The sequence below is a fragment of the Lacibacter sp. genome (assembly GCF_035299325.1).
Classification (GTDB): domain Bacteria; phylum Bacteroidota; class Bacteroidia; order Chitinophagales; family Chitinophagaceae; genus Lacibacter.
The window spans coordinates 1-57,671 of sequence record NZ_DATGWT010000007.1 but is presented as its reverse complement, the minus strand read 5'-3'; the positions used below and the strand labels follow the sequence as shown (position 1 = coordinate 57,671).

The following is a 57,671-nucleotide window of genomic DNA, read 5'->3' as shown; positions in this document are numbered from 1 at the left end:
TATATGATGTGATGGAGGAATTAAAACTATTCCCTGCGGATGTGCATACGGGAACAACAGTTTTATTCTTTAATCTCGGCGATGCAGAAAGCAAAAAAGCTTTTGAGCTGATGCAGCAGTTACGCAACAAAGCTGTGGCGTGTGAATTGTTTCATGAAAACAGCAAATTCGACAAACAATTCAAATACGCCGAGAAAAAACAAATTCCATTTATCGTCATTCTCGGCACGAAAGAACTCGAAAGCGGCACCTGCAATGTAAAAGAATTGGCTACGGGTGTGCAGGAGTCACTCAGCTTTGATGCTCTGCTCCAAAAATTTTCAATTTAATACGGCTGAATCAGCTAAACAGAAAACCTCTTTTCTTTTTTTGGGTTGTATGGGTGCGAATCTTTATTTTTGCCACCCTTAAAATTTCAGTCGGTGAGGTGGATGAGTGGCTGAAATCAGTAGTTTGCTAAACTGCCGTACGGGTAACTCTGTACCGCGGGTTCGAATCCCGCCCTCACCGCAAAAGCCTCCGATATATCGGGGGCTTTTTGTTTGGATATTATTTCATTGCAACCCTCTCTACAAGAATCCTCATCTCCCTAAAAAAATCTTAACTTACGACAACCTAATTTTTAGAGTATGCGCAAAACAGCTTACCTGCTCCTTTCGGTAGTATCAATCGCCATCATTTCTGTATTTGTTTACAATTACACTGGCAAAAAACAATACAGCACAAAAAATAAAATTTCACTTCTCGGGTTACCTGAAGAAGAAGGTGGCAATAAACGCCGGTTGTATGAATGGAAAATGCTGCACGATCCTGCTAAGGGTGAGATTCCAAGAGATATTCATAAGAAGGAATTAGCGTTGTTACGATCCATACAAAGCAACCAAAACGCTGCCAGCTTCAGACAAACAATCAATAATTCATATACTGCAGCTGGTCCTTCACAAAATGGCGGAAGAACAAGGGCTGTTGCTTATGATATTCGGAATAGTGGAGTAATGTTGGCTGCTGGTATATCAGGTGGTATTTTTCGTTCAACTGATGGCGGAGCAACATGGAGCTTTAGCAACCCAATAAATGATGTTCGCATTGTTAGCTGTTTGGCACAAGACCCACGACCCGGTTTTCAGGATACCTGGTATGCCGGCACAGGTGAATTTTGGGGTTCTTCACCTACTTATCCAAACGCATTAATTCCCGGACATGGCATTTATAAATCGGTTAATAATGGGCAAACCTGGACAAAGCTTCCGTCGTCTATTGATCAAAATGAAACAGAAAATGGTTTTGTGGATGATATTTTTGATATGGTCTTCAACATACAAGTTGACAATAACGGCCATGTCTATGCTGCGGTTTTAGGTGCCATTTTACGCTCAACGAATGGTGGGAATACGTGGGGAGGTTCTTTGTTCGAGTTGAGTGGGCTCTCTACCCCTAATACACCTTTGGTAACTTTAATAACCGACATTGCCATTTCCAAGCCGGGTGTTGCACCAGTGCGTTACTATGCATCCTTTTCAGGCAGAAGTATAGACAGTGACACCGCAGGAGTATGGACATCAACAAATGGGAACTTCGGTTCGTGGACAAAAATTGGAGGGCCCAGTTTGGTGACGGGTTGGAGAGCATACGATAATACTATAACCAATAACGAGTATAATGCCGGTTGGGGTAGAACAATTTTAGCTGTTGCCCCTAGCAATTCCAATATTTTGTATGTGATGTATGACAATGGTCTTGTTGCTTCATCAGGTCAAGCTGAAGCAGATTTGTTCAGGGCAAACCTTGCAAGCTTTCCTACAGTTTCCTGGGCTAACAGATCTGCAAACCTAATGGCTCTTCAAAATGGCAGCACTACAAAATACTTGGAAACACAAGATGAATACAATATGTTACTTGCAGTTCACCCAACTCTGGAAAATTTTGTTCTAGCAGGCGGAGTCAATCTGTTTAAATCAACTGATGGCTTTTTAAATCCGGGAACTTTTATCGGTGGATTAGAATCGACTACCTATAATGACCCAAACAGGTTTAGTCATGTAGACTTTCATGCATTTGCATTTCATCCATCAACTCCTAACCGCTTTGTTGTTGGTAACGACGGTGGCTTGCAGGTTACAAACGATATAACTGCATCTACCATAACCTGGGACAATCTTAACAGTCAATACCAAACATTTCAATACTATCACGTTGCTATCGACCCAACATTAGGTTCGCTTACGTTTTCAGGCGGGGCTCAGGATAATTCAACCTCTTATCGTGATTCGAAATTATTATTTGGCCCTGCTCTGTCTGATCCCAATGATCATTACGTTGGTCTTCTTGGTGGTGATGGAGGGATGACTGCGCTTTCGCCCAGTACTTCAACCCAGCAATATTTATACGCTTCCGCTCAAAACGGAATCCTTGCACGTTTAAACATTGTAAAAGGCTCCAACTTAACAGGTGCTCAAATAGATCCAAGTAGTGCCCCTGAAGGCGAATTTGTAACCTACTACCATCTTGATCCTGATAATACAGAACTTCTGTACTATGTAGCAGACAATCGCTTATGGAGAACCACATCGGCGACAACCGTAACCGCAACATCCGGCTGGACAGAAATGACAGGAATTGCAGCTGCGTTAAATACAAGCGGGGAAAGCATTTTTGCGCTTGCAACATCAAGAGGCACTTATAACGGAACCGGCAGTTATCTTTTTATTGGGTCAGATAAGGCTAAGATCTATCGCATGCAAGACCCTAGGAATGCAGCCGCATCAACAGCACCGGTAAATATTACACCATCAGGTATAACAGCAGATGCACTGGTTCGAGAAATTGCAGTTAATCCCCGTAACCCTGATACAGTGTTGGCAGTAATTTCTAATTATGGGGCTACTAGTGCTTTCTGGACTGGAAATGCATTATCAGCCTCTCCAACATGGCAATTAGTAGAAGGAAACATTGCAACAGCATCTTTTAGATCATGCGCCATTGTGGCCACAACTACCGGAGTTGAATATTATGTAGGCACATCCATAGGCCTGTTCAGTACATCAACTATTAACAGCACATCAACTGTATGGACATTAGAAGGTCCGGCCGTTATGCAAGGTGCTATTGTAAATGATCTTGTTTTACGCACGGCCGACAATACTTTACTTGTAGGTACACATGGCAACGGTATGTTCTATACCGTTATTGGCAATGTGCCAACTTCTGTTCCTGATGTTGTGGTAAATGATAAACGATTCATTAATGCAGTATTCCCAACCATTACACCGGGTGATATTAATTTCCGGACAGGTGGAGCAACCGGCATCAAGACCATCCATATTCGTGTAACGAATTTAAGCGGACAGGTATTAATGAAACGGACACAGGCTTACCAAAATGGCACAGTACCACTTGGTCCGTTATCAACAGGTAGTTATCTGCTTGAGATCATAAGCGACAACCGCAGGTATAAACATGTACAACAATTTGTGAAAACGAATTAACGCTTATGTAATGCAGTTGTGCCGGGCATCAACATGCTAAACGAAAAAGATGAAAACAATTTTAATGGGTTTGCTTTTTATTTGTTGCACATCGTTTCTGCACACAGGAAAATATCCTGTTGTAAAATTGTATGCTTATCAGCAAAAAGTAAGCGGTGGTGCTAATTTTTCGTCGAAAGAAAAAGGAAGAGCAAAGCTGCAGCAATATGTTTACCTGCTTATCCGCAATGGCAGAAGTATTACTATTGATGATGTGTGGATCGATGGACGCAGCGTATCATTTACAACGGAAGAAGTGAAGTCTCCTGTTACGATGGAGAAATCACTCAAACTTGGAAACAATGCTGAAGCAGACACACTTGTTCCTGAAACAACACATACCGTAACGCAGATCATTTTTACAAATGAAACTGCACCTGCAATGACCAGTTCGCCTTACCGTTACAGAAAGTATCCTTTACTGATGCGCTACAGCGAGAGCGGTAAGACATACTTTCTTGGCGCAAAAAGCTGGACAATAATTGATCCGAAAGTGAACCAATAGCAGTTTCAACTAAATGCATATAAAAAGCTGTTACGTTTCAAATGCGTAACAGCTTTTTATTTTATAGTGCTGATCTATTGTTTCAGATCATTTCATAAATAACAGCTGCTCCCTGCCCCACTCCTACACACATTGTTGCCAGTCCGTATTTGCTTTTTCTTCTTTTCATTTCATGTAATAATGTTGTAGAGATACGCACACCGCTACAACCTAGTGGATGGCCAATTGCAATGGCGCCACCGTTTACATTCACTTTTTGAATATCAAGACCAAGATCATGAATACAGGCAATACTTTGTGAAGCAAATGCTTCATTGAGTTCAACCAGGTCGAGATCGCTAACAGTAAGGCCTGCACGTTGTAATGCTTTCTGTGTTGCAGGTACTGGTCCGATACCCATAATAGCAGGATCAACGCCGGCCACAGCCATTGATTTTATTTTTGCTATAGGCTTCAGGTTATATTTTTTTACGGCTTCTTCGCTTGCCAATAACATAACTGCGGCACCATCATTAATACCGCTTGAATTACCTGCTGTTACGGTGCCATCTGCAGCAAACGCAGCTTTCAATTTTGCCAATTGCTCAATGGTTGTTTCTCTCGGATGTTCATCGCCATGAACCACAATCACCTGCTTGCCTTGTACTGCTTCCACAGGAACAATTTCTTCAGCCCATTTACCTGCTGTTTTTGCAGCAGCATATTTTGCCTGGCTTTCTAATGCAAATTCATCCTGTGCATGCCGTGAAATATTCCACTGCTTCGCTACGTTCTCAGCAGTTTCACCCATACTGTAAGGATGATATAATTCAGAAAGACGGGAATTTAAAAACCGCCAGCCAAGTGTTGTATCGTACAGTTCTGTTTTTCGACCAAATGCATCAGTTTGTTTGGGCATTACAAAAGGTGCCCTGCTCATACTTTCCACTCCACTTGCAATCATCAATTCAGCATCACCATTGGCAATTGCTCTTGCACTATCCATGATAGCCTGCAAACCGCTTGCACACAAGCGATTTACCGTGTTGCCTGCAACTGTTACAGGTAAGCCTGCAAGCAGCGCCGCCATCCGGGCCACGTTACGATTATCCTCGCCACTTTGATTTGCAGCACCTGCAATTACTTCTTCAATAGCATTTACATCCATAGATGCATTGCGATGCACCAAAGCTTTAATGACATGAGCAAGCAGATCATCGGGGCGAACAGTAGCCAATGCACCACCGTATTTGCCGATGGGTGTGCGGACGCAATCGATAATATAAACTGGATTCATATGTAATTATAAAAGCCAAATGTAAAGAACTCAATTCAATCCGTTTTTGGTTTGTACCTTTGCCGCTATGCAAGTAGCGAACGAGCGAAATATCCGCCACTTAAGTCTTGAAGAAATCACGGATTTCTTCGAAAGCATGGGGGAAAAGAAATTCAGGGCAAAACAGGTGTATGAATGGCTTTGGCAGAAGCATGCCCACAGCTTTGCCGACATGACCAATCTCAGCAAAGAACTTCGACAAAAACTCGGCGAAACATTTACACTTCCTGCGTTGGCAGTTGATGCTACGCAGTACTCAGCCGATGGAACAGTAAAATCAAGATTCCGCACACACGAAGGTCATTTGGTGGAAGGTGTATTGATCCCAACTGATGAACGCAAAACCGCTTGTGTTTCGTCGCAAATTGGTTGTTCACTCAGTTGTAAATTTTGCGCCACCGGTTATATCGATCGGAAACGTAACCTCCATTATGATGAGATCTATGATGAAGTGGTGCTCATCAATCAGCAAAGTGAGCGTGTGTATGAAAAGAAGCTCACCAATATTGTATTCATGGGCATGGGTGAACCTTTGCTCAACTATAAAAACGTATTGAAAGCAATTGAAAAAATTACTTCACCTGATGGCTTAGGTATGAGCCCACGCCGTATCACCGTATCAACAGCGGGTGTTGCAAAACAGATCAGGCAATTGGGTGATGATGAAGTGCGTTTTAAACTGGCCTTGAGTTTACATGCTGCAACAGATGAAAAGCGTCATGAGATCATGCCCATCAATGATACCAACAATATCAAATCATTGATCGAAGCATTAAATCATTTTTACAAGAAAACAGGTAATGAAATTACATTTGAATATATCCTCTTCAAAGATTTTAATGATTCGTTGAAGGATGCAGATGACCTGATCAAAATTTACAAACAAGTTCCGGCCGACCTCATCAACATTATTGAATATAATCCAATCGACTTAGCAAAATTTCAAAAGCCGGAAGAAGAAGTGACAAATAAATTCATGGCTTATTTAGAAAAACACAAAGTGAATGCACGCTTAAGAAGAAGCCGTGGTAAAGACATTGATGCAGCCTGCGGGCAGTTAGCAAATAAAGAAGGAATAAATTGATACCCTTCTATCCTAAGTCTTCTAACAATTTTAAATTCATAAAAAAGCGGCTATGTAAAAATTGCATAGCCGCTTCTATTTATACAAGATATTTGTTATTGTCTGCCACCCATTCTCACACCAGGTCCATTTCCTCCACCGCCACCAACTCTACGACCACCACCTGGCCCGGCACCAAACTTTCGAGGAAAATAAGAGATCGTCAGCATATAGAATTGCTCCAGCCCATTGGTGACTGTTGTATTGATGCCATTACTGCCGGCATTGATAAAGATATTCCTGTTCTGCCGCAGAATGTCCATTGCAGAAAACTTGGTCTCAATTTGTTTACTCTTTAACAAGCGGTAACTAATATATGCATTCCAAAGCATGGACGTTTGTTTACTTGCCTCATTCCTAACATAGTTAAGCGTACTGCTCAGTGTAAGATTTTTCGGGTATTGAAGATTCATACTTGCAGACGTTACATAGTTTTTATTATTAAACGACTGCAACCTTCCTCCTGTTTGTTTGCTGTTACTCATATTTATTCCCTGCGATAATGAGAAGTTTATAATGTCAGTTACAGCAAAATACACACGGAGTGAATTGTTGAAGTTCTGCGTACGTGAAATTGAAAATATCTTATCGATGTAATTTGGTGATTGGCTATTAAATACGGATCCGCTGTAAGTGAACTGCAATACATTTTTTTTCAGTTTGATCGACGTATTAATGTTGCCAAACAAACTCCAGGTCTTTCTGCCATCTAAATTAATGAGGTAAACGTCCCGGCTACCATCATTGTAAATATTACTGCTGTCAACGATGGCATTTTTCACTCTTCCAATGTTACCACTAAGGTTGAAATTAATATCCGCTTTTTTATTTCTATTGTTACCCCTGTTATAATTGAAATTAAAGCCAACACTATTTGTTGCTGAAGGCTTCAAAAATGCGCCCCCGTAATTGAAATAGTATCGGTTTGTGCTATCGATGATGGGATACAATTGATCAAGACCAGGAATTGAATAGTTTTTCGAGTAATTGACGTTAAAATTAACGTTGTATCCATTTGTTTTTTGGTAGAAGTAAGCAATATTTGAGTTGGGCGTAAAGAACGCAAAGTCCCTGTTGAGGTTACGGTTGTTGAAATTTGAACGATCCTTTTCCCATAAGAACTGCCCCCCAAGATTTGTTGAAAATGTGATCGAACGAAAATATCTGTTCGACAGATTTTTGGTAAATGCTTTCGACAAATTCAAAGCAGGTTCTTCGCTGATACGATTATTATGATGGAGGTTCGTGATCTTATTATTGATGACATACACCTTTCCTGTAGAATCGAAATCACTTACATTATAAGTAACGTCCGATTTACTAACCTGGAAGTTATTTGTTACTCTTACATTAATGTTCCAGAGATTATTACTACCAAACAATAAACGCTTCAGTGCATTATAAGTAAAGTTCACGCCCCCGTTCCAGTTGTTTGTGTTTGAATTATAAAGGCGGTTTAGTGATGTATTTCGTGCCGGGTTCTCATACGAATCAAAATCTGTAAGCGTGTTACGGATACTTTGATTTTCGCTATATCCTGAGTTAATCCTTAAAGAAAAACTTTTCAGGTTTCGTTCATCACTATCCTTGTTTTGAAAATTTCCACTGAGGTTGATGTTACGGTTTGTGGTTTGCGATTGAGACGATTCAATATTTTCACTTACAATACCCACACTGTCTCTTTCACTTTTTGAAGTTGACGATGAATTACCAATACCTTTTGTTTCACTCATTGAAACACGAAAGCCGAGATCCTTATCCCTGTCACGTTTATTATAGTTTAGCCCTATGGTTTTTGTATCATTATCCTGTGTTGAGTTTCTTGTTGAGGTTGTATACAATGCGCCTGCACCCGTTGTTGAAACGCCCCTTGAACTGGAGATTATATTGTTCACATTACCACGCCCAGTTAAGTCAAGTGATAACTCGTTTGTACGTTGGTTGTTTGTTGTTTCAATAAAGCTATGCTGGAGATTAGCACCAACGAAGTATATTTTGTTAATGCCTTGTCCGCCAAAATTTGCTACATACCTGTTGCGTGGGTTAAAACTCCTATAAGTTGTCTCACCCAGTAGCGATTGCAGATCCTCAACTCCTTTATTAATATTGTTGATGGCAGCGCCAATACCAAGCCTTGTTTTTTTATTGTATGCCTGTAACCCGAGATCACCTTCAAAGCGATTGTCAGTTCCTATGCCAACACCACCTTTACCAAAGTATCCGTTCTTTTTATCGGCTTTCAGTTTAATATTCAAGGTCAGCAACGAATCAGATGCTGTTCGTTCAGCTGCATTTTTTGTACGGTCTTCTTCAGTGTACACTTGTATTTTTTCAATCGCATTCTTTGGTAAGTTTTGTGTAGCAATAGCCGGATCATTACCAAAGAAAGGTTTCCCATCTACATACACATTGGTTACTTTTTTTCCATTTACTGTTACGGTTCCATCTCCCCAAAGTGTAACACCGGGAACTTTGCGCAACATATCTTCTACCACTGCATTTGAATCAAGTTTAAATGCAGCAGGATTTATTTCCAAAGTATCGCCATTCATACGAATCGGTAACACTGCTTGAATCACCACTTCATCAAGACTTTTAAAGTTTGTGCCAAGTTGTATGGTGCCAAAGCTGTAAGACGAATTTGTACTGTCGAGCTTGATGGTTTTTGAAAAGGATTTGTATCCTGATGATGTAAGGCTAATGAGTAAAGACACATTCAAAGGCAACTTATCAAAAGCAAACTCCCCCGATGTATTGGTGAGTTGATAGTTCAATAAGGTGGAATCACTTTTTTTATAAACAAGTACAGTTACAGACTCAAGTGCATAATCGTTTGCGGAATCTTTTACAAGCCCGGTAACAGTACCCGCAGAGCCCACTGTTTTCTCTTGCGAAAAAATAATGCATGGGAGAAGGAGCAGTAGAATGGTAATTATTTTCATTTGGTTTTTGTCAATGGTTTCAAGATGATGATAACGGGATTTGCTGAAGATTTACTCTTATCGAAATATGTTTTTACTAATTCAGAATAGACAGGCTTTTTATTTTGCTCTGTTTCCTTAGAACGGAACATGGCATCAGAAGATATACTGCTGTATAAAGCTGTGTTATCATAATACTGGATGTTCCAACCCATGATTGGCAGGAAAGCGTTGCTGCTGTCGGGTGTTATCCTGTTGACATTATAAAACCGGTTGCTATTTCTATCAAACAAAAACCGGCGATCACGCTTTTGATAATCGAGTGAGAAGAACAAAAAATTATTAAACGGAACCAAGCCATCTATTTGCCAGACGTAGCCAGGATTAGTTTGTTTGTATTCACGCAATTCATTGCGTGAGCTGAACTCTTTGTTGAAAAAAGTTTTGGGTACCGTATTCTCAAAAGGAAGAACAAAATTATAAAGAGGCGTAATACTGTCGGTTGTTAATTGGTAAATGGAATAATTGTACGGTCTTGTAAAGAGTAAAGTATTTGTATTGCTTGTATGGAAAAAATCAATATTTCCGGGCTCAGACAAATAAGATGACTTTCGCTTTGGGTAAGGGAAATAAGCACGGAGTGTTTTATTCCCATCAGATATTTTCAATTCATAGTCAACAGAGTCTTTTGCGTCCTTATCCTCCAGTACTATACTGTACACCCATTCTTTTGAATTAAAGTAATAAGGATTAGCCATGTAAATTGTAAAATCAGGTATTTCTTTGATCTGTTCTTTCTGAATATCAGAAAGGTCATACAGAACAGCTCTTGCATACTTTCTGTTGTTCTTTGAGAATGGATTGCGGATAAGTTCATCTATTTCCTGTTCTGTTGGTCTGAAATTTCTGTTCATCTGCAAGAGATAGAGTGCATTCTCCTTTTCAAAAAACTGCATGGTACCAATTGTGTACTTATCATCCTTGTATTTCTTTACAAACTTCCCTGACTTGTCAAAAAAATAAAGACCCTGTGTATCGTAATCGAAAACAATAAAGTATTGCTGCGTTACAACAAGTCGGCTGATTTGTCCAAACAAACTTTGTTTTGTTGTTTCCAGAGGTATGTAGGTAATACTTTCAAAAATTCTTGATGCTGGTGCACCAATAGTGGAAGCCGGGTCGAAATAAAGGGTTTGAGGAGATTGCCCTCCTGCTACATAGGTCATCAACGAAAAAAGGGCAACGAAAAAATTTCTCATAGATTAGTTTGACGAGTTGTTTGGGAAATTCCTGCAAAATAATTTCTGAAATGTTAAGTATGCGCCAATCATTGGATGAACGGTTGCGCAACCGTTTGGCCAGTATTAAATCAACAGCTTCTCACAATGCCCACAACTAACGAGTGATATCTTATTTCTTCCCCTAAAGCATTTCAATTACCTTTGTCGCTCATCCTGTTGCAAAACAGCAAATACAAGCATTATGACAAAAAAGAGTTTTGGCAATTTTCAAAGCCAGAAAACAAACGCCCAAAAGAAAGAAGAGTTCCGCCAGGAAAAGAAAAAGGCAAGAGCCGATAAGAACGAATACTTCGCTAAAAAGAAAGCAGAAGAAAGAAGTTTAAGACCACAAGCTACCAGACCGACGAAAAAGGGCGATGCTTATGTAGCTAAAGCGCAAACACCTGCTGAACCCATTACTTTCAAACGTGAAAATACAAATGGCGAAATGCCATTGAATAAATACTTGGCACATTGCGGCGTATGTAGTCGCAGAGAAGCTGCTGAAGTAATTAAAACCGGAACTGTATTAGTAAACGGAAAAGCAATTACAGAGCCGGGACATAAAGTAACCGACAAGGATGAAGTAAAAGTAAATGGCAAAAAGATCAGCATACAGAAAGAACTGGTGTACATCCTGCTAAACAAACCAAAAGATTATATCACTACTTCAGAAGATCCGCAGGGAAGAAGAACCATTATGGATCTGATGAGAGGCGTATCAACCAATCGTATTTATCCTGTTGGTCGTTTAGACAGAAATACAACCGGTGTTTTGTTGTTGACGAATGATGGTGAACTCACACAAAAATTATCGCACCCCAGTTTCCAGGTAAAGAAAGTGTATGAAGTAACACTCGATAAACCTTTGGAGAAAAAAGACTTCGAAAAACTACTGAACGGTGTTACACTAGAAGATGGTTTTATTGCACCTGATGCATTGGGTTATGCTGATCCGAAAAATAAAAAGATCGTAGGTATTGAAATACACAGCGGCCGTAACCGTATTGTGCGCCGTATGTTTGAATCGCTTGGTTACGATGTGAAAGGCTTGGATCGTGTACTCTTTGCCAACCTCACCAAGAAAAATGTTGATCGTGGCAAATGGCGTTACTTAAACGAAAAAGAAGTGCGTCTTCTGAAATTCCTCAACAAGTCGTTTGTAAAAAAGAAAGAAGAAACAAAAGGCAAAAACAGAGATGAAGAATAAACTCGAAATTATTGCCGAAACTGATCACTGGATTGCACTCAACAAGCCATCTGGTTTATTATCTATTCCCGACCGTAAACAAACTGAACCATCATTAAAAGATTGGTTGAATGAAAAATATGGGAAGGTTTGGATCGTTCATCGTCTTGATAAATTCACCAGTGGTTTAATTGTGTTTGCAAAAGATGAAGAAACACATAAGCTTCTTTCAAAACAGTTTGAAGACCGTACAGTAGAGAAATTTTATCTCGGTCTTGTACACGGCACCCTGGCGAATAAAGAAGGAAGTGTTGATGCGCCAATTATGGAACACCCTGCGAAAAATGCAACTTATATTACACATGCAAAAGGCAGAGCTTCATTAACTGATTATAAAGTATTGGAAGAACACGGCCTTTATTCGTGGATGCAATTCCAGATACATACAGGACGTACTCACCAGATACGTGTGCACATGAAACATATTGGACATCCTATAGTTTGCGATGAAGTCTATGGTACTGCCACCCCCATTCTTCTCTCATCCATGAAGCGAAAAAAATTCAAGCTTGCAAAATCAGAAGAGGAAGAGCGACCATTGCTTAATCGTCTGGCATTACATGCATGGAAGCTTTCATTTACTGATGTTGATGGTAAAAAGGTTGAATTAGAAGCCACACTTTCAAAAGATCTGCGGGCATTGTTGCAACAATTTGAAAAATGGATCAAAAAATAAAAGCCACCAATCTCTTGGGGGCTTTGCATAACCAGATCATTTCATCAATAGAAAACTCACTTATTGGGTTGCGGAGTATAACGTAAATAAGGCTTAATAACTTTCACGCCTTTTGGAAATTTCGCAATGGCTGCTTCGGTAGTTACGGCAGGTACAACAATTACATCTTCGCCTTCTTTCCAATCGGCTGGTGTAGCCACACTGTAATTTGCCGTTAACTGTAATGAATCAATTACACGTAACACTTCATGAAAATTACGACCTGTTGATGCTGGGTATGTAATAAACAGTTTTACTTTTTTGTCGGGGCCAATGATGAACAAAGAACGCACTGTAAATGTTTCTGATGCGTTGGGATGGATCATGTCATACAGATTGGCCACCTTCCTGTATTCATCGGCAATGATTGGAAACTCAACACTTGTATTTTGCGTTTCGTTGATATCGCTGATCCAGCCTTTGTGGTTTGCTACACCATCTACACTTAGCGCCAGTACTTTTACATTACGCTTTTCAAACTCATGTTTTAATAAAGCTGTTTTACCAAGCTCAGTTGTACATACCGGCGTATAATCTGCAGGATGCGAAAACAAGACACCCCAACCGTCACCGAGGTATTCATAAAAATCAATATCACCAATGCTTGTTTTGGCCTGGAAATTTGGCGCTACATCACCTAAACGTAAACTCATAAAACAGAATTAAAAAGTGAACAATAGAATTTGAGAGAGCAAATATAGCATTTCCCTACTTATCAGATAGACTTTACAACTAAAAAATTTACCCCACGAACATCAGTTAGGAAACATCGGGCAATTCATTGTCTTCCGCTTTTCGCTTTGCATTTCGACCTTTTGTTAGTAATGCTTTACCAAAACGTTCTTTCACGTTATCGATGGCCTTGTACAGTTCGTTCTTCTTCTGCACATCCTGGAAGAGATTTGTTTGTGAAGCTTCATCGGTTAATTCACTCAACTTAACGCCAAGCAAACGAACCGGCTGGCCTTTTTTATACAGTTGATGAAATAATTGTTTCGCATTGTAAATAAGTTCATCATCATAAAATGTATAGGGGATAGATGCCTGTCGCTGTTGTGTTTCAAAATTTGGGTAACGGATCTTTACCGATACGCAACCCGCCATTTTATTTTCCTGCCGGAGTTCATGTGCAATTTTTTCTGTTAAGCGAACGATCTCTTCTTCCAGAAAAGCAATATCGCTGCGGTTTTCATGAAATGTATTTTCGCTTGAGATTGATTTTGATTCATGATAAGCGTTTACTTCGCTGCTGCTGATGCCTTGTGAACGCAGCCACAGATCCCGTCCATGCTTACCCAATTGTTGTTCCAGCATAACAGGATTTACATTTTGCAGATCGCCGATTGTTTCAATACCCAGATCAAGCAATGTGTGATAAGCCTTCTCTCCTATTCCCGGAATTTTATTTACACGTAACGGAGCAAGAAATTCTTTTTCCTTTCCATATTCAATAACAATATAATTGTTGGGCTTTGCGAGATCGGTTCCAATTTTTGCAACAAGCTTATTTGATGCCATAGCAAATGAAATAGGCAATTGTGTGGCATTAATAATTTCTGCCCTTAAATCAATTGTCCATTGAACTGGATCAAAAAAACGATCCATACCTGTTAGGTCAATATAAAACTCATCGATCGATGCTTTTTGAAACAAAGGTGCTTTTGCTGCGATAATATCGGTGACCCATCTTGAGTATCTGCTGTAATCGCCTCGGGTACCCTGTAACACAATTGCATGCGGACAAAGTTTCATGGCCTGTGCCATAGGCATACCGCTGTGCACACCAAATGCACGGGTTTCATAACTGCAGGTGCTCACCACGCCCCTTTCTTTAGTTCCACCAACGATCACGGGTTTACCAATAAGCGAAGGATCGTTCAACCGCTCAACCGATACGAAGAATGTATCGAGATCAAAGTGTGCTATAATGCGTTTATGTGACAAATCAACACAGTTATAAAAAGGCAAGGTACAACATTGCAAAAAATACTTATTCTTGCAAAAATATTCTTATGAAACTCAAAAACCTTACCCCGATCCTCGCTGTAGTTATTCTTGCAACAACCTCCTGTAAAAAAGAAGGGAGTAGTGAAACAGCTTCTACTCCATTAACAGGGAGCTGGAAATTTATTTCATTAACAGGCAAAGATTCAACTGTTCATATTTTTAGAGACGCAGGTACTGAATTAAAGTATGAAATTGTTACAGACATCGCATCATCAAACCCTAAAGGTTTATACAGGTTTTCAGGCAACTCAATAACAGCCGAAGGTGTGGGTTATGATTACACTTCAACAATAACTGAGAGAGAATATGAGAATAATATTTTTCAATCAGAACAAATAATACCGTTAAGTGGAACTATTGCGACACAAAGCGGATCAAGCAAGTATAAACTTGTTAGCGCAGATTCACTTTATCTCGATCAAAACATGCTTGGCGGTACAAGTAGCGCACCGGGCGGCCTTAACTATAAACTGGAAGGCACGAAATTATCCTTGTTTGTAAAACAAACTCACGCTGATTCAGTGATCGATAATGGTGTAAAGATCATTGAAAAACTAAACACCGCCCTTACTATTGTACTGCAAAAACAATAATTGGTTTTTCCTGATTCCTATAAGGGCTGCTCAGTTGAGCAGCCTTTCCTTTTTTAAACTGTTTCGGGCCAATGTTTTGCATGTGAGAAATGAACACTAAATTTATTTCATGAACCTCGATTGGCTAAAAAGCGGCATTGCACCACTAGACAACCTCATCTCCTTTTTGCACAAACAAAGCAAAACAAGTGATGTGCTGAAGAAGCAGGTATTGATGGAACTGCGTAACAATCTCAACATTTTCAAAAATGGTTTTCTCAACGAAGTATCTTCCGATAAGATCATTGATCTTTTGAGCAATGATGCTATCCAGGAATCAATCAAACAGAATTTCGCATTTAAGAAACTGAAGGCAGGTGGCATAGAACCATACCATGTTTACGACGACCGAAACAAAAAATACATTGGATGGACAGCTGAACGCCTCATCGACAAGATTGATGAAAAAATTGTAGAGTTGAAAACATTGAAGAAAATGAACAATGGATCAGTTGAAAAACTCCGCAACAATGTTCCATTAATGATCAGCAATCTTTACTACCGCATGAAACTGCTGGCCGATTTTATCCAAAGCGATTTTAAATAAATAAGTCCTCCGTTGCCGAAGGACTTTGTTTCATAGTACAGATGTTTTCGACGGATGAACAACGGACCTTACTTGGTATTCAATTGTTGTATCAGAGAAAGCAACTGGGTTTCGGTTACTTCGGTGAGGTTAAATGTTACACCATAGTATGTTTTACCACTTGCAGGCGCTCCTACTGTTACATCCTGCATTTCTGCATAAATTTTATTGTCTTTAAACGTAATGGCGAGGAATGTACCTTCAATACCAATCGGGAAACTGTTCTGGTAACTTAACAATCCTTCTTTACCTGCAGGTGCATTCACAATTTTGTTGTACAATTTCACCAGGGTGTTTTGTTGTTTCACTTTAAAGAAGAGCATACTTGGTTCACCACCCATATAGTTTGTACTTGTTGCAGAGTTCCACTGATTGCTGAAGTAACCTAACACTGTTGTTTTCGGACGTGGGTCGCCCATCAACGCATCACAGTTACGCCATACACCAAGACTATCAAGATTGAAAGTTGAAGTACCATTGTTATTGTTTACAGCGAAGTTTCCATTCTGTACCCAGTTGATGCCACGTGGCACATAACCGGTTTGTGAAAGTGTTACGGGAAGATTTTCATGATCGTTACCATTGATAGAATAAGTTAACGCACTATCACCGGCCCACATTGGTATTTCACGTAAGAACTGTCCGTTAGCTCCGGCTTTTGGTGCAGCAGGCACCACCACCTGCGCAGGTGCATTCAATTGTAATTCATCAGCACCCTGGTTTGCTTTTACGGTCATTTCTCCATAAGAGACCAGCATTTGTCCACCGGCTTCGGTTGGTCTGTTACCGAGTAGCATATCACTTGCCTGGTGAATATCTTTTACTTGCACAGTAACGCTACCTGTTACAAGTTGTCCGTTTGATTTTTTGAATGCATTGGCCGGGAAGTTGATCTTTGTGCCTTTGCTTGTTAACAGTACACCACCTGTTGATGCATCGATCGTAAACGCTTCATACTTTGGTGCGTTCGCATCGAAGAAGGTTTTTACTTTTCCTTCGAACACGTGTGGCTGTACAATTGAGCCTTTGTCTTTTTTACAAGCAGTAAAACTGATAGCTGCTGCGATGGCGAGTGTTGAGAAGATTGACTGTTTCATAATAAGAAGTTTTAATTGTTTTTGTTTGTTGTTTGCAGGTATATCCGCAGCAGCGAAAGATTGTTACCCTGTTTGGGAAAGAAATTTTCAGGTTTTTTCTAACTCATTGATTTAAAGAAGATTGAGGAGGAATATTTTTGGGTAACAGGCTGCAGAATTTCTATGAAGTTGTGGTTGCGTCGCACACTTCAGGGTCTATTTCCCTACTCGTCATTTAAATACAAAGTATACACAGCAAACACGAAGCTTTGTGCTCTTTGTGCAATCCACCGTGTTCTTTGTGGTAAAAAATTAACGCTTGGACTTACGCAGGAAATAATAAGCAACCGGAAGCACTAAAAGAAACAACAACCAGTACCAATTGAAAGAAGATGTTTGCAATTCGATCTGCTGATCAACTCCTAAATAACTGAAGCCGCTCCAAAGCAATGGATTTTTTTGTGCAGGATTGCTTGTGTTTTGCAGGTATAATTTTCTTGCTTCGTGCAAGGCAGTTACAGGTGAATGTTGTTTTTGCAAAGAAGAATAAAACGATTGTATAAAAACAGGTGCAAGAGCATCATCCACTTTCCATCTGCTGGCAACTACTCCTTTCACGCCTTTGCTGATAAAAGCTCGTCCGATACTTGCATCACCTTCTCCATCCTGTAAGGACCCGGCGGCTGTTTCGCAGGCGGTTAGTACCACCAAAGGTGATGCAGTAGTAATGTACTGTAGTTGGCCAAGATAAAATTTCTCTTGCAATACAAGATAAGGTTGCTGTGTACTGTCGGCAACCGCATGCGATGCAAGATGCAATACAGCTGATGATTGCATGGATGCAACAAACTCATTGGCATCGGTTGTTGCTGCCTCGTACAAGTTTGCTTTGAATTGCTTGTTCAGCTGATTTGCTTCAACAAGTGAATTAGGCAACGCTGCAAATCCATCCTTTGGTTGACTAAAAGTATAAACAGTGAATGGTAATTTTTGGGCTGACTGTTTTATCTCCTGCACATACTGCAGGAACGAGTACACATAACTTACTGCAGTTTGTTCGGCAAGAAACTGCTGTTTGTTATCCGTACTCAACGCTTCAAAGGGAAGATGATGCAACCAGGCATCAGCGGAAATGACGAGTGATTTAGATTTTAGTTCAACAGGAAGTACTTGCTTTCGCAGTTCATTTGCTGATTGATAATAAGCGGCCGGGTTATTATTGTAAGTTGATGATGTTGGAGAGAAGTAAGTTTGCAGCAATAAATCTGTTTGTTGTTTTACAGCAGCCGGCAGACGTTTACAATTAATCGTTCCATGTGTTGCATGCAATAAATAAACCTGATTATTGACGATACTGTAGCTGATAAAATCGGCCTTTGCCGTTACTTCCTTTAACTTCTGCTGAAACTGTTGCAGCGAAGGCTGCTCCAGCAACTGAGCAAAACGGTTTTCCTGCAAGCCGAGTTGCAGTTCCTGTTTGCGGATTCGTTCGCTGATGAGTGTTTTCTTTGCAGCATCATTTGTTTCAGCTAATAAGAGATAATCGTTTCGCAGCTCAGCAAATAACTGCTGTTGTAATAAAGAGGTGCTGTCAGTTTGCCATTGTCTGCTTCGGCTTTGTTCATTCAATAGTTTACGACCTTTTGATAATTCAATAAGCCAAAGTAACTGTTGAGCTGATTCCTGTTTCCCTGTTTGACTGTATCGCTCTTCGAAAAACACAATAGCTTCTTCGCTCATGGTATTACTGTTACTGCTTTGCAAAGCATTTGAAGAAGTTGTGATCAACTGATTGCAGTAATAATCATTGGCAACTGCAAGCTGATAGTAATACCCTGCACTGTCTGGCTGTTGTGTTGCAAATCCTTTCGCCAATCCTGCGTACAAAGTTGTAACTGTATGATCGGGAAAATAACCGCTGCTGCTGATATTGAAATACTGCAGTCCGTCTTTGAAATTTTGAATACTGCTATCACTTTGTTGTAACTGAAAGAACAGATTACCTTTTTCTGCTTTCAGTTTTGCTTTATCACGCTGCCTGCTGTCGGGGTAGGTCTGTTCGAGTATCCTTTCTGCGTTCTGTAATTTCTGTAAGGCTTTGTTCCATTGCTTTTTATCGTACAAAATTTTAGCAGAGAGCTGCAAGGCGCTCACCATCCACGAAGCATCTGCATCAACCGCATCGGCAGAGCGAAAGAATTGCAATGCTTTCTGGTTATAGAAATCAGCACTATCCATTTTTGCTGCTGCATAAAACGCATCGGCTTTTACATTGTACAGCAAACCGGCTACAGTTGGCTGCTTCGTTATAAATTGCAAGCCTTTGTTGCAGCTTGTTTGTGTTGCATCATAATTTCCCAACCAGTAATACGTAATGGCCTGGTTACTGTAAAGCGACGGAAGCAGATTCAATTGTTGTTCAGCACTTGCCTGTTCTATCGCTGATTGCTGCAAGGCAATGGCCTTATCATAATCGCCCAGCCGCACATAATTATTCCCGAGTGGTTTTATAATAAACTCTTCAGCTTCATAAACAACTTTCTGCTGTTGCTGATAGTTCAACCCTTTTTCATACCAACGTGTGCTGGCTTGTATCTGTCCCTGTTGTAATAAATGATAAGCGATGTTTAAAATAAAATCGAGATAAGCTGTTTGTTCCTGTTTCGATATTGGCTTACGCCACAATGTTTGTTCAAGTGAATCAGCTTTGTTGGAAAGATAAAAAGGATGCTCATCAGTCAGATCGTACAGCTTTTCAAGATAAGCCTGCAACTGATCCTTCGGTTGATAAACTTCATTCCATTTTGATTTTTGTTGTGGCTCATCGTCACCCGAAAAAAACAACAACAGGAACGCAATGCTGCCGAAGGGCAGCAAACGATGAAGGAAAGATTGATATGAATGAGTTACAGTCGCCAGGATGCATAAAAATAGAGATAAGATCGATTTGTTCCGCCATAATAAAAACGGGTACCCACCTGCGGACCAAGACGAACTTTCCCAAATTGCACATCAACAAACGGAAGAAACTCAGCATTCGAAAATATTTTTACCGAACTGTTTCTTTTAAGATCGTATGGAAAGTTCACCTGTCCATTAAAATTGCTGAGCAGATAAGTCCGGCTTGTATCTATCGAACCAGCAAAGTCTGCATCTACACGCACACCCGCACCAGCCGATAAGAGATCGTTGAAATTATAACGCAGATGCAAGGGCACTAAACCGACACGTGTTATTCGTGATTGCATTTGCTCCCTGAAACCACGGTAATCATAATTCTTTCCATCAATTACTATCACACCCTGCCTTTGAAATGTTTGTTGAGCAGTTGTAGTTTGATAATACTTACCAAACAATTCAAATTGAAAATATGGTTTGTATGGTGCAAGCCTTGCAATACCCACACCAACATTCACACCGTCACTCAACCCATTGGCTCCAAGATTCATTTCATAACCCGCCATTACAATGGGTGAAAGTGCAGGTTTAAATTTTCCTGTAGCAAAATTGGTAATTACGGGTTCATTCTTATCAAAATAAATAGCTGTTCTTCCTTTGAAGGGAAGGTTATCTAATTTCTTTTTTGTCTTCACATCAAACTCTACAAAGCCTTTGGTGCTGTCTTTATCATTTACTCCTTTTTGGTTGGTGCCCGGTAAATAAATTCCGTTGAAGATAAATGCTGCACTGTCTTTATTGGTGACCAACTCCCAGCAACCCGTTCTTGTGGGCACACTGTCGCAGGGTAAACAATAAGGCGACATGTCTTTGATACTGATCGTTTGCGGATCCATGGCCGATGGAAGTGTGATGGCTAATTTAATTTTTCTTGCCGGACCTTCACCATCATTCTGAAAACGGATCTTATAACTGAGCGATTTACTTTTCTTGAGTGTACGGTAGTTCAACCGCCCATGTTTCAGGTTCATTTTGTTTGGATCATGCGACGTAACAATGGGGATATTCAATTGATGCACATACACACCACCAGTATCCGGCACAAACAAACCTGTAATGATGATGGTTGCATTTGTATCCTTGATCATGCCTGGTGTTACATAAAGATTGGTGAACATAAACTGTGCATCGGTGGTTGCCTGTTTAATATCCACTGCAAATACATTGCTGTATCCTTTCAATATATTCATCAAAAAGGTTTTGCTTTCAACGCCGGTGAACTTTTTTTCTTCTTTAAAATGTGATGCCGGACTGCCGCTACTTGTAAGCAACATATTGTCGAACGGACGAACAGATGCAATTGCATTCTTATCATTGATCAGCGCCGCATCCTTATACAAACGAAAACCGGCTGTATCAAAACTGTTTTGTCCGAATTGTTTTTCATTGATAAAGAGATACACTTTACCATTTACAGCCACATCATTTTTCCAGCCGGCCATCAATACCATGGTGTCGCCGGGTTTGGCCATGCAGTTATACTTCAGTTCAAAAAAACCATTTGCTTTAAAGAAGTTTTGCTCTGATGGTGATACTGCTGCGAGATAGGATTTATTCACCTGCTTCACACCCACCTTCTTTGGTTTGCGGCCGGGTTTCTTGCCATCATCATAATTATTCACTGCATACAATACTGCTTCGTAATCTCCTTCCTTTGCATACACGTGTTCGGGATTTTCTTCGGTGCTGAAATGTCCATCACCAAAATCCCACAAGTAAGTATAGAACGGTTTAGGAGCACCGGGGATTTGCGTGAGCGTTGGCAGACTTGCTTTAAAAGAAACCTTGTTTTCTTTTTGCGTAACAAGTACAGCTGTATCTGCTTGTGCAAACAAAGCAGTACTGCAAAGCAACAGGATAATATGTGCGATAAAGAATTTCATGCAGTTGTTAAGAGTAGATAAAGACAAGCAGTTAAATGTTACCCCTAAAGTAATTTTTTTTTATCATTCCCTATTATTCATTGCATCAGGTGATCATGGAAACAAAAAAGCAGGGCTTTCGCCCTGCTCTCACTAAAAACTACTCACCATCAGCACTAAAATCCTAAACCGATTGCAAATGCCGTTATTGCACCGCCAGTGAATTCGAAGTTAGCAGGTGAAGGAGAAGCTGATCCGTTGCTTAAATTGATCTTGTGTATACGTGTTTTTCCATCTACAGTTAAAACAGCCCAGGCATTACCACTCGTTCCACCAATATCAAAACCACCAACAGCTGTTGCATTCAAACCAAGATCACCAATGGCTACAAGCGTACCATTATTCGGCGGATCCTGTTTGTATAATTTATCAACTGCAGGATCAATATCAAACAACACCGTTGTTGTTGCTCCTGCAAAATTGTTTGTATAAGCTGCCCCACCTACTGATGAACCTTCTGTTAAATTAAGATCAACAGCTGCTACTGCACCGGTAGTTGGATGCAGACGAAGATTTAAACCAAGATTACTTACCACACGAATGCGGTCAACAGTTGGGTTGAAATCAAAACCATAATCTGTTCCTGTGAGTAAGGTTGAAAACTGTGTACCAACCTGCACAGCTGCACCACTTGCTGCATTGATGCTGTAAAGACGACTACTGCTGCCCAGCGCATAAAGCTGACCGTTGGCAGGACGAAAATCCAAACCAACAATTGACTCGCCGGCTACCGTACCTGAAATTGATTTACTAACCGCAACAGGGGCGTCAGGATTAAGGATGAGTAATGTTGATCCGTTTAGCACAGCATAAGCAACAGGATGGGTTGGAATAGCAATCCCTCTAACAGTAGTTGCTCCTCCAAGCATACCTACGTTTTCTGCTTTGCCAGATGAAAGATCAATTGTAAATACAGCAGCTGTGCTGCCGCTACCGTACACTGCAAGTGCGATATTGTCTGATGCAGCAATATCAAACTCGCCTGTTCCTGACAGATCAACGCCAAGGTTACCAACGGCCACTAGTCCACCTGCATTTGGTGGGTCTTGTTTATAAAGAATATCATTGTTTACATCAATATCAAATAACACAGTTGTTGCCGCACCTGCTTTGTTTTCAGTATAAGCAGCACCTGAAATATTTCCATTGGCTGCACCGCTTATATTAAGTGCGCCGTCAACAGCTGCCACTGTTCCTGTTTCAGGATTGAGACGAAGATTCTGTCCACCCGTTGAAATTAAACGGATGCGATCTACAGTTGGATTAAAATCGAAAGCTGCTACATCACCCGCCAATGCTGGTGTAAATGCTCCAGTTCCAATGGCTCTTGCTTCTCCTGTTGCGGTATTAATTACATAAATACGGCTGCTGCTGCCCACACCATATAATTGACCGGTTGCAGGACGAAAATCAATAGCAAGCATTGTTTCTGCTGATTGCATTCCTGTAATTGACACACTTGAAATTGCATTTTCAGGTTTTGATGCATCGTATTTAGCAAGTGTATTGCTGTTGATCAAGGCAAAAAATTCGAGTTTAGGTCCTTTACCGTTTTTATTGCCATCGTTGATCTTGCTACAGCTCATGAAAAGAACAGAGCATAACATTACAATGAGGCCAACGAGTTGAGTTGTCTTCTTCATTCGTGTGAGTTTAGAACTTAGTTACGAAGACGGAGAAGCATTGGATTTCACCAATCACAATTTTTCATAAAAAAAGGCCGGCTCAGAATTGAGCCAGCCTGTATGATACATCAGGAAAGAACTATCGGTTAATGATCAACTTTTCTGTACGTAACACTGTACCACTTGCAGCAGTAATACGAAGTACATACATACCTGCAGGTAATTCACTTGTTTCCATACGTGTTGCCAGGCCATTCGCAGCCTGTTGTTTTACTCTGCGTCCCTTCACATCAAAGAGTTCAATCAGGCGACCTGCTTCTGTACTGTAGTTGTATACAACAATAAAGTTGGTAGCAGGATTCGGATAGATATCAATTGTCTTATCCTTCTTCTCTTCTTTTACCCTGTTATCAACAGGAGTTGTTTGCACAAACTGACGGAATGCTCCGCCATTAAAAGTAAACTCAAGAATACATCCGGGATTTGCAGGTGTTGTTGTAACGTTACCTGTCGGGCCGGATGTTGAACCACTTGAATCGGTAGCCACATAAATTTTTGTACCATCACTGCTTACCACCACATCACGGAAACGACCCATGCCACGGAAATAATTAATGGTGTCTGAAATGATCTGCAAACCATCATTACTTAACTGGTAACGGGTAATGGTGCCCGCTTTCAACATCGCTACTAATACTGAATTCTGCCAGCCGGGAATTGCCGTGCTGCCATAAAACTCAGTACCCGATGGAGCCATAGAAGGCCACAGCATATTATCGCCACCTGATGGAGGATTCACTGCCGGATAAATTGAACGTAATGGTTCTTTAGCATTTAAGGTTGCGCAATTCACCTGTTCACTCACTACGTTAAAGCCTCCAATATTGCGGCCATTGTAGTTACCATCGCAATAACCTGCCACTTGCGGCCAGCCAAAATTTCTTCCGCTTTCAATCACATTCACTTCATCATCACTATATGGACCATGCTCAGTGCTGTATAAAATATTTACACCATTTACATTGCCCCATACCAAACCTTGCGGATTGCGATGACCGAGTGAATAAACAGCAGTTGGCTGACCACCGCTTGTGAATGGATTATCAGCAGGTATCCAGGAACCGCTTATTAATTCTGTATTCAAACGAAGAATCTTCCCTTCAAGGATTGAAAGATTTTGTGAATTGTTTGCACGACTGATGTTATCGTATTGACCTGCTCCCATATCGCCCACACTGAAATACAATTTCTCATCGGGACCAATGGCCAATCGTGCTGAATTATGATCATTACTGCCGGGAATATTTTCAAGAATTGTAACCGGCTCAATTAACGTTTGCGTAAACGCATCATAAGTATAACGTTCAATCCGCATTCTGCGAACAGTAGCACTGAGCGATTGATAAGTATAAGCAATATATACAAATGGTTTTCCTGAGTTGAATGCAGGATGCAATGCAAGACCCATCAAACCATCCTGTCCGCCAACACGCACCATCTTGCTGCCCAATGTCAATACGATACGTTTTGTTCCCGATGCCGGATTAACAAAACTAACGGTACCGGCAAAACGTTCAGTGTACCAGATATTATTATCAGGACCATACACCAGATCATGCGGCATACGCTGGCGGTCAATTACTGTACGAACACTAAACGATTCAGATGCTGCAACAGATGAAATTGTTGTTACAGGAAACACAGCACTTGTTGATTCATTACCGGCTGCATCTTTTGCACGAACCGTCATATTATACATTGTATTTGCTGCAAGACCTGTTACACTGTAAGATGTGTATGTAAGTGTACTGCTGTTGATCTTAACGCCATTGCGGTAAATATCATAACCAGTAACGCCAATGTTATCGGTTGAAGCATTCCATTTCAAAACAAAAGAAGATGTTGTAATAAAATCGGCCGAAAGATTAGCAGGTGCAGAAGGCGCTTCGGTATCCGTTACCAACTGAGTTGAAAGGCTGCTACCAGGAATGATTTCACTGGGAGCAGATGTGCTTTGGCCCGGTTTAGCCCAACCAACAGAAAGATTGTCGCTTCCGGTTGTTTCTTTCATCAGTGCTTCAACATAATATTTTGTACCTGCCACTAAAGAAACAGCAACTGATTTTTGTGTTGCTGATGCATTCCACTGGCGGTATTTTGTTGCCTTGGAAGTGTAAGCGATCCTTACTTTATTAGCTGAGCTCGATGTGGTGCTTAGCCAAAGTTCACCTGCGTTATCAGCAGCGATCCAGAAATAATAAGTGCCTGTGGTTGGCACACAGAGATAGCCGTTCATCCTGATACCAAGGTTGCTGCCAATGTTGGTTGGCATTTCAAATGATGTTCGTGTCCCCGTTACCGACGGGTTATTGGGATAGTTGGCATTGGAAGTAAGATTGCTGATGTTGCCGCCCGTTATGTTATTCCATTGCTGGTAATTGATGCTGCCCATGCCTGTGCATTGGGCACTCAGTTGATGGAAAAGCACGAGGGAAAGGAATGAAAGTAGAATTGATTTCATGTAAGTGGTTTTTGGGAGTTCTGGTTTACAGCTCAATATTAAATTTATTTCTCTATATCAACATCAATTTGATTAAAACAGGATATACACATACCTGTGCATATCCATGTTGCCTATGCAACTTCTACGCAACTGTCGTTATTGTTGCATGAAATTGTAGTACAAACAACAGTGGCTCCTGTCGTTCTTTTCAACACGTGTACTTTCTTTAAATAACCACTAAGTACAGCCACTTAGCAGCAGTGCATGCTGCTGTTTGTTTTTGAAAATGCAATGACAAATTAGTTGTGCTGTGCGTTTGGCGGATGTAGTTTTACATCAAGAAAGCAGAAAACAATATCCAATTGAAAGACTGAAAAAATCCAATCCAAACCCAAGAACCAAAATCCAAATCCTAACCTTGCTGTAAAGCAGTATTGAAAACCAAGTATCCAAAAGACGCCCGTTTTGAATTACGGCTCTATGAAAACCGAATGACTTCTGTACCCTGCGAAAAAGGATAATACGGACAAGAAAACCCAAAGCATTGAAGTCATTTAGAAAGCCCCCGAGAGATCGGGGGCTTTCTTCTTTAACGATAGTAAGTATTGAATGTATCAACTTAGTTCGGTTCAGCAAAGTCTTTCACCTGCAATTCCAGTTTCAATATCCAGTTGCGCCACACTTTATAAGAGATATGTGTAAGCTGCACCAGTACAAGTATCATCCCCAGCAGAATAAAACTTTTCTCTTTGGTGAACGTAATCACCGACAGAAAAAAAGTAAGCATACAAACACTGTAGAAAAACGAAACAACCAGTGACAGCATTGATAACCGCTTCACTTTCTGCAACAAGTGTTGTACAGATGATCGCAGGTTTTCTTTCATCACCGGTTTTGCTAAGGTGATATAGCCAATCACATCATTCAAAATATACAAGAGTGCGCCGGTAAACAGCAGCAAGTTAGCATACAATGGTTTTTTATCGCCATCAAACCAATCGTAGTACACAAACAAGAAAAACGAAAGCACAACGGTTTCAATGATCATTTTGATGCGTATCCTTTTCAGCGTGGGATGTTGATTGATGTTCGTCATACGTTCCAGATCAGCTTCTGTTCTGTAATTACCGCCGGCATTTTGCCAGCCCGATTTTAATTCATTCAGTTCCATAAATTTAGTTTAATCGTTCTTTTAATTTTGTTTTGATACGGTTTAATCGTACTCCTACATTGCCTTCCGTTAATCCGGTAATGGCAGCAATTTCCTGGTAGCTGAAATCTTCGAGGTAAAGTGAGATCACCGCTTTCTCTGCATCAGTTAAAATACGCAGGGCACAAAACAACCGCTCTTCGTTTTCTGAACTGTTAAGCTCAGTTGTATACTGCACCTGATCAGGAAGTTCTTTGGGATAACTGATATCAACCTTTGGTTTGCGATAGGCTGCAATAGCAGTATTCAATGCAATGCGATACATCCATGTACTCAATTTCGATTCGCCTTTAAAGCTTGGGTAAGCTTTCCAGAGTTGGTACACGATCTCCTGGAACAGGTCTTCCTGATCTTCACGACTATCACGATACAAGTTGCAAACCTTGTAAATGATGTTTTGATTGTTCTGTATGTCTAGTAGAAAAGCCTGTTCCATGCTGTTATTGTTCCTCCTCACCTGATTGCTAGCCAGTATAAGTTAGACCTTATAAACCATAGGTTGCGAAATGGAAACAAAAACTTACATAAGCCGAAAACATTTCTTAAGAATGCAGGCATTAGTTCTTTGTAAGGTTCACTTTAAAGATCTGGCTGCTGGCCGCACTTTGTGTACCGTTATTGAACCAGAATATATTTGCTGCGGTACTGCTGATTCCGCCATAAATATAGCCAATGACAGTTGGGGTGGTTGTTAACTCATCTAATTTCAATACGCCATTCTTATATCTCGGCAATGATTCAACAGGTATAAATTCGGAGCCGGCCCCCAGCAATGCGGGCATCTCTGCCGGTAATTTTGTTTCCGTCATTATTCCGTTTGCATTTCTTGTAACACTTGCAATGGTTTTCACGAACGGAACATTATCATCCCGAATGCGGATGCCGGCACTGTCGTAGTATTGAGCGATGCCGCCAAAAAACAAGTTGTGCATTTCATTCTTCGATGCAGAGTATAACGGAATATTGGCGCAATGATAATGATTGTAGTACTGCTGAAAGTTGTTGTTGACAAAATACCCTTTGCTGTTGATCGTTACAGCATTTAAAAAGGGCATGTCTTCCTGTTGTTGAAAAACGCCGGAGAACGCAGTTAATCCTTCTTCACCAGTTGGTAATATTTGTGGAAGTACATTGTAATCTCTCCGGTGTAAATTTTCTGCATCTGTAAAGCCGGGCAAATGCTTAATGCGGATAGCTGCTCCGTTATCTGCAATGCTGAATTTTCTTATTTGATTGGTATACTCCTGTAAAAAGCCCGGACCGTGATCGGGACCCATTGGATTATAGCGGCCAATAAATTTTTGTCCGCCAACTAAATAATAAATGTCATTTATTTGATCTAACCTTCCACCGGTAACCTGAAACTGTGGATCGCTGATTTGCCGGATATAAGAAGAAAAATCTTTCTTATTAATAATCGCTTCAATAACTCTTGACACATCAATGGCCGTTAAAAAAGGAAATGTAGTATGTGTTCCTTCGGTTGCACTATAGCCGTATCCACCAAGCAAGTAGAGATACCGGCCGTTTTGATGAAACTGCATATTTGTTGACTGCAATTGCTCCTGTATCGAAACCGGCAACATCGAAACCGATGCAGTCCATTTTTGTAAACCCATGGGATCGATCACAATCAGTTGATTGTTGAAACCCTCTTTATTAAAACTGGCAAAGGGTTGTCTTCTGTGCAATCCATCTAACCGTCCACCTGCAATTAACCACTTGCCTTTGTGCTGTCCAACTGCGAATGATTGTAGTCCGCCAAGCCCATCAATGCTAACAGGTTCAAGTGAAATGCTAAACGGTACAGTTTGTGAAAAAAGATGACTTGAAATGAGTAACGAAAAAAAGAGAATGAAGGATCTGTATACCCGGCCCATAGTTGCAATATTACAGCAACGAATATAGACCGGCTATCTGCCATACATGGTAACAAATGTTACAAAGCACCTCTATTATTAACGGTTATAAAAACGCTTTCTTAAACTCCGGCTTTTGCCTGTGCTTGCCCGCCTGTTCAAATGCATAGGCAAGAGCGATCAATTCGCCTTCTTTATACGCCGTGCTGAAAAACGAAAGACCAACCGGCAATGCATACACCATACCGCATGGTACGCTGATGTGTGGATAACCACTCATGGCTGCAGGCGATGTAAGAAACACATCACCCCAACGATCACCGTAAATGGTGTCAATGCTGCAGGCAGGCCCCATCGTTAAACCAAACAACGCATCGAGTTTATTTTCCTGTAACACAGCATCAATGATCTTCTTTGAACCAACATGACTTTTCTCAAACGCTTCTTTGTATTCTTTGCTGTCGAGCCCGGCCATTGCTTCACTCATCACCATTGTTTCCTGTTTAAACGTAGGCATTACCTTGTCTTCATTTGTTTTGTTGAAAGCAATTACATCGGCAATGGTTTTTACATTGGCATTTGCTGTTGACAAATATTTATTGAGTCCATCTTTAAATTCAAACTTCATCAACTCATACTCAGCCCCACCCAATGCATTCAGTTTATCTAAGTACTCCAGTTCAATTATTTCTGCACCTTGTTGTTTCATGAGTGCAATGGCATTCTCCTGCAGCCGATTCAAAAACTGGTTTTCATATTTCTTTTTCTCAACACCAAGGCGTTTCCCTTTCAATGCATTTGCATCAAGGTATTTTGTATAATCAGTTACTGCTTTTCCTTCGCTTTCTTTGGTGATGCCATCATTCGCATCAACACCTGTCATGGCACCTAATAAAATTGCCGCATCTTTCACCGTACGTGCAAGTGGACCGGCCGTATCCTGGGTTGCAGAAATCGGAATGATACCACTGCGGCTCAGCAAACCAACTGTTGGTTTAATACCCACCGTTCCGTTTACCGATGCCGGACATGTAACCGATCCATCCGTTTCCGTACCCACTGCCACCGCACATAAATTAGCAGCAACCGCCACACCCGAACCCGAACTTGAACCACATGGATTATGATCGAGGATGTATGGATTTTTTGTTTGTCCGCCACGACTGCTCCAACCCGAACAGGATTTGGTTGATCTGAAATTTGCCCACTCCGATAAATTTGTTTTGCCCAGCAACACCGCACCTGCATCACGTAACTTCGTAACAATAAATGCATCCTTTGTTGCCACATGTCCGGCCAGTGCAAGCGAACCCGCTGTTGTCATCATTTTATCGGCTGTATCAATATTGTCTTTGATCAATACCGGAATACCATGCAACGGTCCACGCAGTTTGCCGGCCTTGCGTTCTGCATCCATTTGTTTGGCGATCGACACTGCATCGGGGTTCAGTTCAATCACCGAGTTGAGCGTTGGTCCGCTTTTATCAATGGCAGCAATACGTTGCAGGTATAAGTTGGTGAGTTGTTCACTTGAGTAGGTACCCGCCACCATTTTTTGTTGCAGTTCATCGATTGTGAGTTCGTTTAATTCAAACACATCATCAGCTGCTGCTGGTTCGGTGGTTGTTTTCGTTTCGTTTGTATTGGTAGTACAGGCGGTAGCAACCAATGTGGTAGCACCGGCCAATGTACTGTTGCGGAGAAAATCTCTACGTTTCATATGCAGTAGTTAAATGGTATGCTAAATATACGGGAAGAACGCACTGCTGTTTCAACAATAAAACCACATCATTATCACATCACCTGTATTGTTTCAATTTTTATTTTTGTCTGCCATATCATTCTTCAACAAACAACACAAAAATGAACAAACCTTTTCATCTGCTGTTCGTATTATTAATTAGCCTTAGCTTTTCAGCAACTGCCCAAACAAAAGAAGACAGCGCTGCCATCACTCGTGCAGCATTGGATTATATTGAATCACAACACAAACCCAACGCTGCCCAAATGGAACGTGCCCTGCACCAACGGTTGGTAAAACGCACCTTCTGGAACGACAAAGCAACAGGCAAAGATTTTCTCTACGAGTATTTTGCAGAAAACATGATCATTCTTGCCGAGCGCTACAATGCCAAAGGCGATAAGTTTCCGGCTAATCCCAAAAAAGAAGTGAAGCTGCTCGATGTCAGCGACCGTACTGCTTCCATCAAACTTATTGCTGATGACTGGATCGATTACATGCATCTCACCAAACTAAACGGCACCTGGAAAATTGTAAATGTGCTGTGGCAATTCAACGATCAGGCAAAGCATCAATAAATGTGCATGCTCTGCAAGCCGATTAAACAGGCTTAATGAAAGCAAAAGCAGTTACCTGCTATTCCGGTAATTGATCAAGCGTTACACTTAAAATTGTTTCAATAACAACAGCGGGTTGTGTTACATGCATAGCATGTCCGCTGCTGTCGAGTATGATTCGTTTACTGTTGGCTGATAATTTTACCAGTGCAGATTGATTACGTTCCCAATAATCCACAAACTTCTGTTGAAGTGTTTCGTTCCAGCCTGGAGGACCTTCGTTTACACTTCGTATAAAACTTCTGCTTGAAATGATACGCACCGGCAAGCTGTCGAGCATGCCATCGTTCACCACGATATCATTTTTCATAACAGAATGTTCCACCTCCGGAAAAACACCATTCACCAATGTGGCTGGTAACATGTCAGCGATCACCTGTTCAATTGAATCTGTATTCAATCCATTTACTTTAAACGGAGCAGGCTGCGGAGGAGGTGCGGTTAAACGCATTACACCAAAGTTGGCCATGAATGTGGCCATTTTCATTTGCGAAGAAGAACCGCCCATTACATTTTTTAACGCTTGCGGCATATCGTTAAACGAAGAGGGCAATGGTGCATCCATCAACACCAACGCTTTTACCATGGAGCGATATTTCTTTGCAAACTGGATCATATGCAAACCTCCCTGCGAATGACCAACCAATACAACGGGCCCTTTGACCCCAATTTTTGAAGTGCAGCGTACAACTCATCGGCTATACGTACACCGTTACGCTCAGCTGGTCCTTGTTCGCTCCAGTTAATACCTGCACGGTCGTAACTGATAAGCGTTGCATGTTTCCCCAATTCTTCTTCCAGCATCAGAAAACCATACGAACCCTGTTCGCCACTGCCTGCATCAAACACAATTGTTTCGTTACCGCTGCCGCTGATACGGAAATGAAGTTTGTGTGTACCAATATCAACCAGCTGCCCGGGAGGGGGAAATTTTTTCTTTACATTTTTCCGGGAAATACTTTCGTAGGTATAACCGGCAATCAATAATGCCATAATCAAAATCAGCAATCCGAGGAAGATCCGTTTCATCCATTTAAACAGTCGTTGTTTCATATGCGATGGTTGAAGTGAATAAAGAAACGTTGCTGATAAACATACTGTTTCCTTCTCTTTTCTGCAACCTTTTTTGCGGCAAAATTTTCAACGTTTTTGACGAATTGGTGCAAGTCACTCTCGGGCTACCTGACCAGCAGATATGCAGTGCGCATCAACATTTTCTATTTTATTATTACTGACATCACTAGCGGCAACACATACCAACAGAACAACGTAATGAGAATAATGCTCACAATGTTCATCACCAATCCTACTTTCATCATGTCTTTTAATTTGATATGACCACTGCTGAACACAATCGCATTCGGCGGTGTGCCCATCGGCATCATGGAGGCAGCGCTTGCAGCAAGCGTCATGGGAATACCCAGCAGGAGCGGATCAAGTTGCAAAGCATCGGCTAAGGAAGCGAGCACCGGTGCTAATACAATTACCTGCGCAACATTGCTCATTACTTCACTTAAGAAAATACAGATTACAACAATGAGTAACACGAGTAACAATCCGTGCATATTACTGAAACCGGCCAGCCATTTGCCCACCTGTGCCATTACACCCACCTGCTCTAATGAATTAGCCAATGCAATACCACCGCCAAACAATAACAAAATACCCCAGGCCATTTTTGAGGTATCGGTCCACGTTAGTAACATGGATATTTTATCATCGGCCTTTTTACCTGCAGGTGTGGCAAATAAAAACAATGCACCAATGAGTGCAATCATACTGTCATTTAACTTGAACCATCCCAATTGATTCAACAGATCTTTTGTGATCCATAACAACGCAGTGCCGATAAAAATAGCGAGCACTCTTTTTTCAGCCACCGACATCTTCCCCAATGCTTTGATCTCATCGCTGATGTATTGATTGGCTTGTGTACTGTTGCTGATGCGGCTGGGGAACATCCATTTCACCAATACAACATACAACGCAATGAGCAACAGAATAGCAATAGGTGTACATACCATCAACCAATCAATAAACTGAATATCGTAATTGTATTTCTTTTCAATGAATGCAACAAAGGCAACATTTGGCGGCGTACCGATGATAGTTGATATACCGCCGATATTACTGGCGTATGCTACCACCAGCATCAATGCCAATGAAAAATTCGGAAGACTGGTACCTTCCTGTTGATGATCTTTCATTACAGCAATTACACTTAATGCAATTGGAAACATCATCATGGTTGTAGCCGTATTGCTCAGCCACATACTTAAGAATGCAGTGGCAATAATAAACCCGAGGATGATGCGGTTGCCGCTGGTACCCGTTTTTTGTACAATACGCAAGGCAATACGTTTATGCAGATTCCATTTTTCAATGGCGAGACCGATCATAAATCCACCCATAAATAAAAAGATCACAGGATTGCTGTAAGCTTTTGCAATTTCCTCCATGCTGCTGATGTTCAGCAAAGGCAACAACACCAAAGGAATGAGTGCGACAGCAGGCATAGGTAATGCTTCGCTGATCCACCAGGTGATCATGAGAACGGCAACAGCTACTGCTTTGTTGGCGGTTGCATCTAACCCGAATGGATTGAAGAGATACGCAGCAAGCGATAGAACAATGCCGGATAAAAGAGAAATCCGGTATTGATTTTTTTTGACGAACTCCATGAGATAAATATAGTTTTTTAGTTCTGAGTTCAGAAGTTCTGACAATTAGAATAATGAGATGGCAGTTTTATTAAATGCATGTTTACTTACCTGTGGATGTCCTCCAATAAAAAAACGGTAGAGCCACAGAGCATGGTCACCTGCGTAATCAACGCCGATGCGGGGAGAGGTAAGAACATTAAAAGAGGTCGATACAACATCTTCCGCCAGCCAGATATGTCTGCTTTGCAATTGTAATCCTGTGTGTTTTGTTGAGATGCCTAATGCTTTGCTTACATTGCCGGGGCCACGACCAATACTGCTGTCTGCTTTTTCTTTATTAAAACGCCGCAGCATTACATTAATCCCTTCAACCGGCTCAATACCACGAATGAGCACCGCATCTGGTTTATCTTTTACATTACACACCACATTGAATAAATGATGAATACCATAACAGAGATACACATACGAAACACCTGCCGGGCCAAACATCACTTCTGTTCTTGCGGTTCGTCGGTTGTTGTAAGCATGCGATGCTTTATCAATAATCCCTGCATAAGCTTCTGTTTCAACAATGCGCCCAACAGTAGTTTGCTGATCAAATTTGGTGATGATATATTTCCCTAACAGATCCTTTGCGATCTGTACAACATCATCACGCTCATAAAAATCTGTGCTGAGCTTTTGCATTTTGTTGTATTTTGCCACATTGCCTGTAAAGCACACCGGAATTTATTCAATTAAAAACAGATCGTTTGCTAAAGGAACTTGTTATATCGGTACAGGCTTATTTCAGGGCGCATCAATTTATTGTTCGCCACAAGTTATGGAAATGGATCCTCATTCCGGGCTTCGTTTATATGCTTTTGTTCATGGGCGGGATGTGGTTGTTCTGGAACTCGAGCAGCGATTTTCTTGATTGGTTGTTCAACGTAGTTGGCATTAAAAGTTGGCTCGATTCAATGAATAACAGCTTCATCAACTTCCTGTTTATTACAGCAAGTATTATGGTGCGTTTGATCCTGCTGTTCTTCTATTTCTCTTTATTCAAATTTGTGTTCCTTGTTGTGGGTTCGCCGGTTTTTGCATACCTGAGCGAAAAAACAGAAAATATTATTGAGGGAAATGATTACCCCTTCAGTATGAAACAACTGTTGAGTGATATCTGGCGGGCCATTCGTTTAGCTTTAAGGAATACTTTGTGGCAAACTGTTTATATCATCAGCATTCTGTTACTTTCATTGATTCCTGTGGTGGGCTGGATCAGTCCGTTGATCGCTTTCCTGGTTGAATGTTATTACTATGGTTTTTCTATGCTCGATTACAGCACTGAACGCCATAAACTTTCTCCGTCGCAAAGTATTGCGTTTATCAGCAACCGGAAAGGATTAGCCATTGGTAACGGCATGGTGTTTTTCCTGATGCACCTTGTACCATTTTTAGGTTGGGTTTTGGCACCTGCTTATGCGGTGATTGCTGCTACGTTGAGTTTATATCACCCCGATGATAATCCGTAAGGCTTACATTTGCTGTTTACTGATTAAAACTCTATTCAATTGTCTGTTGTTTATTTAATTCCTGCGCCTTTAGAAGATGAAAGTCTGCAAGCTATTCCTGCTTATGTGTTGGATGCAGTAAAGCAATGCAATGTATTTTTTGTAGAGAATGACCGCACAGCAAGGCGTTACCTGAAAAAACTGGACAAGGCCATTGTGATCGATGATTATGAATGGTTCATTATTCATAAAGCAGAAGCACAGGTGAAGAACCAGTTTATGCAAAAGCTGAAAGCAGGCAAAACAATTGGCATCATCAGTGAAGCGGGTTGTCCGGGTATTGCAGATCCCGGGCAGGTGTTGGTTGAAGCTGCACATCAGGTTGGTGCAATAGTAAAACCATTAGTTGGACCAAGCTCCATTTTATTGGCATTGATGGCAAGTGGTATGAATGGACAACAGTTCTCCTTTGTTGGTTACTTGCCCATTGAAGAACCACAGCGTAAACGGAAATTAAATCAACTGGAAGAATTATCTGCGAAATTCCAAAGCACGCAGGTATTTATTGAAACACCTTACCGCAATAATCAATTACTGGAAACCATTTTGAAAAGCTGCAAACCGCAAACACGCATCTGCATTGCAGCAAATCTTACTGCGGCAAATGAATTCATTCAAACAAAAACGGTAGCTGAGTGGAAAAAACAAATACCGGAGCTGCATAGGCAACCGGTGATCTTTTGTTTGATGGGATAAATTATAAAGGCAAAACTGAAAGGTCAAAAGCAATAAGTTAAAAACATTACTTGCGCATATAAAACACAAACCCATTCTTTCTGCCGATGACATCAAGCTTATCAGCGTGTTTCGTCATCACTTCTTTTTCAAATGTATTCTTGCTGATGAAGTAAGTCGGCTTATCTACATTGCCGGTCAATAACCAGTTCTCATCTTTTGCTTCTTTCCGCAGATCAGGTTTAATGCGTGTGTAGAAATACTGGGCATAGCTTTTATAACCAAGTGTTTTGATGTACACATCTTTCCCCTGCAACGATTCGTAAAATTCAATGGCAGCATGTTGTGAATATTGTTCAATGCGTGGTGTAAATAAGGTCAGTAATACCTGCATCGCACCAATACAGGCAATGAGCAGTAGAAAAATAGCTTTTTGAAATTTCTTTTGTTGTAGCCAAACAGTACTTACAATTACAGCTGCAAGAAACAACACACCCGGGATCATTAAGAAGTAATTCCAGTCTACATCAGCTTCCACATTACCCATGGCAAAAGCATCTTTGGTAAGTAATGGTTTTATCCAGTCGATATTATTCCCGATCAACGGTAATGCTATAAAAAGAATACTCCAGATGATGCCCAGGAATAATATTCCAAACTTTTGCCAGCCCTTCAATTGTGCTGTACGGTTGACTAAACCATACACAGTTGAAGCAGCTAAATAGCCAATGGGCAAATATGTAAATGATGAATAGTGAACGATCTTTGTTTTTACAATGGTAAACAGCACCAAGATCACGATCAATGAAGCGATCATGAACATCCGGAAATACTGTTGATGTTTGTTCTCATGAATTTGATTCTTATAACGGAAGATCAACAGTGAAGCAGGGAAACAACCGATCAGTACCACCACAAAATGATACAACAGAAATCCACCGTGCCCTGCATCCTTTGTTTTGAACAAACGAATCTGGTACGTGATAAATTCATTTACGAACCACCAGCCATGCTGAGCGATCTCTAAACCAAACCAAATCATCGTCACCAGTAAAACGATCAGTCCCCAAATAAGATAGTGTTTGATCGATACCCATCCTTTCCATCGATTGAAGAGAAGGAACAAACCATAACTCAACAATACCACAAGCATGGCAACAGGACCTTTCGTTAAAATAGCAATACCCGTAAACAAGCCGGATAAGATCAACTGAGACATAAATTTTTGCCGTTCTTCCTTCGCAGAAAGAAAACGACTAAGAAAATAAATGCCGAGAAAAATAAACAGGTTAAACCACGGATCAATGATGCCGCTCTTGAAATATAAGTGCGGCAAAAATGTACCTGCATAGATCAACACCCACCAAAAAGCAAACCTTTCGTTATGTATGCGTTTGCCAATTCCAAAAAGAATCAAGAGTGTTGCTACACCACAAAGCGCATTGGGTAGCCGTGCAGCAAATTCATTCACACCAAAAACTTTCATGGCTGCAACCTGCATCCAAAAGAACAAAGGAGGTTTTTCCCAGAAAGGTTCATAATTGATCTGCACCTGCATGTAGTTGCCAGTCTCGATCATTTCTCTTGCACTCTCTGCAAAGTTGATCTCGTCCCAGTCAAATAACGGAACACGGCCAAGCGAATGGAAAAATAATAACGCAGCAACCACTGCAATAAGTAAATACGATGCAATACGGTTCATGATGGTTACGAAGATAAATGAAACTGAACGTTCAAATTATAATGCATAAAAAAACGGGAGCTTTTAGCTCCCGTTCAAAATGTGTAAAGTTTATTTCATTAGCCTAAATATCCTTTTAAAAGTTTACAACGGCTATTGGTCTTCAGTTTGCTGATAGCCTTGTCTTTGATCTGGCGCACACGCTCACGTGTAAGGTTGAAACGTTCACCAATATCTTCAAGACTCAATGGATGATCAACACCAATGCCGAAGAAATAACGGATCACATCCTGCTGACGTTCGGTCAATGTTTTAAGTGAACGTGTAATTTCTGTGCGGAGTGATTCATTGTGATCAAGCTCTCCATCCGTTGCAACAGCATTTGGGTTTTCCATTACATCCATCAGCGTATTGTCTTCCCCATCACTCATTGGAGAATCCATACTTACGTGGCGTGATGAAATGCTTAGTGTAGACGATACTTCTTCAATTTCAAGTTCCAGCAGTTCTGCCAGTTCTTCTGCTGAAGGTTCACGTTCATACTCCTGCTCGAGTTGCGAGAAGGCTTTGTTAATACGATTGGTTAATCCCACTTTGTTCAATGGCAATCGAACAATTCTTGATTGTTCTGCCAATGCCTGCAGGATACTTTGCCTGATCCACCAAACGGCGTAGGAAATAAATTTGAAACCACGGGTTTCATCAAAACGTTGTGCCGCTTTGATCAATCCTAAGTTTCCTTCATTGATGAGATCCGGGAGAGAGAGACCCTGGTTCTGGTATTGCTTAGCTACAGATACCACGAAACGAAGATTGGCTTTTGTTAAACGGTCGAGTGCCCGTTGGTCACCTTGTTTGATCCGTTCAGCAAGTTTTACTTCTTCTTCAGGGCTGATTAATTCTACCTTACCGATCTCCTGCAGATACTTTTCAAGACTCTGCGATTCACGGTTAGTGATAGATTTTGTGATTTTGAGTTGGCGCATGCTCATAAGCTTTGGTTTTAGGTTAATCTGATGTTGTTTCATAGTTCCGGACCATAAAATCGGGCAACGTAATTAAATCACAAATAAAAACCATTACATTACCTGAGTGTTAGGTCTTAAAACTTCATCCTAATTTAACCTTATTTAACAAATCAGCCAAAAAAAAGCCCCGTCTGGCTTGCTTTTCAGCGAAATTTGTGGTTTTTGTTTAACTATATTGAAATAATAATTAAACAATAATAAAGAAGTAAAAATTTTGAATACTGCATTATTTTTTTATTATTGCATCAAATCGCTCTGCGAAAGAACAAATGAGTAAGAAAGTTTTATACACGCTGGAGTTTCCAGTACGGTGCTCGCCAGGTATTTTATTCGAATTTTTAGCAACGCCGTCAGGTCTCCAGGAATGGTTTGCTGATAGAGTTGATGAACGGGATGGTATCTTTTCGTTTAACTGGAATGGTTCAGATGAAAAAGCTGAATTATTGGAAAGTGAGTTAGATAAATTTGTACGTTACCGCTGGACACATTCGCCAAAAGAAGAATACTTTGAATTCAGAATTGAACGCACTGAAATTTCCAATCAAACAATATTGATTGTAAAAGATTTTGCTGATAAAAAAGAAATCAAAGACCAAAGTCGTTTGTGGGAATACCAGGTGAAAGATCTTTTTCACCGGATCGGCAGTTAATGTTCTTGTACTAATTCTAACAGTTGTTGAAAAGAAGAAGCGAGTTTCGCTTCAGCCTCGTCCCATTCTTCAAGTTTACATTGAACTGCAAGCTTCAGGATTTTTTTATTACTGATGCATTGCTTCTGTTCTGTTGTGCGTATCATATTATCTTTTCGGAAGTGATGCATCCATTGTTCATCACTTGTATTGATCCATAAATTTTCATTGGCGGTTTGATCAATGTTTTGCTGAATAACTGCAGCATACTGCGCAAGATATTTTCCTTTTAATTGCAAAGTGATGCTGAAAAAATTTCCCCACCAGAAAAACGTTCGAATTGCAAACGTATCTTCTTTTCCAAAACAACGTGGATAATCGAGCATAACATAAGGTAAACCTTCATAATTTTCTCCTTTTGCAATTTTGGGCGAAGCCAGCAATATTTCTGCAGGTAATTGTTGTAATAACGGTTCCCGTTTATATTGCTCACTGAGGTTGCCAAACAACAGATACACTTTTTCAATTATCCTGTTCTTTGTTAAAATCCAATTTGCATCAGTTACCAGTTGCTGCTCAAAAGCTGAAAGACTTACCTTTGATGATTCCTGCATAAAAAAGAAGATCTGTGTTTAAAAAGTTAGACAAACTTATTATAAAAGCATTTATCGGGCCTTTCCTGGCTACCTTCTTTATTGCTGTATTTATTCTTGTAGTTCAATTCTTCTGGTTATACATTGATGATTTTGTAGGAAAAGGGATTGATACATTCACACTTATTCAATTCATTGGCTATGTAAGTACAACGCTGGTGCCTCTTGCATTGCCATTGGGCATCTTGCTTTCATCCATCATGACCTTTGGCAATCTTGGTGAATCATTTGAATTGGTGGCCATCAAAAGTGCAGGCATTCCACTTATTCGTTTTATGCGCCCGGTACTGATCGTCTCAATGTTACTCGGTGTTGTTGCTTTTGCATTTGCCAACTACGTAATACCGGTTGCTGAATTAAAAATGCGTACACTGTTGTATGATATACGTGTAGCAAAGCCAGCTTTCGATATTAAAGAAGGTGTGTTCTATAAAAAACTGGATGGTTATACCATAAAGGTTGGGCGAAAAGAAAATGATTCCATCATTCACAATGTTGTTATTTACGAACACAACTATTCCCTACAGGATAATATCATTCTAGCAGAAAAAGGAACAATGACTATTTCAGGTGATCAGCGTTTCTTATCATTCAATCTTCAAAACGGATGGCGTTACCAGGAAAAAGGAAGTTCTGGTACTATCGAAACAGAATATTATCGTTTAGGTTTTAAGGAATATAAAAAAGTGTTTGATCTCAGTTCGTTCAAGCTGACTAAAACAGCCGACTCAACCTTTAAGACCTATTATAAAATGCTTAGCCTTCAGCAACTGACCACTGTTGCTGATTCGCTTGAAGTAGTGATTAAAAAGCTTGGTCAGAAATCGAGAAGAGAGATAAGACCAATGTTTCCTTTGCAGTCTGTACCGGATAGTGTTTGGAAAAACAATAAAGCAGTGGCTAAGAAAGTAAAGAATTTCAGTGAACTGATCCCCGATTCTTTAAAACGTAATGTTTATTCCAACGCCGTAACAAAAATCTCCGGCGCTAAAAGTTCCATCGATTTTTTATCCTATGAATTTGCAGATCAGCTAAAACAACTACGCCTGCACAGGATTGAACAACATCGCAAATTCACCTTATCGTTTGCCTGCGTTGTATTGTTCCTGATCGGTGCTCCACTTGGTTCTATCATTCGCAAAGGCGGTTTGGGTTTACCGCTTGTGATATCTGTGTTTTTCTTTATCGTGTTTCACATTGTTAATACCACAGGTGAAAAAATGGTAAGAGAAGATACCATGAAACCGGGAGCAGGCATGTGGATGTCTACAGTCGTACTCATCCCAATTGGTGTTTTTCTTACCTGGAAAGCCATGAAGGATTCAAATCTTTTCAATGCAGAGTTTTATTACAGAACGATGCGTCGCATTGGGTTAAGCCGCTGGCTAAAACGAAAAGATTAATCGGTACAGCCGATTTGGTTGTAACTTAACTGTTCAAAATTTACCATTATGACAAAACATATTTCACGCCGCAGTTTTATTGATCAGTCAGCAAAAACAACCGTAGCAGTTGCAGTCGCCAGTGTTGCAGGTGTTGATCTGTTGGCGGGATGCACATCAGCAAAAGTATTAAGTGGCAGCACAGCCTTCGTTGGATTTGAACAAACACCACTACTTTATGCATATAAAGATCTCGAACCTGTCATCGATGCCATGACAATGGAAATCCATTACAGCAAACATGCTGCTGCATATGCAACCAATCTGCGTGATGCTGCCAAGGCAGAGAATATCGATCAATCAAAACCGGTAGAGAATATTTTCAGCAATATATCTGCTTACTCAGCGAAAGTTCGCAATAATGGTGGCGGTCATTACAATCATGAATTATTCTGGCGTTGCATGAAACCAAATGGTGGTGGACAACCATCCGGAAAACTTCTTACTTCAATTCAACAATCATTCGGCAGTTTCGAAACATTTCAAACACAGTTTACCGATGCAGGTAAAAACCGTTTCGGCAGCGGTTGGGCCTGGTTGTATGTTGATGGAAATAAACAATTAAAAATCGGTTCAACTCCCAACCAGGATAATCCACTGATGAATGTGAGTGATATTAAAGGAACGCCTTTACTTGGTTTGGATGTTTGGGAACATGCATATTACCTGAAGTATCAAAACAAACGTCCTGATTATATTGCAGCCTGGTGGAAAGTAGTGAACTGGGATTTTGTACAGCAACGTTTTGAAGCATTATAATTTACTCTCCTTTAAATTTTATTAAAAAGAGTCAGAAGTCATTCAAGTCTTCGGGCTTTTTTTATAAGCTCATCTTTTGTTCCCGCTTTGCGGTATTGCAACTGGTATTTTGAAACATTATCTTGATGTACAAAATACCTTTACCATGTCTGCAATTACCATCGCCACCTTCAACTGCGAAAATCTTTTTCGTCGTTATCGTTTCAACAAAAATCTTACGAAAGAACAAATTGAAAAACGGATTACCGACGGTTTTATCATTGACAAAACTGTGCTTACAACCGTAAATGAAACAGAACGTAAACTTACTGCTGATGCCATTAAAGCAACCAAAGCCGACATTGTTTGTCTGCAGGAAGTAGAGAATCTCGACACTTTAAAAAACTTCGTTTCAGAATATCTTTCCTCATCAGGTTACAAATACCGGATATTGATCGATGCAAATGATCCGAGGCTCATTGATGTTGCCATCATCAGCAAACTTCCATTCGATTGCATTAAAACACATCAATACTTAAAGAACGGAAGCACTGCTGTATTCTCAAGAGACTGTCTTGAAGTTGAATTTTTAATCGGCGGAAAGCCGTTGACCATTTTTGTGAATCATTTCAAATCAATGTTCGATAAGGGCAATCTTACCCCGGCACAAAAACGGGCAAAGACAGCTCCACGACGTGAATTGCAGGCACAAACTGTGTTAGACATCATCAAAAAGAAATACAAAAACAATCCTGAAAAAGAAAACTGGATCATCGTTGGTGATCTTAACGATTATCCTGATGATAAAACAAGTTTGAAAAAATTACTCAACAGCAAATGGATGGAGAATATTGTGCAAACAAGAATTACCGACCCTGCCGAACAATGGACACATTACTGGGATACAACTTCCATTCCCCTTGATGAGCGTTATAACCAAATCGATTATATTTTTTTATCGAAACAACTGGCCGCTGCAAACCCAACTGCAGTTCCTGAAATTATCCGGAAAGGCCTTATCACCAAAGCAAAAAAATACACAGGTCCACGCTTTAGTGATGTAACCGATAAACAAGGTGCAAGCGATCATTGCCCTGTTGCTGTAACAATAAAATTATAGTGGGAGTTGGCTAAATAGTCACGGCCCCTGCAGAAAACATCTTCACAATAGCAAGCGGGAAGTAGCATCTGCAGAGGCCGTTATGGATGCAATATTAACGACGGAACAAATACAATGTTGCAAAATTTATAAACATTTTTTTGTCTTCACATTTCTTTAACCCGCTGGTAAAAAACTACCGCTGCCGAAAACATGCCTGCCATTTCGACGAAGGAGAAATCTGTTGAAAAGTGGAATAAAGCCCGGCAGATCCCTCGTTCCCCGGGATGACAGTAACCGTTTATATCCTACATTCGTACTCCGTTTTAAGATTCAGAATTTCACATCTCAAATAACTACTATATGCAGGCTTGGAAAGATTACCAGGAACAGAACAAAGACCGTTTCCTCAACGAATTGCTTGAATTATTACGCATCCCTTCTATCAGTGCCAAAAGCGAGAACAAAGCTCACATGGTTGCTTGTGCTGAAGCGGTGAAACAACGTTTGCTTGAAGCAGGTGCCGATACAGTTACAATTTATCCAACTGCCGGTCACCCGATCGTGTATGGCGAGAAAATGATCGACCCATCTAAGCCAACCGTGTTGGTGTACGGACATTACGATGTGCAGCCTGTTGATCCGCTCAACCTCTGGCACAGCGATCCGTTTGACCCAACCATCAAAGACGGAAAAATATTTGCCCGTGGCGCTTGTGATGATAAAGGACAATTTTACATGCATGTGAAGGCGTTGGAGACAATGGTGAAAACAAATTCGCTTACCACGAATATTAAATTCTGTATTGAGGGTGAAGAAGAAGTGGGCAGCCCCAACCTCGGCACCTTTGTAAAAGCAAATAAAGAATTGCTGAAGGCCGATGTGGTGCTCATCAGCGATACTGCCATGATCAGTATGGAAAACCCCAGTATTGATATTGGCGTGCGTGGCCTGAGTTATATTGAAGTGGAAGTAACCGGACCAAACCGTGATTTGCACAGTGGTGTGTATGGTGGTGCTGTTGCTAATCCTATCACCATGTTAGCGAAGATGATTGCAAGCTGTCATGATGAAAATAATCATATCACCATTCCAGGTTTTTATGATGATGTGGTGGAAGCAACTCCCGAAGAACGCAAACTCATGGCCGCTGCTCCCTACGATGAAAAAGAATACAGCAGCGATCTTGGTGTTGAAAAACTTTGGGGCGAAAAAGGATTTACTACCAACGAACGTACTGGTATTCGTCCAACATTGGAGTTGAATGGTATCTGGGGTGGATATACAGGTGAAGGTGCAAAAACAGTATTGCCTTCAAAAGCATTTGCAAAAATTTCTGCACGATTAGTTCCTAATCAATCTAGCGAAAAGATCACCGAGAAATTGTTGAACTATTTTAAAAGCATTGCGCCTGCCGGCGTCAGCATCAAAGCATTTGAACATCACGGTGGCGAACCATATATGACACCGGTTGACAGCAAGGCTTACAAAGCAGCTGCTGCAGCTATTAAAGACACGTTTGGTAAAGACGCTATTCCTGTTCGTGGTGGTGGCAGTATTCCTATTTGTGCGTTGTTTGAAAAAGAACTCGGCATTAAGATCGTATTCATGGGTTTTGGTTTAGACAGCGATAACCTGCACAGTCCAAATGAGAAGTACGACATTTTTAATTTCTATAAAGGCATTGAAACAATTCCTTATTTCCACAAGCATTTTGCGGAAGCATAATTTTTTTGTCACGAAGGCACAAAGGCGCAAAGAAATTTTCTTTGCGCCTTTTTTGTTTATTAGCTTTTGTATTTCATCGCATAGTTCCTTGCGTCGCATGCCGAAGCTTTGTTCGGCATCGAGACCAAAGCGTCTCGACTCTTGTGCTGCATTGCATGATGAAGCAATAGAGTTATCAGATTAATGAATAGTAACAGTATTACGAAGTAGAGATGTCTCCTTTCGTCGACATGACGACATAAAAGTTTAAGTAATAGTAGGCAATACAACTATCGGAGTCCGTCATGTCGACGAAAGGAGACATCTCTAAAAATGAAGGCTGATTGAAATTACTTTACAACTAAACAAGAAGGGCTCGTGCAAGCACGAGCCCTTCTTGTTATCATCAGTAAGAAATCTTATAACACCTGCGCCCCATCCTTCTTATACACTTTCCCTTCCTTCATCACAAACACCACTTTACCCATTACTTTAACATCCGTTAACGGATCACCATCTACCGCAATAATATCTGCGATCTTTCCTTTTTCAATACTGCCAAGTTTATCCCACATGTTGAGCATGGTGGCTGCATTCTTTGTTGCAGTTTGGATGGCTTCCATCGGCGGCATTCCAACCTCCGTCATATACACAAACTCCATCCAGTTTTTGCCATGTGCAAACACACCGGCATCAGTACCAAAGGCAATTTTCACGCCTGCTTTATAAGCACGTGCAAATGTGCTTTGTATCTGCGGACCAACAGCCAATGCTTTTGGTGTAACAATATCAGTATAGTAACCGGGGATCTTTGCACTGTCTGCAGTTGATTTACCTGCAGTGATCGTTGGTACCATCCATGTACCGTATTCTTTTGCCAACGCAATGCCTTCGTCATCCATATAACTTCCGTGTTCAATACTTGTAACACCGCCTTTAATTGCACGCTTGATGCCTTCTGCACCATGTGCATGTGCTGCCACAATAAAACCATAATCTTTTGCTGCAGTCACAATCGCTCTTACTTCTTCTACTGTAAACTGCGGGCTTGATCCATCTTTTGCCTGGCTAAGCACACCACCTGTTGCAGTGATCTTGATCACATCACTCCCATCTTTGTAACGCTGACGAACGGCATGATAGGCTTCTTCCGGTCCGTTGATGACACCTTCAGCAGGTCCGGGATCTCCCATGAGTACTTTGCTGTAACCATTTGTAGGATCGGCATGACCACCTGTTGTTGCAATTGATTTACCTGCAGAAAAAATGCGTGGGCCAACCACTACACCTCTGTTAATCGAATTACGTAATGAAAGATTTACACCACTTCCGCCAAGATCACGAACTGTTGTAAAACCAGCCATCAAGGTTGTACGTGCATACACTGTACTTTGAAATGCAATATCCGGCGGGTTAAGAGTGAAGCGTTCTGCAACAGCTCCTTTTTTGGTTTCACTTTCGAGGTGCACGTGCATATCCATAAGGCCGGGCATCACTGTTTTATTTTTCAGGTCGATCACTTTGTCATTAGCAGCGGCAGTTGTAAAACCATTTACTACATCAGCAATTGTGGTGCCTTGTACAATAATGGTAACGTTGTTTACAATTTTTCCATCTTTAGTATCAATGAGTTTACCACAATGGATCAATGTTCGTTGTGCAGTTGCCTGTAGTAATAGCAGTAGCGTAAGGGTTGTTAAACTGATTTTTCTCATGTGCAATTGTTATATCGGGAAGGTAGTATTTTTTTACTGAAGCAGATACGTACTGTTGGTGTTAAACACTTTGTACAGCGTTATTGTCAACGAATAATGACAATCAGCGTTCTTTCACTTATCTTGTCGGTTCAGTTTTACGGCGGAGGCAACCAATGGCACTGCTTTTTTCGTCATCATGATCTCAGGCCGATGATTTATATGTAGCTTAAAAGACTCTCAACAGCAGCACACGCTGTGTTTCTCCGTTACAAATTAATAACCGTCTTTTATAAGAATCACTAATTCTAAATTAAAGTATATGGATACAGCATCAATAGAAGTAAGAAAGTTAACGATAGATGATTACCAGCAATTGAAAGATTCGATGATACAGGCATATGCCAGCTTAGGTGGACAGTATTGGAAAGAAGAATCGCTGGCCAAACTCATCGAAAAATTTCCTGATGGACAAATATGTGTAACCGTTGATCAGAAAGTGGTAGGTTGTGCACTATCGTTAATTGTTGATATTAACCGTTTTGGAGATAATCATACATATCGGCAGATCACCGGTGATTATTCGTTTGGTACACACGATCCGGATGGGGATGTATTGTACGGCATTGAAATATTTATTCATCCGGAATACAGGGGCCTGCGATTGGCCCGTCGCTTATACGATACACGAAAAATTATTTGTGAAAGTCTGAACCTGCGGGCAATCATGGCTGGCGGACGGCTTCCGAGTTACAATAAGTATGCTGCAGAGCTTACGCCCAAACAATATATTGAAAAAGTAAAGAAGCGGGAACTGCATGATCAGACCCTGAGCTTTCAATTAGCAAACGACTTTCAGATCAAAAAAGTAATTCATAATTATTTGCCCGAGGATAACGAATCTATGGGCTATGCTACATTGTTAGTTTGGTACAATGTATTTTATGAGCGTGCTTTTAATCCTATGAAGGGAAAAAGAGAAATGGTGAGGATCGGTTTGATCCAGTGGCAGATGCGTCCTTATGATAAATTGGAAGAGTTGGTGAACAATGTGGAATATTTTATTGATGCAGTGAGTGATTATCAATCGGACTTTGCCGTATTACCTGAATTGTTCAATGCGCCGCTGATGGGCAAGTACAATCATTTACCCGGACACAAAGCCATCCGTGAGCTGGCACAGTACACGGCACCGTTAGTAAAAGAAATTTCACGACTGGCGATTTCGTATAACGTAAATATTATTGCAGGCAGCATGCCGGAGATCAGAGATGGTAAACTTTACAACACTTCTTATTTCCTGCACAGAGATGGCCGCATTGACAGTTATGATAAAATTCATCCCACACCATCTGAAGAATACGAGTGGGGAATTGAAGGCGGTAACAAACTGAAAGTATTTGACACCGATTGTGGTAAAGTAGGCGTGTTGGTTTGTTATGATGTAGAGTTTCCCGAGCTGCCACGTTTACTCGCCGATCAGGGAATGAAAATATTATTTGTTCCGTTTCTTACCGATACACAAAATGCGTATAACCGTGTACGTTACTGTGCGCAGGCAAGAGCGATTGAAAATGAATGTTATGTTGCAATTGCCGGCAATGTTGGTAACCTGCCGAAAGTTCACAATATGGATTTGCAGTTTGCACAGGCAGCGGTATTAACACCTTCTGATTTTGCATTTCCGGTAAATGGAATTAAAGCAGAGGCATCACCGAACACCGAAATGATTGTTGTAAGTGATGTGGATCTTTCATTGCTGCAGGAACTCCACGAGTATGGTAGTGTAACAACAATGAAAGACAGACGACATGATTTATATAGGCTGGAGTTGTTGAAAAAGGAAGAACATAAAGATGAGTCATGAGCAGATTTATATCATCTTCAATTGCTTAGTTCTGTAAATAAAAGATCGGGGGACAGGACCCAATCTCTACTTGTAAATTTTGAACACAAAAGTTATATATGACCTAGTTTTCAATAAAAGAAAGCCGGGCATTTGCATATTGCTTCATCGCAACCCGTTTTTTTAAGCTCTTAAAAGATTCAAGTGGACCTTTGCCCAAAAACATATTTACGAGTGACGCTGGCACAACACCTCCGGGATCTACATAGAGTTGGTATTCTACCCGAACCCGTCCGTTGGGTAACGGTTCAATCAGCCACTTACCCGAGGAATTGCGAATGCGCACGAGCGCCTTCTTTTCGGGGAGATAATCCGGATAATTTTCCGCAAGCACCGTTATTATCTTCGAAACAGGATCCTGCAGGATGGAAATTTTTACGATGAAATCCCGGTTGGTAACCGGCCAAGGCATTCCCATCTCGGCGTAAAAGTAAACAGCTGATGGTGATTCCTATTTTAGCATGCCGGAGGTAGAAGTGCCATAAACCCATTCTTTTGTTTGTTGTACATCCAGCAAAACAGCGGCCACCGATGTGAGAGAGGTTTGTAACGTGCAAACCGTTTTCAGTGACTTATAGCTGGAACCGGGAACGCTTTTGGTGTAAAGTTGAATACCGTCTTCATCCGTTTTTAAAGTCCACTGTGTCTGTCCTTTTACCTGAAAAGAAGCACTGCTCAAAACCAACATCAAGCATCCGAAAAATAGTTGCCTTAATACACACATCATCTAAGGTAAACAACGAAGCGAAGGAAATGTTTCAATCCACGAGAGATGGTGCATGTAAGCAGCATGGCTCCCATCAGCTATTTCTTTAAATAAAACTTTTGAAAACAGGAGAAAAGGATGAGAAGCATTGGCTTTGAACAATAAAGCAGATATCTACAGATTGCCTCTTTCTTCATCACACTCTCACTATTGTCTCCATTAATTTCCTTAAGATATTCGACTTTTGCAAAAGCGCATGATAGTCTGCTTCGCATCCCGTGGCCTTGAGTACAAAAAGTTGTTTCAAAACTTTTATCAACGCATTGTTTTTTTGCAGAGCAGCTTCATCCTGCATCAACAGCAATGCCCAATTCTGCAAAATAAATTTCATAGTGGGCTCTTCGGAATTTTTTATTTTCAGCAGAGCTGCCAGCTTTTTTTCCTTGCCCTGCTCAAAACGTATGCGGCTGTTTTTGTATGTATGTTGAAGAACTGAAGCATAAGCAAGGCTCAAATCATTGGCATCAAACCGAACAGCATTTTTTTGCAGAACCAGTTCCAGTTTACTTTCAGCCAACTTTTTTAACACAGCTGCCGGGCTTCGGTAAGCGGAAGCAGTTTTTATTTTTTCTGCTTCTGCTGCAGCAATTTCAAAAGTTGCTTTGAGCACCGGGCGGAAACCGGCATGATAGTACACCCAAAACGCACCGGAGTGAATGCCATCGCTGTTTTTATTTCCAATCTGGTAAGGGTCAACTGTAAATCTTTTTAGCCTGTACACCTGTGCATGTAATTGCAGTACCTGCTGAAAAATATATTGTGATTCGCCACCACGATAGGCAGGAAATACATTGAGGCCGATACGTCCGCTATCGAACAACAACCAGGAGCCTGCATAAGCCACCGGCAATCCATTTTTAAAAACGGTATAACCAATATAACTGTCGATGGGATGGCGGCGTTCTGCCGTCATTTCAAGTAAGGCGATACTAAGACCTCTTGCTAATTGATAATAGGAAACCAATTTGGTATCAGCAAAACTAATAGGATCTATCTCCCGAAGATGACGCACCAATATCATTCTGCTGCAATCAATTATTTCGGCAGCTTCGCTTTCGTTCAACTTTACTTTTACTGGTTTTGCACTATTCGTAGGTTGTATTTCTTTGCGTAAAAGTTTTGTATGATAATAGGGTTTGGTTAAAGATTTACGCAGTACGCTGTGTGTTGTAAAATGAATTTCGGTGTTAACGCCAATGGCACTCCACAGTTCATCTTTCACCTCAGGACGACTGTTGTTGTTTTCAAAAATGGCAATCAACCCATCTAATAATGTTTCGCCGGGAAGCATAGTGCGTTCAATCCATTCTTTCCAGTTGAAATATGAATCCTGTAAAATTTCCGATTCGAGTTTGCTCATCATTGAACAAAGAATAAACTGTATTTTTGCATCATCAGCTTCAAAAGAAATAATGCGTATGTTAGCGGGGTACTGTTTGGCTAGCCATTTCACCATTTCAAAACCAAAGGCCGCACAAACTGCAGTACCCGTAATACCTGTATTGTATAACCTGTATTGTCTGCTTTCATTGCCCTGTATATACGTATGCAGCTGATGGAGGGCTTGATTGGCAAGGTTATAAACCGCTCTGTTATCAGGATAAGCAATTAAAAACAAAAGCGTATCAGCATAAAGTTGAAAATCCTTTTTACTTTTCAAAGTATTCAATCGGATCGTATTAAGCAATTCTATTTTTTCTGCAGCATCCTGTTTCCCAAATTGTCTGCGTATGGTAAATAGCTCATCTATTAGGGATTCATTTTTTTTCATACAAAATGTATAACCACCGAAACGGGTTGTTACAGAATGAAAGTTAACTCATTTAATTTCGCCTCCGTTACCTTGCCCCCGGAGGGCACTTTTCTTTTAAATAAGCTGTGTACAGTTTTGACAAATGTTGAAAGGTACCTGCTCCTTCGCTGATGCTGTGTGTGCGATTAGGATAAGGCATAAACTGGAACAGCTTACCATGTTTGATCAACTCATTCACCAACACTTCAGCATTGCTGTAGTGCACATTATCATCACCTGTGCCGTGTACGTATAATAAATTTCCTTTCAGGTTTTTTGCATAAGTAATGGGCGAACCTTTAATGAAATCATCTTTGTTCTCCTGCGGCAAACCCATGTAACGTTCCTGGTAAATATTATCGTAGAACAATTGATTACCTACAGCTGCAACAGCAATACCTGTTTGAAACAGATCAGGATACTGGAACATAAGATGCAATGTGGTTGAACCTCCACCACTCCATCCCCAAACTGCCACACGGCTTGCATCGAGATAAGGACGATCTGCTAATAATTTTTTCATACCCATTGCCTGGTCACGGATGTTGATGCGGCCAATCTGTTTGTAAATACTTTTACGCCACTCAGCACCCTTTAATGTTGGCGTACCCCTGCTGTTGAATGAAACATAGAAATACCCTTGAGCATTCATATCACCACCAAACATGAAGTTATTACCTGCATAAAAATCATCTTCTACAGTTGTGGCAGCTGGCTCGCTGTACACATAAAGTAAAACAGGATATTTTTTTGATGGATCATAATTCTTTGGCTTACTCATCCAGCCATCCATGGTTATACCATCTTCTGTAGTGATGGTAAAGTATTCGAGATTATCTTTCTTCACCGGCTTCATTGTTTTCAATAACTCTTCGCCAGCAACAGGTTTATGTGTTGCAAGGTTGAGGAATTGTGTAGCAGGAGCAACAGAACGACTTGTAAAACTGTGCACAGCAAAACTTCCTGTTGGTGAACATTCGTAACTGTTGGTACCATCATAACCTGCGGGAGTTACACGAACTGCTTTGCTCTTGCCATCCATCTTTACTTTGTAGAGATAGCGTTGAATAGGATTATCAGGCGATGCAATAAAGTACAATTCATTTTTTGCTTCATCAACAGCACTGATGGTTCCAATATCATAATTGCCGATGGTGAGCAGTGTTTCTTTTCCATCACGTGTTACTTTGTAAATATGTCGCCAGCCATCTTTTTCACTCACCCATAAAAACGATTTTCCTTTCTCCATAAACTCCCAGCCACGTGGATCATCATCGTTCCAGCGGCTTTTAATATCGATCCATGCTTTATCAGTTTCTGAATAAAACTGTTTTGCTTCGCCGGTAGTTGTATTGCAGAAATATAATTTGCTTTCGTTTTGTTTACGGTTCAGTTGCTGCACAATTAATTCATCGGCACCGCTCCATTCCATACGTGGCAGATAATTATTTGCAGGATCACCGGGAATATCCATCCACTTTGTTTCACCTGTTTTAATGTTTACAACGCCAATTTTCACAGGTGATGGTTGTTCACCCACTTTTGGATATTCAACCGGAATAACTTTCGAATAATTATCGTCGGTTGTATTGAGCATGTAATAATCTTTGATCTGGTTTGCATCAACCTGCCAGTAAGCAATACTTTTACTATCTGCACTCCAGCGGAACCCATCTCTGCAACCAAACTCTTCTTCGTACACCCAATCGAAAGTACCGTTGATCAGTTTCTTAGTATTGTTGGTTGAAGTGATTGCTTTCGATTTACCTGAAGCAAGTTCTTCAACATAAATATTGTTTTCAGAAACATAGGCTGCCAGCTCTCCATCAGGAGAAATTTTAGCGTAGAGTACACTTTGTGCAGGGCGATCTTTCCCGATCTGCTGTAAACGTTTTGTGGGGATATGATAATACCAGTAATCGCCTCTTGTATTATAACGCCATACACGGGCTGTGTTGGTAAAGATCAACACAAGCTGATCGTTATTGCTTACTTCAAAATCAGCAATACTGATTTTTTTACCATTTACTTTTAATACATCAGCCGGAACAAGCACAGTCTGCTGACCTGTTTTCAGGTTCATTTTGGTAATGCTGTTCTCATCCTTCTCGTACATGGAGTTGCCATCGGAAGTCCATTTTATCTTATCGGCTTTAAACTGGGCAAAGGATAAAAATCCAAGAATTAAAAAACAAAATCCAAGAAAAAACTTCTTCATAGTGTTGAGTTGAGTGTTCGAATATAATCAAAACACAAATTGTAACTTGCAACTGTTATGGAAGCGAAAGAAAAACTCCGTATTGATAAATATCTTTGGGCCATCCGCCTGTTTAAAACACGCAGCCAGGCCGGAGCTGCCTGCGATGGCGGGAAAGTGAAATATAATGGTGATTCCTGTAAAGCTTCAAAGACAGTGAACATTGGCGATGAATATGAAGTAAAGACCGAAGCCAAACGTTGGCGAATTAAAGTAACTGAACTATTGCACAACCGTGTGCAATACAGCGAAGCCATCAAACATTACATCGATATTACCCCGGCAGATGAATTGGATCGAATAAAATCTGTTGCCTCTTCATTCCATACGGGTAAACGTTTAAGTAAAGTGGGGCGGCCAACCAAACGAGACCGGCGAGATTTGGGTGAGTTTTTGGAAGATTAAAATTTACTCACCCCTTTTAATCTTTACTTAGTGTAACACGCTGCTACCCCTCTATGGAGGGGATAACTATCAAGCTGCTCTTACATCGTACCTCGTACTTCTAACTTCGTACTTATCTTTGCTGCATGCACATTCAAATTATTTCCATTGTTCCTGAATTGCTCGATAGTCCGTTGAACCATTCCATTATGAAACGGGCGAAGGAAAAAGGATTGTTGACTGTTACTGTTCATCACCTGCGTAAGTGGGCTGTAAATGAATATGGGCAAGTGGATGACTATCAATACGGCGGTGGTGCAGGTATGGTTATGATGTGTGAGCCACTGGAGAAAGCCATTAATGAATTGCAGCAGGAAAAAAAATTTGATGAAATTATTTACCTCACACCAGATGGCGTTACGTTGAAACAACAAACTGCCAACCGTCTTTCGCTCAAAGAAAATTTACTGCTCATCTGCGGTCATTACAAAGGCATAGATGAACGTATCCGTCAGCATTATGTAACCATGGAAATTTCTATTGGTGATTATGTATTGAGTGGAGGAGAATTAGCAGCAGCAGTTTTAGTTGATGCCATCGGCAGAATTATTCCGGGGGTGTTGAATGATGAAACATCGGCGTTAACTGATTCCTTCCAGGATCAATTATTAGCTCCACCTGTCTATACTCGTCCTGCAGATTACAATGGCTGGAAGATCCCTGACATTTTATTGAGTGGTGATTTGAAAAAAATTGAAGAGTGGCGGCATGAGCAGGCGCTGGAGCGAACCAAAGAACGCAGACCTGATTTGCTGGATGAATAACTAAGTGAGGGTTGCCAACCTTTGAAAGGTTGGCAACCCTCTTCATACTAACGTGGATAATGATAGCGGAACAAAACAGTTTTACGTGTGCCTCCCCAGAAATCTTTTTCCTCTTCTGTTTTTATTTTTTCGAAACGGGCATCCTTTTCAATTGATTCTAATGTTGCATTGCCTTCCACAACAGCAAACCAATCGTCCCAGATAAGCAAGTCGCCTGTTTTAAATTGATTTAATCGAAACGCATCGCTGATGTGAATATGTTGTTTCGGATCGAACCAGTCCTGTTTTAACTGCACACTTATCCACGGCAATGCATGATAGAATGTATACTTTCTATAATCGGGATAGTTTGTTTTAATGAAATCAACCAAACGTAATTGTGCACGCTGATCGGCTTTTAAGATCCAATCTCGTTTCCATTTATATGCATAGAAGTTGGAGGTATATGGAAAAATAAGAACCGCTGCCAGCAATGCCAGTTGCAGGTATTTTGCAGCAGCCCATTGTTGCAAAGGAGACGAAATATATTGAATGCCCCTTAACGCAATTATAGCAATGAACGGTGCAACTCCTGCAAACGGACGGGATAATCCCATTGAATTAAAAATTCCTAATGCCCAAAAAACGGTATGAGCAACAAACACTGACGCAAATACTGCATACACCAACCATAGCTCATAGATCTCATGTGCCGCCAATTTTTTACGTAGATAACGTACAAATAAAATGAATCCAAAAAACATTCCGATCCACAACAGGTATTGCACAATAACGCCGGCCATCCAGGGCATCACCTCAAAAAAGTGTCCCCACTTGCCACTACCGTATGCACTCGAAAGTGTTGCGTATGATAATTTGTTAAACACCCACATTATATCGCCATGTACAAAAGAACCTGCGAGGCTGTAAATAATATGACCAGTAGTTAATAAAGGAATCAATTCATATTTCTCAATTACAAACAGGTATACCAGGAGTACACAACAAATCACCAATCCTTCTGAACGTACAAAAGGCAAAAAAGAAAGAAGGATCAAACCTGCATAATATTTTTTCTCTGTAATGAATAACATAGACAGAAGCAACACACATGCAAACAGCGGCTCTGTTAGTCCAGACATAGAAGTTAAAACAGCAATGGGAAGACTGGCATAAATTAATGAAGCCATCCATGCTTTTGGAATTAATAGTTTTACAGCTAACCGGTAAACCAGATAAAAATTAATTGCAGTGAATATCAGATTTACAATTTGTACAGCCTTAAAGCCGAATTGTGCAAAAGGAGCCATCACCAATACATAAACAGGTTTGGCCCATTGATGAAAGAAATGATCAGGATGTTTGAATGCATATTTCGCAAAAAGGTAGTGCATTACACTATCGCCTTCATCGGAGGTGGTGCTTGAAAGGAGCCGGATGACAAGCAATGCAAAGAAGAAAGCAACAGACGCAAGCTGCATAATTTTCTTTTCTTCTTTTGGCAGCGATGGAAATTTCATGATTGCCAAAGTATGAAAATTTATTGTGTTGAAAGCAAGGCTCAGTAAAAACAGTTGCGGCGGCCAAAGGCCGCCGCAACAAATTATTCATTGTACAAATCAATTATTTCACCCCAATCACCGGCAAACTCTTTTCCCGGATGAGTTGGTTAAACTTCGGCACATCCTCACTCATAATTTTCTTTAGTTTATTCAATTGCTCATCGGCCTGTTTGCTTAATTCGGCAAATACTTCTTTCGATTGTTTGCTCGGCGCATTTACACCGCTGTTGGCTACATCAAATACACCGCTCAGTTTATCGTTGATGCGGATGGGATAGTTCAACGGATCTTGTCCACTCTTCGATTTCGTTTGATACAATGTTTCTTCAATGGCAGTTAACTCTTTGGTGATGGCAGTTGCCATGTCTTTAATTTCTTTCGGCACATCTTTACCTTGTCTTCCAACGAACTCATTGATCTGCGTACGCAATGCACGGATGTCTTTAATGCCTTTCTGTACATCGTTGAACTTTTGTTGCACACCCAACAGGAAGTTGAATTGTTCTTCGTATGCTTCCTGTGTCATTCTGTAATTTGGATCGGCTTTGATCGTAAATGGAACTTCAGAGGAATCGTTACCAACTTTTACTCTTGCAAAGTAGTTGCCCGGAGCAGCAGTTATTGTGCCGGGTGCTCCATTCCAGAGTATCATGCCTTCGCTTGGTTCGGCTGGAGGATATTGCAGATCCCATGCAAACTTGTTCAATCCTTTCTTAATATCGAGTTTGTCTTTCCCGTCGGTGCTGAATGTTTTGATTGTCTTTTTGTTTTTATCCATGATGCTGATGGATGCTTTGGTAGAATCCGTTACTGCGTTTGTATAGTAAGTGATCACCAACGGACCTGCAGGATTTTCACCAACATTCTGTGGTACACCAAAGCGACGGCCAAACCGGTTCATCGGCATACGCCATCCCGGATTCACATCAAACACATGTAAATTTTTATTGGCAACATCTGCTTTTACTTGTTGTAAAACCGTCAAATCATCGATCACATAAAAACCTCTTCCCTGTGTGGCAACAATCAGATCATTTTCTTTGATGGTCATATCGGTGATCGGAACAACCGGCATATTCAATTGGAATGGCTTCCAGTTGGCACCATCATCAAACGAAATGTACATACCGAATTCTGTACCTGCATACAACAATCCTGCACGTTTATGATCTGCACGCATCGCTCTTGTGAAATGCATTTTGTTGATGCCATTGGTAATGAGCTTCCATGTTTTACCGTAGTCTTCTGTTTTGTAGATGTACGGCGTG

Annotated in this window: 45 protein-coding genes, 1 tRNA gene and 1 pseudogene (1 of these 47 running past the window's edge); 20 read left to right on the top strand and 27 right to left on the bottom strand. The window is 40.8% G+C overall.

The annotated features are described in order from the left end of the window. The 4 genes from hisS to VK159_RS06140 form a co-directional block, all read left to right on the top strand. On the top strand, positions 1-329 hold the final stretch of the coding sequence (hisS, locus tag VK159_RS06155) for a histidine--tRNA ligase (protein WP_324229257.1). Its footprint begins 1,036 nt before the window's first position; the window shows 329 of its 1,365 coding nt (coding positions 1,037-1,365); the start codon falls outside the window, past its left edge; it ends in the stop codon at positions 327-329. A gap of 92 nt (positions 330-421) precedes the next feature. Next, positions 422-510: transfer RNA gene (locus VK159_RS06150), tRNA-Ser, on the top strand. Positions 511-629: 119 nt separating this feature from the next. Beyond that, positions 630-3,485: a T9SS type A sorting domain-containing protein gene (locus VK159_RS06145; RefSeq protein WP_324229256.1), complete on the top strand. Its 2,856-nt coding sequence runs from the start codon at positions 630-632 to the stop codon at positions 3,483-3,485. A 49-nt stretch (positions 3,486-3,534) separates the two neighbouring features. Then, positions 3,535-4,029 carry a hypothetical protein gene (locus VK159_RS06140; protein ID WP_324229255.1) on the top strand — a complete coding sequence of 165 codons (495 nt, stop codon included), beginning with the start codon at positions 3,535-3,537 and terminating at the stop codon, positions 4,027-4,029. Positions 4,030-4,111: 82 nt separating this feature from the next. Here VK159_RS06140 and VK159_RS06135 read toward each other — a convergent pair whose 3' ends face one another. Then, positions 4,112-5,305, bottom strand: coding sequence for an acetyl-CoA C-acyltransferase (locus tag VK159_RS06135; RefSeq protein ID WP_324229254.1), 1,194 nt, complete (start codon positions 5,303-5,305; stop codon positions 4,112-4,114). A gap of 67 nt (positions 5,306-5,372) precedes the next feature. Between VK159_RS06135 and rlmN the strand changes: the two genes are divergently transcribed. Then, positions 5,373-6,428 carry a 23S rRNA (adenine(2503)-C(2))-methyltransferase RlmN gene (gene rlmN / locus VK159_RS06130; RefSeq protein WP_324229253.1) on the top strand — a complete coding sequence of 352 codons (1,056 nt, stop codon included), beginning with the start codon at positions 5,373-5,375 and terminating at the stop codon, positions 6,426-6,428. 95 nt (positions 6,429-6,523) lie between these two features. Here the strand turns inward: rlmN and VK159_RS06125 are convergent, their stop codons facing one another. Both VK159_RS06125 and VK159_RS06120 read right to left on the bottom strand, forming a co-directional pair. Then, on the bottom strand, positions 6,524-9,409 hold the full coding sequence (locus VK159_RS06125; RefSeq protein ID WP_324229252.1) for an outer membrane beta-barrel protein: 2,886 nt from the start codon (positions 9,407-9,409) through the stop codon (positions 6,524-6,526). Next, positions 9,406-10,647 (bottom strand): 6-bladed beta-propeller, encoded by a 1,242-nt coding sequence (locus VK159_RS06120; protein WP_324229251.1) that lies wholly within the window; start codon positions 10,645-10,647, stop codon positions 9,406-9,408. Before VK159_RS06120 ends, VK159_RS06125 begins: the two co-directional genes overlap by 4 nt. Before the next feature lie 223 nt (positions 10,648-10,870). On the opposite strand from VK159_RS06120, the gene VK159_RS06115 reads away from it, so the two are divergent. After that, entirely contained in the window at positions 10,871-11,878 is a 1,008-nt protein-coding gene (locus VK159_RS06115) for a pseudouridine synthase (RefSeq protein WP_324229250.1), read from the top strand. Further along, positions 11,868-12,593, top strand: a complete 726-nt coding sequence (locus VK159_RS06110; RefSeq protein WP_324229249.1) for an RNA pseudouridine synthase — start codon at positions 11,868-11,870, stop codon at positions 12,591-12,593. Before VK159_RS06115 ends, VK159_RS06110 begins: the two co-directional genes overlap by 11 nt. Before the next feature lie 56 nt (positions 12,594-12,649). Here VK159_RS06110 and VK159_RS06105 read toward each other — a convergent pair whose 3' ends face one another. Together VK159_RS06105 and dinB are read right to left on the bottom strand one after the other, a co-directional pair. Further along, the gene (locus VK159_RS06105; RefSeq protein ID WP_324229248.1) at positions 12,650-13,285 is read right to left on the bottom strand and encodes a peroxiredoxin; all 636 of its coding nucleotides are present in this window, start codon (positions 13,283-13,285) and stop codon (positions 12,650-12,652) included. 106 nt (positions 13,286-13,391) lie between these two features. After that, positions 13,392-14,576 (bottom strand): DNA polymerase IV, encoded by a 1,185-nt coding sequence (gene dinB, locus VK159_RS06100; RefSeq protein WP_324229247.1) that lies wholly within the window; start codon positions 14,574-14,576, stop codon positions 13,392-13,394. Positions 14,577-14,644: 68 nt separating this feature from the next. On the opposite strand from dinB, the gene VK159_RS06095 reads away from it, so the two are divergent. Further along, positions 14,645-15,232, top strand: a complete 588-nt coding sequence (locus tag VK159_RS06095) for a hypothetical protein (RefSeq protein WP_324229246.1) — start codon at positions 14,645-14,647, stop codon at positions 15,230-15,232. Between the two features lie 109 nt (positions 15,233-15,341). Continuing rightward, positions 15,342-15,818, top strand: coding sequence for a hypothetical protein (locus VK159_RS06090; RefSeq protein WP_324229245.1), 477 nt, complete (start codon positions 15,342-15,344; stop codon positions 15,816-15,818). Positions 15,819-15,886: 68 nt separating this feature from the next. On the opposite strand, the gene VK159_RS06085 is transcribed toward VK159_RS06090, so the two are convergent. From VK159_RS06085 to VK159_RS06045, 9 genes are all read right to left on the bottom strand, one after another. After that, entirely contained in the window at positions 15,887-16,954 is a 1,068-nt protein-coding gene (locus VK159_RS06085; RefSeq protein WP_324229244.1) for a hypothetical protein, read from the bottom strand. Between the two features lie 291 nt (positions 16,955-17,245). Beyond that, entirely contained in the window at positions 17,246-19,810 is a 2,565-nt protein-coding gene (locus tag VK159_RS06080) for a CHAT domain-containing protein (RefSeq protein WP_324229243.1), read from the bottom strand. A gap of 29 nt (positions 19,811-19,839) precedes the next feature. Then, on the bottom strand, positions 19,840-21,774 hold the full coding sequence (locus VK159_RS06075) for a DUF7619 domain-containing protein (RefSeq protein WP_324229242.1): 1,935 nt from the start codon (positions 21,772-21,774) through the stop codon (positions 19,840-19,842). Between the two features lie 155 nt (positions 21,775-21,929). Next, entirely contained in the window at positions 21,930-23,456 is a 1,527-nt protein-coding gene (locus tag VK159_RS06070; RefSeq protein ID WP_324229241.1) for a DUF4394 domain-containing protein, read from the bottom strand. A 121-nt stretch (positions 23,457-23,577) separates the two neighbouring features. Then, positions 23,578-25,959, bottom strand: coding sequence for a PQQ-dependent sugar dehydrogenase (locus VK159_RS06065; RefSeq protein ID WP_324229240.1), 2,382 nt, complete (start codon positions 25,957-25,959; stop codon positions 23,578-23,580). 601 nt (positions 25,960-26,560) lie between these two features. Continuing rightward, complete coding sequence (locus VK159_RS06060) at positions 26,561-27,112, bottom strand: hypothetical protein (protein WP_324229239.1); 552 nt, start codon at positions 27,110-27,112, stop codon at positions 26,561-26,563. Positions 27,113-27,116: 4 nt separating this feature from the next. Continuing rightward, positions 27,117-27,587, bottom strand: a complete 471-nt coding sequence (locus VK159_RS06055) for a sigma-70 family RNA polymerase sigma factor (protein WP_324229238.1) — start codon at positions 27,585-27,587, stop codon at positions 27,117-27,119. Positions 27,588-27,708: 121 nt separating this feature from the next. After that, complete coding sequence (locus VK159_RS06050; RefSeq protein WP_324229237.1) at positions 27,709-29,031, bottom strand: hypothetical protein; 1,323 nt, start codon at positions 29,029-29,031, stop codon at positions 27,709-27,711. Positions 29,032-29,116: 85 nt separating this feature from the next. Further along, entirely contained in the window at positions 29,117-30,730 is a 1,614-nt protein-coding gene (locus tag VK159_RS06045) for an amidase (protein ID WP_324229236.1), read from the bottom strand. Between the two features lie 143 nt (positions 30,731-30,873). Here VK159_RS06045 and VK159_RS06040 point away from each other — a divergent pair, with 143 nt between their 5' ends. Continuing rightward, positions 30,874-31,329: a nuclear transport factor 2 family protein gene (locus tag VK159_RS06040; RefSeq protein WP_324229235.1), complete on the top strand. Its 456-nt coding sequence runs from the start codon at positions 30,874-30,876 to the stop codon at positions 31,327-31,329. 58 nt (positions 31,330-31,387) lie between these two features. On the opposite strand, the gene VK159_RS06035 is transcribed toward VK159_RS06040, so the two are convergent. The 4 genes from VK159_RS06035 to VK159_RS06020 all read right to left on the bottom strand — a co-directional run bounded on the left by VK159_RS06035 (position 31,388) and on the right by VK159_RS06020 (position 34,721). Continuing rightward, the gene (locus tag VK159_RS06035) at positions 31,388-31,984 is read right to left on the bottom strand and encodes a hypothetical protein (RefSeq protein ID WP_324229234.1); all 597 of its coding nucleotides are present in this window, start codon (positions 31,982-31,984) and stop codon (positions 31,388-31,390) included. Continuing rightward, entirely contained in the window at positions 31,981-32,421 is a 441-nt protein-coding gene (locus VK159_RS06030) for a hypothetical protein (RefSeq protein WP_324229233.1), read from the bottom strand. Before VK159_RS06030 ends, VK159_RS06035 begins: the two co-directional genes overlap by 4 nt. A 164-nt stretch (positions 32,422-32,585) precedes the next feature. After that, entirely contained in the window at positions 32,586-34,049 is a 1,464-nt protein-coding gene (locus tag VK159_RS06025) for a DASS family sodium-coupled anion symporter (RefSeq protein ID WP_324229232.1), read from the bottom strand. A gap of 45 nt (positions 34,050-34,094) precedes the next feature. Continuing rightward, complete coding sequence (locus VK159_RS06020; RefSeq protein ID WP_324229231.1) at positions 34,095-34,721, bottom strand: DNA-3-methyladenine glycosylase; 627 nt, start codon at positions 34,719-34,721, stop codon at positions 34,095-34,097. A 65-nt stretch (positions 34,722-34,786) separates the two neighbouring features. On the opposite strand from VK159_RS06020, the gene VK159_RS06015 reads away from it, so the two are divergent. Both VK159_RS06015 and VK159_RS06010 read left to right on the top strand, forming a co-directional pair. Then, positions 34,787-35,548 carry an EI24 domain-containing protein gene (locus VK159_RS06015; protein ID WP_324229230.1) on the top strand — a complete coding sequence of 254 codons (762 nt, stop codon included), beginning with the start codon at positions 34,787-34,789 and terminating at the stop codon, positions 35,546-35,548. Between the two features lie 39 nt (positions 35,549-35,587). Continuing rightward, entirely contained in the window at positions 35,588-36,283 is a 696-nt protein-coding gene (locus VK159_RS06010; RefSeq protein WP_324229229.1) for an SAM-dependent methyltransferase, read from the top strand. Positions 36,284-36,329: 46 nt separating this feature from the next. On the opposite strand, the gene VK159_RS06005 is transcribed toward VK159_RS06010, so the two are convergent. Both VK159_RS06005 and VK159_RS06000 read right to left on the bottom strand, forming a co-directional pair. Then, positions 36,330-37,964 (bottom strand): glycosyltransferase family 39 protein, encoded by a 1,635-nt coding sequence (locus VK159_RS06005; protein ID WP_324229228.1) that lies wholly within the window; start codon positions 37,962-37,964, stop codon positions 36,330-36,332. Between the two features lie 98 nt (positions 37,965-38,062). Further along, positions 38,063-38,929: an RNA polymerase sigma factor RpoD/SigA gene (locus VK159_RS06000; RefSeq protein WP_324229227.1), complete on the bottom strand. Its 867-nt coding sequence runs from the start codon at positions 38,927-38,929 to the stop codon at positions 38,063-38,065. A gap of 311 nt (positions 38,930-39,240) precedes the next feature. On the opposite strand from VK159_RS06000, the gene VK159_RS05995 reads away from it, so the two are divergent. After that, positions 39,241-39,621: an START-like domain-containing protein gene (locus VK159_RS05995; protein ID WP_182804045.1), complete on the top strand. Its 381-nt coding sequence runs from the start codon at positions 39,241-39,243 to the stop codon at positions 39,619-39,621. Here VK159_RS05995 and VK159_RS05990 read toward each other — a convergent pair. After that, on the bottom strand, positions 39,618-40,214 hold the full coding sequence (locus VK159_RS05990) for a hypothetical protein (protein ID WP_324229226.1): 597 nt from the start codon (positions 40,212-40,214) through the stop codon (positions 39,618-39,620). The genes VK159_RS05995 and VK159_RS05990 overlap by 4 nt on opposite strands. 14 nt (positions 40,215-40,228) lie before the next feature. On the opposite strand from VK159_RS05990, the gene VK159_RS05985 reads away from it, so the two are divergent. The 4 genes from VK159_RS05985 to VK159_RS05970 all read left to right on the top strand — a co-directional run bounded on the left by VK159_RS05985 (position 40,229) and on the right by VK159_RS05970 (position 45,260). After that, on the top strand, positions 40,229-41,656 hold the full coding sequence (locus tag VK159_RS05985; protein ID WP_324229225.1) for an LptF/LptG family permease: 1,428 nt from the start codon (positions 40,229-40,231) through the stop codon (positions 41,654-41,656). A 45-nt stretch (positions 41,657-41,701) separates the two neighbouring features. After that, positions 41,702-42,454: a superoxide dismutase gene (locus VK159_RS05980; protein WP_414672818.1), complete on the top strand. Its 753-nt coding sequence runs from the start codon at positions 41,702-41,704 to the stop codon at positions 42,452-42,454. Between the two features lie 145 nt (positions 42,455-42,599). Continuing rightward, positions 42,600-43,553: an endonuclease/exonuclease/phosphatase family protein gene (locus tag VK159_RS05975; RefSeq protein WP_324229223.1), complete on the top strand. Its 954-nt coding sequence runs from the start codon at positions 42,600-42,602 to the stop codon at positions 43,551-43,553. Positions 43,554-43,895: 342 nt separating this feature from the next. Further along, positions 43,896-45,260, top strand: coding sequence for a dipeptidase (locus tag VK159_RS05970; protein WP_324229222.1), 1,365 nt, complete (start codon positions 43,896-43,898; stop codon positions 45,258-45,260). Between the two features lie 398 nt (positions 45,261-45,658). Here the strand turns inward: VK159_RS05970 and VK159_RS05965 are convergent, their stop codons facing one another. Then, positions 45,659-46,954, bottom strand: a complete 1,296-nt coding sequence (locus VK159_RS05965) for an amidohydrolase family protein (protein WP_324229221.1) — start codon at positions 46,952-46,954, stop codon at positions 45,659-45,661. A gap of 301 nt (positions 46,955-47,255) precedes the next feature. On the opposite strand from VK159_RS05965, the gene VK159_RS05960 reads away from it, so the two are divergent. Beyond that, entirely contained in the window at positions 47,256-48,800 is a 1,545-nt protein-coding gene (locus tag VK159_RS05960; RefSeq protein WP_324229220.1) for a carbon-nitrogen hydrolase family protein, read from the top strand. Positions 48,801-48,903: 103 nt separating this feature from the next. On the opposite strand, the pseudogene VK159_RS05955 reads toward VK159_RS05960, so the two are convergent. The 3 genes and pseudogenes from VK159_RS05955 to VK159_RS05945 form a co-directional block, all read right to left on the bottom strand. Next, positions 48,904-49,260, bottom strand: a pseudogene (locus tag VK159_RS05955) (START domain-containing protein); the annotation flags it as partial. Positions 49,261-49,741: 481 nt separating this feature from the next. Continuing rightward, a complete protein-coding gene (locus tag VK159_RS05950) occupies positions 49,742-51,376 on the bottom strand; it encodes a hypothetical protein (RefSeq protein WP_324229219.1) in 1,635 nt (544 codons plus the stop codon). Positions 51,377-51,443: 67 nt separating this feature from the next. Next, positions 51,444-53,615 carry a S9 family peptidase gene (locus VK159_RS05945; RefSeq protein WP_324229218.1) on the bottom strand — a complete coding sequence of 724 codons (2,172 nt, stop codon included), beginning with the start codon at positions 53,613-53,615 and terminating at the stop codon, positions 51,444-51,446. 57 nt (positions 53,616-53,672) lie between these two features. On the opposite strand from VK159_RS05945, the gene VK159_RS05940 reads away from it, so the two are divergent. Together VK159_RS05940 and trmD are read left to right on the top strand one after the other, a co-directional pair. Further along, entirely contained in the window at positions 53,673-54,059 is a 387-nt protein-coding gene (locus VK159_RS05940) for an RNA-binding S4 domain-containing protein (protein ID WP_324229217.1), read from the top strand. Between the two features lie 125 nt (positions 54,060-54,184). Next, the gene (gene trmD, locus VK159_RS05935; RefSeq protein ID WP_324229216.1) at positions 54,185-54,862 is read left to right on the top strand and encodes a tRNA (guanosine(37)-N1)-methyltransferase TrmD; all 678 of its coding nucleotides are present in this window, start codon (positions 54,185-54,187) and stop codon (positions 54,860-54,862) included. Positions 54,863-54,909: 47 nt separating this feature from the next. Here the strand turns inward: trmD and VK159_RS05930 are convergent, their stop codons facing one another. Further along, the gene (locus tag VK159_RS05930; protein ID WP_324229215.1) at positions 54,910-56,361 is read right to left on the bottom strand and encodes a hypothetical protein; all 1,452 of its coding nucleotides are present in this window, start codon (positions 56,359-56,361) and stop codon (positions 54,910-54,912) included. A gap of 103 nt (positions 56,362-56,464) precedes the next feature. Beyond that, positions 56,465-57,671: hypothetical protein (locus VK159_RS05925; RefSeq protein ID WP_324229214.1), on the bottom strand; the 1,207-nt coding region annotated here is incomplete at its 5' end.

Coding starts and splice junctions, on each gene's coding strand:
- VK159_RS06135 (WP_324229254.1), bottom strand. CDS start 5,305: ATGAATCCAGTTTATATTATCGATTGCGTCCGCACACCCATCGGCAAA.
- VK159_RS06020 (WP_324229231.1), bottom strand. CDS start 34,721: ATGCAAAAGCTCAGCACAGATTTTTATGAGCGTGATGATGTTGTACAG.
- trmD (WP_324229216.1), top strand. CDS start 54,185: ATGCACATTCAAATTATTTCCATTGTTCCTGAATTGCTCGATAGTCCG.
- VK159_RS05960 (WP_324229220.1), top strand. CDS start 47,256: ATGGATACAGCATCAATAGAAGTAAGAAAGTTAACGATAGATGATTAC.
- VK159_RS06120 (WP_324229251.1), bottom strand. CDS start 10,647: ATGAGAAATTTTTTCGTTGCCCTTTTTTCGTTGATGACCTATGTAGCA.
- VK159_RS06145 (WP_324229256.1), top strand. CDS start 630: ATGCGCAAAACAGCTTACCTGCTCCTTTCGGTAGTATCAATCGCCATC.
- VK159_RS05975 (WP_324229223.1), top strand. CDS start 42,600: ATGTCTGCAATTACCATCGCCACCTTCAACTGCGAAAATCTTTTTCGT.
- VK159_RS06125 (WP_324229252.1), bottom strand. CDS start 9,409: ATGAAAATAATTACCATTCTACTGCTCCTTCTCCCATGCATTATTTTT.
- VK159_RS05940 (WP_324229217.1), top strand. CDS start 53,673: ATGGAAGCGAAAGAAAAACTCCGTATTGATAAATATCTTTGGGCCATC.
- VK159_RS06035 (WP_324229234.1), bottom strand. CDS start 31,984: ATGATCCAGTTTGCAAAGAAATATCGCTCCATGGTAAAAGCGTTGGTG.
- VK159_RS05945 (WP_324229218.1), bottom strand. CDS start 53,615: ATGAAGAAGTTTTTTCTTGGATTTTGTTTTTTAATTCTTGGATTTTTA.
- VK159_RS06095 (WP_324229246.1), top strand. CDS start 14,645: ATGAAACTCAAAAACCTTACCCCGATCCTCGCTGTAGTTATTCTTGCA.
- VK159_RS05995 (WP_182804045.1), top strand. CDS start 39,241: ATGAGTAAGAAAGTTTTATACACGCTGGAGTTTCCAGTACGGTGCTCG.
- VK159_RS06025 (WP_324229232.1), bottom strand. CDS start 34,049: ATGGAGTTCGTCAAAAAAAATCAATACCGGATTTCTCTTTTATCCGGC.
- VK159_RS06040 (WP_324229235.1), top strand. CDS start 30,874: ATGAACAAACCTTTTCATCTGCTGTTCGTATTATTAATTAGCCTTAGC.
- VK159_RS06105 (WP_324229248.1), bottom strand. CDS start 13,285: ATGAGTTTACGTTTAGGTGATGTAGCGCCAAATTTCCAGGCCAAAACA.
- VK159_RS06085 (WP_324229244.1), bottom strand. CDS start 16,954: ATGAAACAGTCAATCTTCTCAACACTCGCCATCGCAGCAGCTATCAGT.
- VK159_RS06115 (WP_324229250.1), top strand. CDS start 10,871: ATGACAAAAAAGAGTTTTGGCAATTTTCAAAGCCAGAAAACAAACGCC.
- VK159_RS06075 (WP_324229242.1), bottom strand. CDS start 21,774: ATGAAATTCTTTATCGCACATATTATCCTGTTGCTTTGCAGTACTGCT.
- VK159_RS06090 (WP_324229245.1), top strand. CDS start 15,342: ATGAACCTCGATTGGCTAAAAAGCGGCATTGCACCACTAGACAACCTC.
- VK159_RS05950 (WP_324229219.1), bottom strand. CDS start 51,376: ATGAAAAAAAATGAATCCCTAATAGATGAGCTATTTACCATACGCAGA.
- VK159_RS06140 (WP_324229255.1), top strand. CDS start 3,535: ATGAAAACAATTTTAATGGGTTTGCTTTTTATTTGTTGCACATCGTTT.
- VK159_RS05990 (WP_324229226.1), bottom strand. CDS start 40,214: ATGCAGGAATCATCAAAGGTAAGTCTTTCAGCTTTTGAGCAGCAACTG.
- VK159_RS06045 (WP_324229236.1), bottom strand. CDS start 30,730: ATGAAACGTAGAGATTTTCTCCGCAACAGTACATTGGCCGGTGCTACC.
- VK159_RS06005 (WP_324229228.1), bottom strand. CDS start 37,964: ATGAACCGTATTGCATCGTATTTACTTATTGCAGTGGTTGCTGCGTTA.
- VK159_RS06065 (WP_324229240.1), bottom strand. CDS start 25,959: ATGAAATCAATTCTACTTTCATTCCTTTCCCTCGTGCTTTTCCATCAA.
- VK159_RS06110 (WP_324229249.1), top strand. CDS start 11,868: ATGAAGAATAAACTCGAAATTATTGCCGAAACTGATCACTGGATTGCA.
- VK159_RS06000 (WP_324229227.1), bottom strand. CDS start 38,929: ATGCGCCAACTCAAAATCACAAAATCTATCACTAACCGTGAATCGCAG.
- VK159_RS06055 (WP_324229238.1), bottom strand. CDS start 27,587: ATGGAACAGGCTTTTCTACTAGACATACAGAACAATCAAAACATCATT.
- VK159_RS06060 (WP_324229239.1), bottom strand. CDS start 27,112: ATGGAACTGAATGAATTAAAATCGGGCTGGCAAAATGCCGGCGGTAAT.
- VK159_RS06070 (WP_324229241.1), bottom strand. CDS start 23,456: ATGAAGAAGACAACTCAACTCGTTGGCCTCATTGTAATGTTATGCTCT.
- VK159_RS05970 (WP_324229222.1), top strand. CDS start 43,896: ATGCAGGCTTGGAAAGATTACCAGGAACAGAACAAAGACCGTTTCCTC.
- VK159_RS05965 (WP_324229221.1), bottom strand. CDS start 46,954: ATGAGAAAAATCAGTTTAACAACCCTTACGCTACTGCTATTACTACAG.
- VK159_RS05930 (WP_324229215.1), bottom strand. CDS start 56,361: ATGAAATTTCCATCGCTGCCAAAAGAAGAAAAGAAAATTATGCAGCTT.
- VK159_RS06050 (WP_324229237.1), bottom strand. CDS start 29,031: ATGGGCCGGGTATACAGATCCTTCATTCTCTTTTTTTCGTTACTCATT.
- rlmN (WP_324229253.1), top strand. CDS start 5,373: ATGCAAGTAGCGAACGAGCGAAATATCCGCCACTTAAGTCTTGAAGAA.
- VK159_RS06030 (WP_324229233.1), bottom strand. CDS start 32,421: ATGAAACAACGACTGTTTAAATGGATGAAACGGATCTTCCTCGGATTG.